At 72.2% G+C, this 56,359-nt stretch carries 54 protein-coding genes and 8 tRNA genes (1 of these 62 cut by a window edge); 45 read left to right on the plus strand and 17 right to left on the minus strand.

Going from position 1 to position 56,359, the window contains the following annotated elements; genetic code table 11:
- A partial coding sequence (locus B7P34_RS11235; RefSeq protein WP_223267740.1) for a serine/threonine-protein kinase occupies positions 1-995 on the minus strand: 995 nt, incomplete at its 3' end.
- A 612-nt stretch (positions 996-1,607) separates the two neighbouring features.
- Here B7P34_RS11235 and B7P34_RS11240 point away from each other — a divergent pair.
- Positions 1,608-1,826, plus strand: a complete 219-nt coding sequence (locus B7P34_RS11240) for a hypothetical protein (protein ID WP_106675711.1) — start codon at positions 1,608-1,610, stop codon at positions 1,824-1,826.
- 256 nt (positions 1,827-2,082) lie between these two features.
- On the opposite strand, the gene B7P34_RS11245 is transcribed toward B7P34_RS11240, so the two are convergent.
- The 6 genes from B7P34_RS11245 to B7P34_RS11270 all read right to left on the minus strand — a co-directional run bounded on the left by B7P34_RS11245 (position 2,083) and on the right by B7P34_RS11270 (position 2,626).
- A tRNA-Val gene (locus B7P34_RS11245) sits at positions 2,083-2,154 on the minus strand.
- Positions 2,155-2,175: 21 nt separating this feature from the next.
- A tRNA-Val gene (locus B7P34_RS11250) sits at positions 2,176-2,247 on the minus strand.
- A 30-nt stretch (positions 2,248-2,277) separates the two neighbouring features.
- A tRNA-Val gene (locus tag B7P34_RS11255) sits at positions 2,278-2,349 on the minus strand.
- Positions 2,350-2,368: 19 nt separating this feature from the next.
- Positions 2,369-2,443: transfer RNA gene (locus B7P34_RS11260), tRNA-Val, on the minus strand.
- Between the two features lies 1 nt (position 2,444).
- Positions 2,445-2,518 (minus strand) — tRNA-Cys (locus B7P34_RS11265).
- 35 nt (positions 2,519-2,553) lie between these two features.
- A tRNA-Gly gene (locus B7P34_RS11270) sits at positions 2,554-2,626 on the minus strand.
- Between the two features lie 146 nt (positions 2,627-2,772).
- On the opposite strand from B7P34_RS11270, the gene B7P34_RS11275 reads away from it, so the two are divergent.
- The 3 genes from B7P34_RS11275 to B7P34_RS11285 all read left to right on the plus strand — a co-directional run bounded on the left by B7P34_RS11275 (position 2,773) and on the right by B7P34_RS11285 (position 5,563).
- Complete coding sequence (locus B7P34_RS11275) at positions 2,773-3,843, plus strand: chorismate-binding protein (RefSeq protein ID WP_353620242.1); 1,071 nt, start codon at positions 2,773-2,775, stop codon at positions 3,841-3,843.
- Positions 3,840-4,661 (plus strand): aminotransferase class IV, encoded by an 822-nt coding sequence (locus B7P34_RS11280; RefSeq protein WP_106675713.1) that lies wholly within the window; start codon positions 3,840-3,842, stop codon positions 4,659-4,661. The genes B7P34_RS11275 and B7P34_RS11280 overlap by 4 nt, the downstream gene beginning before the upstream one ends.
- 65 nt (positions 4,662-4,726) lie before the next feature.
- Entirely contained in the window at positions 4,727-5,563 is an 837-nt protein-coding gene (locus B7P34_RS11285) for a GNAT family N-acetyltransferase (protein ID WP_106675770.1), read from the plus strand.
- A gap of 31 nt (positions 5,564-5,594) precedes the next feature.
- Here B7P34_RS11285 and B7P34_RS11290 read toward each other — a convergent pair whose 3' ends face one another.
- Positions 5,595-6,098 (minus strand): DsbA family protein, encoded by a 504-nt coding sequence (locus B7P34_RS11290; protein ID WP_106675714.1) that lies wholly within the window; start codon positions 6,096-6,098, stop codon positions 5,595-5,597.
- Between the two features lie 251 nt (positions 6,099-6,349).
- Between B7P34_RS11290 and B7P34_RS11295 the strand changes: the two genes are divergently transcribed.
- Positions 6,350-6,796, plus strand: a complete 447-nt coding sequence (locus B7P34_RS11295; RefSeq protein ID WP_106675715.1) for a hypothetical protein — start codon at positions 6,350-6,352, stop codon at positions 6,794-6,796.
- A 206-nt stretch (positions 6,797-7,002) separates the two neighbouring features.
- Here B7P34_RS11295 and B7P34_RS11300 read toward each other — a convergent pair whose 3' ends face one another.
- Positions 7,003-7,566 carry a CGNR zinc finger domain-containing protein gene (locus tag B7P34_RS11300; protein WP_106675716.1) on the minus strand — a complete coding sequence of 188 codons (564 nt, stop codon included), beginning with the start codon at positions 7,564-7,566 and terminating at the stop codon, positions 7,003-7,005.
- A gap of 166 nt (positions 7,567-7,732) precedes the next feature.
- Complete coding sequence (locus B7P34_RS11305) at positions 7,733-8,146, minus strand: SsgA family sporulation/cell division regulator (protein ID WP_003959770.1); 414 nt, start codon at positions 8,144-8,146, stop codon at positions 7,733-7,735.
- Positions 8,147-8,338: 192 nt separating this feature from the next.
- Here B7P34_RS11305 and B7P34_RS11310 point away from each other — a divergent pair, with 192 nt between their 5' ends.
- From B7P34_RS11310 to B7P34_RS11325, 4 genes are all read left to right on the plus strand, one after another.
- Positions 8,339-8,791, plus strand: coding sequence for a TIGR02611 family protein (locus B7P34_RS11310; RefSeq protein ID WP_106675717.1), 453 nt, complete (start codon positions 8,339-8,341; stop codon positions 8,789-8,791).
- A 71-nt stretch (positions 8,792-8,862) separates the two neighbouring features.
- Positions 8,863-8,934 (plus strand) — tRNA-Val (locus B7P34_RS11315).
- A 67-nt stretch (positions 8,935-9,001) separates the two neighbouring features.
- Positions 9,002-9,499, plus strand: a complete 498-nt coding sequence (locus tag B7P34_RS11320) for an SRPBCC family protein (protein ID WP_106675718.1) — start codon at positions 9,002-9,004, stop codon at positions 9,497-9,499.
- Between the two features lie 62 nt (positions 9,500-9,561).
- Positions 9,562-9,633: transfer RNA gene (locus B7P34_RS11325), tRNA-Val, on the plus strand.
- A gap of 96 nt (positions 9,634-9,729) precedes the next feature.
- Here B7P34_RS11325 and B7P34_RS11330 read toward each other — a convergent pair.
- Complete coding sequence (locus B7P34_RS11330; RefSeq protein ID WP_106675719.1) at positions 9,730-10,452, minus strand: 3'-5' exonuclease; 723 nt, start codon at positions 10,450-10,452, stop codon at positions 9,730-9,732.
- A gap of 167 nt (positions 10,453-10,619) precedes the next feature.
- Here B7P34_RS11330 and B7P34_RS11335 point away from each other — a divergent pair, with 167 nt between their 5' ends.
- The 6 genes from B7P34_RS11335 (at position 10,620) to B7P34_RS11360 (ending at position 17,401) form a co-directional block, all read left to right on the plus strand.
- On the plus strand, positions 10,620-11,258 hold the full coding sequence (locus B7P34_RS11335; protein WP_106675720.1) for a DUF4365 domain-containing protein: 639 nt from the start codon (positions 10,620-10,622) through the stop codon (positions 11,256-11,258).
- On the plus strand, positions 11,258-12,502 hold the full coding sequence (locus B7P34_RS11340) for a hypothetical protein (protein WP_106675721.1): 1,245 nt from the start codon (positions 11,258-11,260) through the stop codon (positions 12,500-12,502). The genes B7P34_RS11335 and B7P34_RS11340 overlap by 1 nt, the downstream gene beginning before the upstream one ends.
- Positions 12,503-12,628: 126 nt before the next feature.
- Positions 12,629-14,593, plus strand: a complete 1,965-nt coding sequence (gene thrS / locus B7P34_RS11345) for a threonine--tRNA ligase (protein ID WP_189382686.1) — start codon at positions 12,629-12,631, stop codon at positions 14,591-14,593.
- 93 nt (positions 14,594-14,686) lie between these two features.
- The gene (locus B7P34_RS11350) at positions 14,687-15,235 is read left to right on the plus strand and encodes an HIT family protein (protein WP_223267741.1); all 549 of its coding nucleotides are present in this window, start codon (positions 14,687-14,689) and stop codon (positions 15,233-15,235) included.
- A 67-nt stretch (positions 15,236-15,302) separates the two neighbouring features.
- Positions 15,303-16,172, plus strand: a complete 870-nt coding sequence (locus tag B7P34_RS11355; protein ID WP_106675724.1) for a polysaccharide deacetylase family protein — start codon at positions 15,303-15,305, stop codon at positions 16,170-16,172.
- Positions 16,172-17,401, plus strand: a complete 1,230-nt coding sequence (locus B7P34_RS11360) for a beta-propeller fold lactonase family protein (protein ID WP_189382683.1) — start codon at positions 16,172-16,174, stop codon at positions 17,399-17,401. Before B7P34_RS11355 ends, B7P34_RS11360 begins: the two co-directional genes overlap by 1 nt.
- A gap of 66 nt (positions 17,402-17,467) precedes the next feature.
- On the opposite strand, the gene B7P34_RS11365 is transcribed toward B7P34_RS11360, so the two are convergent.
- Together B7P34_RS11365 and B7P34_RS11370 are read right to left on the minus strand one after the other, a co-directional pair.
- Entirely contained in the window at positions 17,468-19,120 is a 1,653-nt protein-coding gene (locus B7P34_RS11365; RefSeq protein ID WP_106675725.1) for a hypothetical protein, read from the minus strand.
- A gap of 175 nt (positions 19,121-19,295) precedes the next feature.
- The gene (locus tag B7P34_RS11370) at positions 19,296-21,503 is read right to left on the minus strand and encodes an elongation factor G-like protein EF-G2 (protein WP_106675726.1); all 2,208 of its coding nucleotides are present in this window, start codon (positions 21,501-21,503) and stop codon (positions 19,296-19,298) included.
- 245 nt (positions 21,504-21,748) lie between these two features.
- On the opposite strand from B7P34_RS11370, the gene pgsA reads away from it, so the two are divergent.
- Genes pgsA through B7P34_RS11385 form a run of 3 tightly spaced genes read left to right on the plus strand, consistent with a single transcriptional unit; the run spans position 21,749 to position 24,563 of the window.
- Positions 21,749-22,414, plus strand: a complete 666-nt coding sequence (gene pgsA / locus B7P34_RS11375) for a phosphatidylinositol phosphate synthase (protein WP_106675727.1) — start codon at positions 21,749-21,751, stop codon at positions 22,412-22,414.
- Positions 22,411-23,406: a phosphatidylinositol mannoside acyltransferase gene (locus B7P34_RS11380; protein WP_106675728.1), complete on the plus strand. Its 996-nt coding sequence runs from the start codon at positions 22,411-22,413 to the stop codon at positions 23,404-23,406. The genes pgsA and B7P34_RS11380 overlap by 4 nt, the downstream gene beginning before the upstream one ends.
- The gene (locus tag B7P34_RS11385) at positions 23,403-24,563 is read left to right on the plus strand and encodes a glycosyltransferase family 4 protein (RefSeq protein WP_106675729.1); all 1,161 of its coding nucleotides are present in this window, start codon (positions 23,403-23,405) and stop codon (positions 24,561-24,563) included. Before B7P34_RS11380 ends, B7P34_RS11385 begins: the two co-directional genes overlap by 4 nt.
- Before the next feature lie 30 nt (positions 24,564-24,593).
- Here the strand turns inward: B7P34_RS11385 and B7P34_RS11390 are convergent, their stop codons facing one another.
- Positions 24,594-25,271, minus strand: coding sequence for a VC0807 family protein (locus B7P34_RS11390; RefSeq protein WP_106675730.1), 678 nt, complete (start codon positions 25,269-25,271; stop codon positions 24,594-24,596).
- A 401-nt stretch (positions 25,272-25,672) separates the two neighbouring features.
- Between B7P34_RS11390 and B7P34_RS11395 the strand changes: the two genes are divergently transcribed.
- From B7P34_RS11395 to B7P34_RS11450, 12 genes are all read left to right on the plus strand, one after another.
- Positions 25,673-26,206 (plus strand): hypothetical protein, encoded by a 534-nt coding sequence (locus tag B7P34_RS11395; RefSeq protein WP_223267745.1) that lies wholly within the window; start codon positions 25,673-25,675, stop codon positions 26,204-26,206.
- 102 nt (positions 26,207-26,308) lie between these two features.
- The gene (pdxS, locus tag B7P34_RS11400) at positions 26,309-27,223 is read left to right on the plus strand and encodes a pyridoxal 5'-phosphate synthase lyase subunit PdxS (protein WP_106675732.1); all 915 of its coding nucleotides are present in this window, start codon (positions 26,309-26,311) and stop codon (positions 27,221-27,223) included.
- Between the two features lie 83 nt (positions 27,224-27,306).
- Entirely contained in the window at positions 27,307-27,906 is a 600-nt protein-coding gene (gene pdxT, locus B7P34_RS11405; RefSeq protein WP_106675733.1) for a pyridoxal 5'-phosphate synthase glutaminase subunit PdxT, read from the plus strand.
- A 63-nt stretch (positions 27,907-27,969) separates the two neighbouring features.
- Positions 27,970-28,722: a YebC/PmpR family DNA-binding transcriptional regulator gene (locus B7P34_RS11410; RefSeq protein ID WP_030365298.1), complete on the plus strand. Its 753-nt coding sequence runs from the start codon at positions 27,970-27,972 to the stop codon at positions 28,720-28,722.
- A gap of 122 nt (positions 28,723-28,844) precedes the next feature.
- Positions 28,845-29,396, plus strand: a complete 552-nt coding sequence (gene ruvC, locus B7P34_RS11415; RefSeq protein WP_106675734.1) for a crossover junction endodeoxyribonuclease RuvC — start codon at positions 28,845-28,847, stop codon at positions 29,394-29,396.
- Positions 29,393-30,007: a Holliday junction branch migration protein RuvA gene (gene ruvA / locus B7P34_RS11420; RefSeq protein WP_106675735.1), complete on the plus strand. Its 615-nt coding sequence runs from the start codon at positions 29,393-29,395 to the stop codon at positions 30,005-30,007. Before ruvC ends, ruvA begins: the two co-directional genes overlap by 4 nt.
- Positions 30,008-30,080: 73 nt before the next feature.
- Positions 30,081-31,169 carry a Holliday junction branch migration DNA helicase RuvB gene (gene ruvB / locus B7P34_RS11425; RefSeq protein WP_106675736.1) on the plus strand — a complete coding sequence of 363 codons (1,089 nt, stop codon included), beginning with the start codon at positions 30,081-30,083 and terminating at the stop codon, positions 31,167-31,169.
- A 161-nt stretch (positions 31,170-31,330) separates the two neighbouring features.
- Complete coding sequence (yajC, locus tag B7P34_RS11430) at positions 31,331-31,852, plus strand: preprotein translocase subunit YajC (RefSeq protein WP_106675737.1); 522 nt, start codon at positions 31,331-31,333, stop codon at positions 31,850-31,852.
- 147 nt (positions 31,853-31,999) lie between these two features.
- Complete coding sequence (gene secD, locus B7P34_RS11435) at positions 32,000-33,853, plus strand: protein translocase subunit SecD (RefSeq protein WP_106675738.1); 1,854 nt, start codon at positions 32,000-32,002, stop codon at positions 33,851-33,853.
- Position 33,854: 1 nt separating this feature from the next.
- The gene (gene secF, locus B7P34_RS11440; protein WP_106675739.1) at positions 33,855-34,958 is read left to right on the plus strand and encodes a protein translocase subunit SecF; all 1,104 of its coding nucleotides are present in this window, start codon (positions 33,855-33,857) and stop codon (positions 34,956-34,958) included.
- A complete protein-coding gene (locus tag B7P34_RS11445) occupies positions 34,955-35,521 on the plus strand; it encodes an adenine phosphoribosyltransferase (RefSeq protein ID WP_106675740.1) in 567 nt (188 codons plus the stop codon). The genes secF and B7P34_RS11445 overlap by 4 nt, the downstream gene beginning before the upstream one ends.
- A gap of 342 nt (positions 35,522-35,863) precedes the next feature.
- Positions 35,864-38,209, plus strand: coding sequence for a RelA/SpoT family protein (locus B7P34_RS11450; RefSeq protein ID WP_435693958.1), 2,346 nt, complete (start codon positions 35,864-35,866; stop codon positions 38,207-38,209).
- A gap of 60 nt (positions 38,210-38,269) precedes the next feature.
- Here B7P34_RS11450 and B7P34_RS11455 read toward each other — a convergent pair whose 3' ends face one another.
- The gene (locus B7P34_RS11455) at positions 38,270-39,499 is read right to left on the minus strand and encodes a DUF349 domain-containing protein (RefSeq protein ID WP_106675742.1); all 1,230 of its coding nucleotides are present in this window, start codon (positions 39,497-39,499) and stop codon (positions 38,270-38,272) included.
- A gap of 266 nt (positions 39,500-39,765) precedes the next feature.
- Positions 39,766-40,587, minus strand: coding sequence for a peptidylprolyl isomerase (locus B7P34_RS11460; protein WP_106675743.1), 822 nt, complete (start codon positions 40,585-40,587; stop codon positions 39,766-39,768).
- 186 nt (positions 40,588-40,773) lie between these two features.
- Between B7P34_RS11460 and B7P34_RS11465 the strand changes: the two genes are divergently transcribed.
- From B7P34_RS11465 to B7P34_RS11480, 4 genes are all read left to right on the plus strand, one after another.
- The gene (locus B7P34_RS11465; protein ID WP_106675744.1) at positions 40,774-41,496 is read left to right on the plus strand and encodes an MBL fold metallo-hydrolase; all 723 of its coding nucleotides are present in this window, start codon (positions 40,774-40,776) and stop codon (positions 41,494-41,496) included.
- A 10-nt stretch (positions 41,497-41,506) separates the two neighbouring features.
- Entirely contained in the window at positions 41,507-42,769 is a 1,263-nt protein-coding gene (hisS, locus tag B7P34_RS11470) for a histidine--tRNA ligase (protein ID WP_106675745.1), read from the plus strand.
- 59 nt (positions 42,770-42,828) lie between these two features.
- Complete coding sequence (locus B7P34_RS11475) at positions 42,829-43,491, plus strand: vitamin K epoxide reductase family protein (protein WP_106675746.1); 663 nt, start codon at positions 42,829-42,831, stop codon at positions 43,489-43,491.
- A gap of 88 nt (positions 43,492-43,579) precedes the next feature.
- Positions 43,580-44,938 carry a replication-associated recombination protein A gene (locus B7P34_RS11480; RefSeq protein ID WP_106675747.1) on the plus strand — a complete coding sequence of 453 codons (1,359 nt, stop codon included), beginning with the start codon at positions 43,580-43,582 and terminating at the stop codon, positions 44,936-44,938.
- Between the two features lie 169 nt (positions 44,939-45,107).
- On the opposite strand, the gene B7P34_RS11485 is transcribed toward B7P34_RS11480, so the two are convergent.
- Positions 45,108-45,767, minus strand: a complete 660-nt coding sequence (locus B7P34_RS11485; RefSeq protein WP_223267742.1) for a DUF2470 domain-containing protein — start codon at positions 45,765-45,767, stop codon at positions 45,108-45,110.
- A gap of 242 nt (positions 45,768-46,009) precedes the next feature.
- On the opposite strand from B7P34_RS11485, the gene rpsD reads away from it, so the two are divergent.
- From rpsD to aroQ, 11 genes are all read left to right on the plus strand, one after another.
- The gene (gene rpsD, locus B7P34_RS11490; RefSeq protein ID WP_058045279.1) at positions 46,010-46,624 is read left to right on the plus strand and encodes a 30S ribosomal protein S4; all 615 of its coding nucleotides are present in this window, start codon (positions 46,010-46,012) and stop codon (positions 46,622-46,624) included.
- A gap of 204 nt (positions 46,625-46,828) precedes the next feature.
- Positions 46,829-47,272: a DUF948 domain-containing protein gene (locus B7P34_RS11495; protein ID WP_223267743.1), complete on the plus strand. Its 444-nt coding sequence runs from the start codon at positions 46,829-46,831 to the stop codon at positions 47,270-47,272.
- A gap of 8 nt (positions 47,273-47,280) precedes the next feature.
- A complete protein-coding gene (locus B7P34_RS11500) occupies positions 47,281-47,610 on the plus strand; it encodes a DUF6167 family protein (protein WP_030365316.1) in 330 nt (109 codons plus the stop codon).
- Positions 47,610-50,279 (plus strand): alanine--tRNA ligase, encoded by a 2,670-nt coding sequence (alaS, locus tag B7P34_RS11505; protein ID WP_106675750.1) that lies wholly within the window; start codon positions 47,610-47,612, stop codon positions 50,277-50,279. Before B7P34_RS11500 ends, alaS begins: the two co-directional genes overlap by 1 nt.
- Before the next feature lie 5 nt (positions 50,280-50,284).
- Positions 50,285-50,749 (plus strand): Holliday junction resolvase RuvX, encoded by a 465-nt coding sequence (gene ruvX, locus B7P34_RS11510; protein WP_043188057.1) that lies wholly within the window; start codon positions 50,285-50,287, stop codon positions 50,747-50,749.
- A 132-nt stretch (positions 50,750-50,881) separates the two neighbouring features.
- Positions 50,882-52,525, plus strand: a complete 1,644-nt coding sequence (gene mltG / locus B7P34_RS11520; protein ID WP_106675751.1) for an endolytic transglycosylase MltG — start codon at positions 50,882-50,884, stop codon at positions 52,523-52,525.
- Complete coding sequence (locus B7P34_RS11525; RefSeq protein ID WP_106675752.1) at positions 52,525-53,355, plus strand: shikimate dehydrogenase; 831 nt, start codon at positions 52,525-52,527, stop codon at positions 53,353-53,355. The genes mltG and B7P34_RS11525 overlap by 1 nt, the downstream gene beginning before the upstream one ends.
- Positions 53,356-53,524: 169 nt before the next feature.
- On the plus strand, positions 53,525-54,700 hold the full coding sequence (gene aroC / locus B7P34_RS11530; RefSeq protein WP_223267747.1) for a chorismate synthase: 1,176 nt from the start codon (positions 53,525-53,527) through the stop codon (positions 54,698-54,700).
- Positions 54,697-55,242, plus strand: coding sequence for a shikimate kinase (locus tag B7P34_RS11535; RefSeq protein WP_106675754.1), 546 nt, complete (start codon positions 54,697-54,699; stop codon positions 55,240-55,242). Before aroC ends, B7P34_RS11535 begins: the two co-directional genes overlap by 4 nt.
- Before the next feature lie 7 nt (positions 55,243-55,249).
- Positions 55,250-56,341 (plus strand): 3-dehydroquinate synthase, encoded by a 1,092-nt coding sequence (gene aroB, locus B7P34_RS11540; protein WP_106675755.1) that lies wholly within the window; start codon positions 55,250-55,252, stop codon positions 56,339-56,341.
- Between the two features lie 5 nt (positions 56,342-56,346).
- Positions 56,347-56,359, plus strand: partial view of a type II 3-dehydroquinate dehydratase gene (aroQ, locus tag B7P34_RS11545; protein ID WP_106675772.1) — the 5' end (the start) only. Its footprint extends 437 nt past the window's final position; 13 of the gene's 450 nt are visible here — the first part of the coding sequence; it begins with the start codon at positions 56,347-56,349; its stop codon lies beyond the right edge, outside the window.

Raw genomic sequence — 56,359 nt, forward strand, 5'->3', positions numbered from 1 at the left:
CGCCCCGGCCGTGCCGCCGGCCGCCGGCCGGGCTCCGGCCGGGCCTGCGGGGGGTGATGCGGCGCCGGCGCCTTGACCGTGGGCCGCTCGGTGCGCTGCTCCGCGTACTCCGCGGGGCGCCTGTCGGGCTCACGGCGCGTCAGGGGCACCCGGCCCTCCGAGAGGCCCTGCGCCTCCCGGGCCGCGATCTCCTTCAGCCGCAGGGACAGCTGCAGCGTGCTCGGCCGCTCCTCGGGGTCCTTGGCCAGGCACGCGTGGATCAGCGGCGCCAGGGCGTCCGGCACGGCCATGAGCTGCGGTTCCTCATGGACGACCCGGTAGAGCATGACCTCCGAACTGCCCTGGCCGAAGGGTGAGTCCGCGGTCGAGGCGTACGCGAGGGTCGCGCCGAGGGCGAAGACGTCCGTGGCGGGGGTCACCGCGGCGCCCCGGACCTGCTCGGGGGCGAGGAAGCCGGGGGAGCCGACCGCGGTGCCCACGTGCGTGAGCGTGCTCGCGCCCGTCGCCCACGCGATGCCGAAGTCGATGATGCGGGGGCCCTTGGGGGACAGCAGGATGTTCGACGGCTTGAGGTCCCGGTGCACCACGCCCGCGTCGTGCACGGCCAGCAGGCCCTCGGCCAACGCCGCGCCGATGGAGGCGGTCTGAGCGGCCGACAGCGGCCCGTCCTCGTTCACCTTGTCGTGCAGGGAGGGCCCCGGTACGTACTGCGTCGCGAACCAGGGGCGGTCCGCGTCCAGGTCGGCGGCCACGAGCCGCGCCGTACAGCCGCCGCGGATCCGCCGGGCCGCCTGCACCTCGCGCGCGAACCGCGAGCGGAACTCCTGGTCCTCGGCCAGGTCCGGCCGGATCACCTTCAGTGCCACGCGCTGCCCGCGCCGGTCGGAGCCGAGGTACACCACGCCCATGCCGCCCGCGCCGAGCCGGCGGTGAAGCCGGAACGAGCCGACGACACGCGGGTCCTCGCGCCGGAGCCGCATCATCGCCATCTTCATCCCCGCTGCCCGGTCCGTCTGACGTGGCACAGCTTACGGATTGACGGGCGGGCGCGCTGATAGGCCGCGCATGCGTCGGCAAGTGGATTGCCCGCGCCCGGTACGGCCGGCCGCCCGCGGGCCCGGGGCGGGGGCCGCGCGCCCCGGGCGCGGGGGAGCGGGGTCAAGGGCCCGCCCCAGCAGGGGGATTGGGGCCCTGTCCGGCCCCGGGCCACCGGTTCCGCACGAGGCGAGAGGGGTCGGTGGGGCGGGTGCGGCGAGCGGGGGAGCGGCCGTCCGGGCAGTGAAGATCATTACGCCCGGGGGCGGGCCGGACGTGATCGAAACCACACCGACCAGGCCGTCCGGCGGGCGCCTCCGGGGCTCCCCCTCCGGGAAGTCCCCAGGGGGCGGACCCCTCGTCTCCAACCAGGGGAGTAGCCGCCCGGGCCCCGCTCATCCTCCCGGATGCCCGCCAATCGGTACGAGGGCATGACGTCCGCCCGGGGCCGCGCCCCTAGATTGGAGACCGAGCGGCGGGTGCAGCACTCGTCCCCCGAGGTCAGACGCCCGCCGCTCGTGCGACTTACGCGAGGCGGGGGACGGCGGGAAACGGGAAAGGGGAGCGGAGCCATGGCGGAGACGGCGGGACGCACGGCCGGCCGGGCGCGCGGACAGCGCGCCGCCGGTCTCGTCGCGGGCCTCTTCGCGCCACGGCCCGCAGGCACCCGGCATCCGCTGGTCGCGGCGGCCATGGTGGTGCCCCTCGCGGCGTTCCTCGCCTTCCTCTTCGGCGGCTGGGACGCCGTCGCCACACAAGCGTCGTCCGTCGCCGGAATGCTGGGGCGCTGAGCGCCCCGGGTCCGGGAGAGCGGCCCGGGCCGGGGACAAGCCGGTGGAACAACCCCGTGGGGACGGGGGTACGGCGGACGGCACGAAGGGCCGGGCACCTGGGGAGGCGCCCGGCCCTTCGTACTGCTCCCGTCCGATCCCGGCCGGGTGCGGACGCGCCTGCCCGCAGACCTTCCGCCTGCCGCTCGCAAGCGCTCTGCCTGCAGAAACGGCCGGAGGCCGGAGCCCTTGAGCCCCGGCCTCCGGCCGATCGGTGTGCGCGATACTGGGATTGAACCAGTGACCTCTTCCGTGTCAGGGAAGCGCTCTCCCGCTGAGCTAATCGCGCGGGGGGTCGGTGAAGACCCTGTGGACGATACTGGGATTGAACCAGTGACCTCTTCCGTGTCAGGGAAGCGCTCTCCCGCTGAGCTAATCGTCCGGGATGCCCTGCGAGGACGCAGGTGCAGCGTGCGCGATACTGGGATTGAACCAGTGACCTCTTCCGTGTCAGGGAAGCGCTCTCCCGCTGAGCTAATCGCGCGGGAAGGTCCGTGAAGACCTGGTGGACGATACTGGGATTGAACCAGTGACCTCTTCCGTGTCAGGGAAGCGCTCTCCCGCTGAGCTAATCGTCCTTGGAGGTGGAGACGGGATTTGAACCCGTGTAGACGGCTTTGCAGGCCGTTGCCTCGCCTCTCGGCCACTCCACCAGGAGTGCGGGGGTTCGGGAAGATCCCCCAACTCGAGCGGACGACGAGACTCGAACTCGCGACATCCACCTTGGCAAGGTGGTGCTCTACCAACTGAGCTACGTCCGCAGTGTCTGGCCCGTTTCGCTTCCGCGTCCCGGCGACGTGTTGAACTCTAGCGGATTCCGGCGCCAGCTCAAATTCCGTTTCCGCAGCGTGCTGCCCTGATTGTTCGCCCGGGCCACTCCGGACGGCCCCGCCATAGACTCAATGACGTGCACAGCTTCCCCCCGAGCCTCCCTCCGATGGCCCGCTTCGGCGGCCTCCTCGCCACCGATCTGCGCGATGTCACCCGCGACCCGGCAGCCCTGGAGTCCACGGGCTGGTGGGCGGTGGTCGCGGACTTCGAGGGGCGGCTGACCTGCGCGCGCTTCGGCGACGTACGGCCCGAGCCGTCCCGCCCCGCGGACCCCGCCCGGTGGCGCGGCCCGGCCCCCGGGGACTGGACGAGCTCCCTCGACCGCGCCGCCTACACCGCGGGCGTCCGCCGCATCCGCGAGCACATCGCCGCGGGCGAGGTCTACCAGGCCAACCTCTGCCGCGTCCTCAGCGCGCCCCTGCCCGACCCCGCCGCGGCCGACGTCGACGCGCTCACCACCCTCCTCGCGCGCGGCAACCCCGCCCCCTACGCGGGCTGCATACGCCTGCCCGCCCACGGCGTCGAGGTCGCCACCGCCTCCCCCGAGCTCTACCTGCGCCGCACCGGCCGCACCGTCGAGTCCGGCCCGATCAAGGGCACCGGCCGCACCGCCGCCGACCTCCTGGAGAAGGACCACGCCGAGAACGTGATGATCGTGGACCTCGTCCGCAACGACCTCGGACGCGTCTGCACCACCGGCTCCGTGACCGTCCCCGCACTCTGCGCGGTCGAGCCCCACCCCGGGCTCGTCCACCTCGTCTCGACCGTGCGCGGGCGCATCGCCGACGGCGCGGGCTGGGCCGAGCTGTTCTCGGCCACCTTCCCGCCCGGCTCGGTCACCGGCGCCCCCAAGGAGAGCGCCCTGGAGATCATCCGCGCCCTGGAGACCGCCCCCCGCGGCCCCTACTGCGGCGGCATCGGCTGGGTCGACGCCGACCGCGGCACCGGCCAGCTCGCCGTCGGCATCCGCACCTTCTGGATCGACCGCGCCACCGCCGCCGGCCCCGTCCTCCGCTTCGGCACCGGCGCCGGCATCACCTGGGGCTCCGACCCCGAGCGCGAGTGGGCCGAGACGGAACTCAAGGCTTCCCGGCTGCTCGCGATAGCGTCGGGCACCCATCAGCCGCTCGGAGGGACGATCCGGTGACGATCTGGCTCAATGGTTCGCTGCACGACACCGACAGCGCGCGCGTCTCCGTCCTCGACCACGGCCTGACCGTCGGCGACGGCGTCTTCGAGACCCTCAAGGCCGTCCGGGGCCGCACGTTCGCCCTGACCCGCCACCTCGCCAGGCTGACCGCCTCGGCCCGCGCCCTCGGCCTGCCCGAACCCGATCTCGACGAGATCCGCCGCGCCTGCACGGCCGTCCTCGACGCCAACCCCATGCCGCTCGGCCGGCTCCGCATCACCTACACCGGCGGCCTGGCCCCGCTCGGCTCCGAGCGCGGCGCCGCGCGCCCCACCCTCGTCGTCGCCGTCGCACCGACGCCCCCGCCCGCCGCCACGGCCGCCGTCGTGACCGTGCCCTGGACCCGCAACGAACACGGCGCCCTCGCCGGCATCAAATCCACCTCGTACGGCGAGAACGTCATCGCCCTCGCCCGCGCCAAGGCGCACGGCGCGACCGAGGCCCTGCTCGCCAACACCGCCGGGGCGCTGTGCGAGGGCACGGCCTCCAACGTCTTCGTCGTCCTCGACGGGGAACTGCACACCCCGCCCCTCGCCGCGGGCTGCCTCGCCGGCATCACCCGCGCCCTCGTCCTGGAATGGGCCGGAGCCAAGGAGACCGAGCTGCCCTACGACGTCCTGGAGCGAGCCGAAGAGGTCTTCCTGACCTCCACCCTCCGCGACGTCCAGGCCGTCCGCGCCGTCGACGGGCGGGAACTGCCCGCCGCCCCCGGCCCGGTCACCGCCAAGGCCGCCCGGATCTTCGACGAGCAGTCGACGGCGGACCTCGACCCGTAGGTGCCGCGGACCGCAACCCGCAAAACCCCGTGACGCGGGGCCGCCGGGCCCGGTACAACACGAAGGTGACCACCACCCTGCGGCCCACCGCACCCGAGGAGCGCGGCCCCGGCGGCGCCCGGTCCCGCTCGTACGAGGTCTGCGTCAACAGCAGGCCCGTGGGCGCGGTCGACCTGAGCACCGACCACCGCTTCGGACCGGCCGCCGGGCGCATCCTCCGGCTCGCCATCGACGAGCGCGACCGCCGGCGCGGCCGCGGCACCGTCGCCGCGCTCGCCGCCGAGGAAGTGCTGCGGGGCTGGGGCTGCACCCGCATCGAGGTGTCCGTCGACGCCGGCGCCGAGGTCGGCCTCGGGCTCGCCACGGCCCTCGGCTACACCGAACGCAACCGCAACATGGTCAAAACGCTGACCGCCGCCCCCCGGCTGCCCGAGGGCAGCGAGGGACGGCGGATGACCGACGACGAGTACGCCGGCTGGCGGGAGGCGTCCCGCGCCGCGTACATGCAGGACTGGATCGACCGCGGCGTCCCGGCCGAGCAGGCCCGCGCCAAGGCCGAGGCGGACGACCTCACGCTGCTGCCCGACGGCGCCGCGACCGCCGGCACCATGCTGCGCGTCCTCACCCACCAGGACGCCGTCGTCGGCACCCTCTGGGTGGCGATGCGCGACGACGGCCCGGCCACCCCGGACGCCTACGTCTTCGACGTCGAGGTCGTGCCCGCGCACCGGGGCCGCGGCCACGGCAGGTCACTGATGCTTCTGGCGGAGGCCGAGGCCCTCGCGCACGGCGCGCGGAACCTCGGCCTCAACGTCTTCGCCGGCAACGTGCCCGCGCTGCGGCTGTACGAGTCGCTGGGTTACGTGCCGACGGCGTACCACTTGTACAAGCCGCTGCTGTAGCGCCGCCCGGCGGGCAAGGGGCGGGGGAGGCCTATCCGAGGAGCCGGTCCGCGATCTCCTCGATCCGCTCCCGCAGCCCCTCCTGGTCCTTGCTGCCGTCCAGCAGCTCGCCGCCGATGACGTACGTGGGCGTGCCCGTCACGCCGATCGCCTTGCCCTCGGCCTGGTCCGCGTCCACGATCAGCATGTGGCGGCCGTCGACGAGGGCGGTGTCCACCTCCTCGGCGTCCAGCCCGAGCTCGTCCGCCACCTCGGTCAGCAGCCGCTCGCCGCGCTCGCCCAGCTCCTCGGCCCGGGCCAGCACGGCCTCCGCGTACGGCCAGCCCCGCCCCTGCTCGGCCGCCTCCTCAGCGGCCTGCGCCGCGGCGTAGGAGTGCTTGTGCTTCTCCAGGGGGAAGTGCCGCAGCCGCAGCTCCAGCCGGTCGCCGTAGCGTGCGCGCAGCGCCCGCAGGTCGTCCAGGGCGGTGCGGCAGTCGGGGCACTGGAGCTCGCACCACACGTCGAGGACGGCGGGGGAGGTGTTGGTCTCGCTCATGCGGCCAGTCTTCCAGGCGGCGGGGGCGGCGGCCCTCCGGGCCTCCCCGGCCCGGGCCCCGTCCCGGCTCCGGCCGCCGGTTCCGGCTCCGGTCCTGCCCCGACCCCGCGTCCCGTCTGGTCCTCAGGGATGAGCGCCGCCGGGGACGACCCGGAGATCTCCCTGAGCCCGGCGTCCGGCCATGGCCCGTCCGGCGGCGGACGGTGCACGATGGAAGGGCGAGCCCGGCAGCGAACAGCAGGAGGAGCCCGATGCTGACCTCGACCATCTGCGCCGCGGTGTCCGCGGCGGGCCTCGGCATCGCCGCGCTGACCGCCTACCGCAAGCGCTTCCTCGCGGCGACCCGGATCGCTGCCTTCTCCCTCGTCCCCATCGGGCTGGTCCTGACCGGGATCGTCGACTGGCTCACCGACGTCGTCTTCAAGCCGAGCGTCTGGGCCGGCTTCGGGATCCTCGCGCTCTCCGCCCTGCTGTTCATGGTGAGCAGGGTGGCCGAGCGCCGCCGCCTCGGCGGCGGCCGCAAGGAGCGCAAGGCGGCGGAGCCGGGCGCGCAGCGCGATGCCCTGGCCCCCGGTGCCTCCGCTCCGTCACTGGGCCCGGGCCGCGGCGCGAGCCGTCCGCAGGCGAAGGCGAAGAAATCGGCCGACGGGGAGGACTTCTCCGATATCGAGGCCATTCTGAAGAAGCACGGAATATGACGCGGCGTCCGGCCTGTCGGCCGTGACGCCGGACCGGCGGGATTGCCGGCTGCCCGAATCCGGGCCCGCGCGCACTGCCGGCGGCCCGGTGAGCTTATGCCCGCAGTCGTTTCCGGGTAATGCACCCGGCGCGTATTCGCCCGCCCGCGATTTCCCGCACGCCGGGTGGAGAAACGCCTGGGGAAAGCGGCCGGTCCCGCCCGGGCTCAGACCTTCGCGCCCGGCCCCTCGGCCCCGGCCTCGGTCTCCGCTCCCCGCCGCCGCGCCCGGTACGCGGCCACGTGCAGCCGGTTCCCGCAGGTGCGCCCGTCGCAGTAGCGCCGCGAGCGGTTGCGGGACAGGTCCACGAAGGCGTGCCCGCAGTCCGGCGCGTGGCACCGGCGCAGCCGGTCCCGCTCGCCCGCCACCAGCAGGAACGCCAGTGCCATGGCCCCGTCGGCCGCCAGGTTCTCGGCGACCGAGGCCCCGGGGGCGAAGTAGTGCACGTGCCAGTCGTAGCCGTCGTGCGCGCTCAGCTGCGGCGTCGTCCCGGCCTCGGCCACCAGCTCGTTGACCAGCCGCGCCGCCTCGCCCGTGCTCGCCGCGTCGAAGACCAGCCCGAACCGCTCGCGTATCGATCGCACCGCGGCGACGTCCCGCTCCCGCAGCACGACACCGGTGATCCCGTGCCGGGCCACGAAGGAGCGCAGCTCCTCCAGGTCCTGCGGAGCCGTGTTGAGGAGGTCGACGACGGAGTCGAGCGCAGCCTTGGTGTCGTGGTTGATCTGCACGTTCGTGGGCTCCCTGGCCGGACGGAGGCGGCAAGTGTTCGACCGCGGCCCACGACCTTACTGGCTGGGCGGCATCCGCGGGCGCCGTGCCGTGCCCTGTGTGCGAGATGTGGCGCGCAGCCTCCCCGAGTGGGCTGGCGCGCTCCGGGTCAGCCCCGGCCCGGACTCAGCTCTCCGCCAGGATGTGGGAGAGCTCCGTGTCCAGGTCGAAGTGACGGTGCTCGGTGCCCGGCGGCACCGCGGCGTCCGTCCGCTTGAGGAACGACTCCAGGGCCCGCGCGGGGGCCTCCAGCAGCGCCTCGCCCTCCGGGGAGCTCAGCGCGATGCACACCACGCCCTGACCGTGACTGCGGGAAGGCCAGACACGGACGTCGCCGGTGCCGGTGGGCCGGTGCAGCCCTTCGGCGAGCAGATCGCGGGCGAACACCCATTCGACCGTTTCTTCGGCTCCGGTGTGGAACGTGGCGTGCACGGCATACGGATCGGCCGTGTCGTACCGCAGGCCTGCCGGGACAGGCAGTGAGGATTCGCTCGACACGACGAGGCGCAAGTGCAGCTCGCAGCTGACCGTGGTGTTCATAAGCGCCAGGGCCTTTCGCTCAGTGTGCGCTCGGGGATTCGCACGTCGGCGAAATCGACATGCCACCTACGGTGCCGTTGTAAACCCCTCTGACCGTTTTGAGACTGTTCGGATACCTCGGACGGCCCAGCCGCTCGCGACGGAATACCGCCATTCCGGTGAGTTCCGGAACGGTCCGGTAGGTTGGGGCGCATGAACGCGGAGAGTGACCGGCGGCAGGACGCCGCGGCGGGGGACGGGACGCCGGACGGGGACGGCGGCGGAGCCGCACGGCCCGGCCTCGGGTCACGGGCGCCCCACTTCATCAAGCGCTCGCGGGCCCTGCACCTGAGCTGGCAGGTCGGCGTCTTCGTCGTCGGCCTGGCCGTCGTCGTCGCCGGCATCATCATGCTGCCCCTGCCCGGCCCCGGCTGGCTCGTGATCTTCGCGGGCATGGCCATCTGGGCCACCGAGTTCGTCTGGGCCCAGCTCGTCCTGCGCTGGACCAAGCGCAAGGTCACCGAAGCGGCCCAGCGCGCCCTCGACCCCCGGGTCCGGCGGCGCAACATCATCATCACCGTGACGGGCCTGGTGATCGCCGGCACCCTCGCCGGGATCTACCTCTGGAAGTTCGGCCTGGTCCTGCCGTGGAAGGCGCGCGGCTAGCGACCCCGGCCGACCGGCCCGCCGCCGGTTCAAAGCACCGTCTGACATGCGGTAATGTTTGCGGTGCGCCCGGGCGATTAGCTCAGCGGGAGAGCGCTTCGTTCACACCGAAGAGGTCACTGGTTCGATCCCAGTATCGCCCACACAGGACCGAGGGTCCGCAAGGTTCACCCCTTGCGGACCCTCGGTCGTTTCGTGTCCGCTGGACCCATGCCCCCACCGGCCGCGGCCCCCTCCCGGATCCACCGCTACCGCTTCCACGGCTCGTGGCCCCTCGCCGCCCCGCCCGACGTGGTCTACGCCCGCCTCGAAGCCGTCGAGGGCTACCCCCGCTGGTGGCCGCAGGTCCGCGAGGTCCGCCGGGCCGACGCCACCTCCGGCACCGCCCGCATCCGCTCCTTCCTCCCCTTCGACCTGACCGTGGCCGTCCGCTCCACCCGCCACGACCCCGCCGCCCGCGTCCTGGAGATCGCCATGACGGGCGACATCGAGGGCTGGGCCCGCTGGACCGTCCTCCCGCGGGGTCCTGAGGCCTGCACCGCCCGCTACGAGCAGGACGTCGAGGCCCGCAAGCCCCTCCTCCGGCGCCTCGCCCTCCCCGCCAGACCCCTCTTCGCCGCCAATCACGCCTGGATGATGCGCACCGGCCGGCGCGGCCTCCGGGCCCTGCTGGCCGGCCGCCCGGCCGGGGGCGCGGGAGGGATTTGATGGAGAGCCGCCCCGACCTGTATTGTTCAGTGCGTTGCCGGGGGAAACCCCGCACGAATCCCGGGCGATTAGCTCAGCGGGAGAGCGCTTCGTTCACACCGAAGAGGTCACTGGTTCGATCCCAGTATCGCCCACACGCAGGCAAGGCCGGTCCGTCAAACGACGGACCGGCCTTGTGCGTTGCACGCCCGTGCGCTCGTACGCCGTGCCCCGTCCCGCCCGGGCACCGCTCACGCCGCGGCCGGCAGCGACGGCCGCAGCGGCCACGCCGGATCGCACGTCTCCTCCGTCCCGTTCCGCGCGAACCACGCCTGCAGCCCCCGCGCCTGTGCCGCGTGCCACACCGCCTGCCGGGCGTGCAGCTCCGCCGGGCTCAGCCGCTCCAGCCGCGCCGCGAACCGGCGCCCCACCGCCCGCACCACCTGCAACGCCGCCAGGGCGTCCGACGCCGCGTCATGCGCGCCCGTCAGCTCCACCCCGTACTGCGCGCACAGGTCCGTCAGCGTCCTGCGCCCCTTGCGGTAGCGGTCCAGGTGCTTGTCCAGCACCCACGGATCCATCACGCACAACGGCGCCGCCCCCAGGTACGCGGCCAGCGACGACGCCCGGTGCCGCCGCAACTCGCGGTCCAGCAGCGTCAGGTCGAACGGCGCGTTCATCACCACCAGCGGTATCGAGCGCGCCGCCTGCCCGGCCAGCGCCCGCGCCACCTCCTCCATGACCGGAGCCGGCCACCGGCCGTTCCGCTGCAGGAAGGCGTCCGTCAGCCCGTGTATCGCAACGGCCCCCTCCGGCACCGGAACCCCCGGGTCGACCAGCCAGCGCGTCACGACCGGAGCGGCCTCGGCCGCCGACTGCACCACGAGGGCCGCCGACACGATCCGGTCGTGCTCGACATCCACCCCGGTGGTCTCGGTGTCGAACGCGGCGAGTGGCCCCTCGAACCAGCACATCTTCACAACTCCTCGCACTTGCCCGGCGAATGGCGTGTTTCACCCTCCCCGGCAGGTGATACCCGGGCACGGAGTCATGCGAACCGCCGTTGTTTGCACGGGAGTTGCAAAGGAAACAACACAGATGTACGGATCGAACGCCCGAACACGCCCGGAAGGATTCGGACATGGCGTTCCCGCGGCCCGAACCGGGCGGGCTGCTGTCAGAGCTTCCCGAGCCCCCGGCCCCGGCCCCCGCACGCGGCTCGCTCGCCACCACCGCCTGCATGGAGACGCTCCAGATCGGCTATCTGCACGCCGTCGCCGCGGCCGCGGGCTGCTCGCTCGCCCAGCCCTTCCCCGACCACGGCATCGACTGGCACATCAGCCACACCGCCCCCGGCCACGCCGTCGACGACGAGGTCACCATCAAGGTGCAGCTCAAATGCACCTACCAGCTCGGCCCCCGCCCGGCCGTCCAGCCGCCGCCCCGCGCCCCGGCACCCTCCGCCGCCCGGGCCGTGCCGGTGCCGGCACCCACCTTCGCCTTCACCCTCGACAACGGCCACCTGGCCAAGCTGGCCCGCACCCCCGTCGCCGTCCACCGGATCCTCGTCGTGATGATCGTGCCGAGATCGCGTGACGACTGGCTGCGCGCCGGCCACGACAGCCTCCACCTGAGGCACTGCTGCTACTGGACGAACCTCGCCGGCCACCCCGTGACCGGCAGGCAGAGGACCACCGTGCGGATCCCGGCCACACGCGTCTTCGACGACCGCGCACTCTGCGAGATCATGACGCGGGTCGGGGCGGGAGGGAGACCCTGATGCACCGGCCGACCGAGCAGCCCGGACGCCCGCCCCGGCACATCCCGCCCGGCGGCCCCCCGCCCGAGACCGTCGACCCCGCCGTCCTCACCGCCCTCCTCGCCCGCCACGGCTGGCGCCGCAGCGGCGCGGCAGCGGGCACGTACAGCCGCTGGACGCCCCCCGACACCACCGGCACGGGACCGCGCGGCCGCACCCCCCGCACCAGCCTCCTCGTCCCCGAAAGCCGCGCCTACCCCGACAGCACCGACCTCATCGCCGAAGCGCTCGCCGCGCTCCAGCACAGCGCCGCCCCCTCCGCCCCCGGCATCCTCACCGCCCTGCGCACCCCCCTCGACGAGATCCACTGGCAGCGCGACATCCCCGAGCCCGACGCGCCCGCGGCCGCCTGGGCCGCCCAGGAACAGCTCCGCTCCGGCGCCCGCGCCCTCCTCCTCGCCGCCGCCCTGGCCGCGCGCGGCCGCGCCGGCTACCACGGCGCCCGCCACCGCCGGCACGCCGAAGCCGCCCTCGACCGCCTCCTCGCCGGCACCACCACCGCCGGCCGCGAGCTCACGACCTTCCTCCCCGTCGGCACCGGCACGGCTCCCGGACCCGACGACGGCCGGCTGATCACCACCACACTGCTCCGCGCCCTCTGCGCCGCCCGCGACGCCACCGACCACCAGCGGGCCACCGGCGGCCGCGACGCCTTCGAGCCGGCGGTCGAGGCGGGCGTCTGCCAGGAGCTCACCGAAGCGATCGGCAAGCTCGTCCGCGGCTCCGGAGGAATCCGCATCACCCTCCACTGGGCCCCCGCGGCCGGCCCGCCCGACGGCTTCGCGGCCCGCCCCGCTCCCGTCGAGTTCACCCCCGGCGACCTCCCCGTCCTCCGCGAGGCCGGCGCCCGCTACATCCGCGACGAGCCGCCCGTCACCGTCCACCTCACCGGAGTGGTCCTCCGCATGCGCCGCGAGGCCCAGAGCGGCCCCGGAGCGGTGCGGCTCAGGGTCCTCGCCGGCGCGGACGTGCCCCAGCTCCGCGCCGTCCTGGACGAGGACGACTACCGCATCGCGGGCCACGCCCACCTCGTCGGCCTGCCCGTCCGCATGACCGGCCGCCTGGAGAGCAGGGGCGGCTTCCGGCGCCTGACCGACGCCCGCGACGTCATGCCCGTACGGGTCGAGGACGGGGAGCGGGACCGCCTCCTGAAGTCGCTCCACGAGAACCTCGGCTTCTTCGAGGAGGCGTACGGCGGCGACTGAGGGCGCCCTCCCCGGGCCGCCCGGCAAACCGTTTCGCGACCAGGCTGCCGCTCTCGGTACGATTCAGGCGCGCAGTGACCGCTGCGGCGACCCATACGTCAGGAGAGACCGGTGTCAGACGTCCGTGTGATCATCCAACGCGATTCCGAGCGGGAAGAGCGCGTGGTGACGACGGGCACTACGGCCGCCGAGCTCTTCGCCGGTGAGCGCACCGTCGTCGCCGCGCGCGTCGCGGGCGAGCTCAAGGACCTCGCGTACGTCGTCGCCGACGGCGAGGAGGTCGAGCCCGTCGAGATCTCCTCCAAGGACGGCCTCGACATCCTGCGCCACTCGACCGCGCACGTCATGGCCCAGGCCGTGCAGGAGCTCTTCCCCGAGGCCAAGCTGGGCATCGGCCCGCCGGTCAAGGACGGCTTCTACTACGACTTCGACGTCGAGAAGCCCTTCACCCCCGATGACCTCAAGGCCATCGAGAAGAAGATGCAGGAGATCCAGAAGCGCGGGCAGAAGTTCTCCCGCCGCGTGGTCACCGACGAGGAGGCCCGCGACGAGCTCGCGGCCGAGCCGTACAAGCTGGAGCTGATCGGCCTCAAGGGCTCCGCCTCGCACGACGACGGCGCGGACGTCGAGGTCGGCGCGGGCGAGCTGACGATCTACGACAACCTGGACGCCAAGACCGGCGACCTGTGCTGGAAGGACCTCTGCCGCGGTCCGCACCTGCCGACCACCCGGGTGATCCCGGCGTTCAAGCTGATGCGCAACGCGTCGGCGTACTGGCGCGGCAGCGAGAAGAACAAGCAGCTCCAGCGCATCTACGGCACCGCGTGGCCGACCAAGGACGAGCTGAAGGCGTACCTGGACTTCCTGGTGGAGGCCGAGAAGCGCGACCACCGCAAGCTCGGCGCCGAGCTGGACCTGTTCTCCTTCCCGGACGAGCTGGGCCCGGGCCTCGCGGTCTTCCACCCCAAGGGCGGGGTGATCCGCAAGGAGATGGAGAACTACTCGCGCCGCCGGCACGAGGACGCGGGCTACGAGTTCGTGAACACCCCGCACCTCTCGAAGGAGCACCTCTTCGAGACCTCGGGCCACCTGCCGCACTACTCGGACGGCATGTTCCCGCCCATCGAGTTCGACGGGCAGAACTACCGCCTGAAGGCCATGAACTGCCCGATGCACAACTTGATCTTCAAGTCGCGCGGCCGTTCGTACCGTGAGCTGCCGCTGCGGCTGTTCGAGTTCGGCACCGTCTACCGCTACGAGAAGTCGGGCGTGGTCCACGGCCTGACCCGCTCCCGCGGCTTCACCCAGGACGACGCGCACATCTACTGCACCAAGGAGCAGATGCCGGAGGAGCTCGACACGCTCCTCACCTTCGTGCTCGACCTGCTGCGCGACTACGGTCTGAACGACTTCGAGCTCGAGCTGTCCACCCGCGACCCCGAGTCGGACAAGTTCATCGGCTCGGACGAGGACTGGGAGGAGGCCACCGAGGCGCTGCGCCTGGCGGCCGAGAAGCAGGGCCTCCCGCTCGTCCCCGACCCGGGCGGCGCCGCCTACTACGGCCCGAAGATCTCCGTCCAGGCCAAGGACGCCATCGGCCGCTCCTGGCAGATGTCGACCCTGCAGGTGGACTTCAACCAGCCCAAGCGGTTCGGCCTGGAGTACACCGCGGCGGACGGCACCCGTCAGCAGCCCGTCATGCTGCACCGCGCGCTCTTCGGCTCGATCGAGCGGTTCTTCGGCGTGCTCCTGGAGCACTACGCGGGCGCGTTCCCGGCGTGGCTGGCCCCGGTCCAGGCGGTCGGCATCCCGATCGGCGACGCCCACGTCGGGTACCTGCAGGAGTTCGCCGCCGAGGCGAAGAAGAAGGGCCTGCGGGTCGAGGTGGACGCCTCCTCGGACCGCATGCAGAAGAAGATCCGCAACCAGCAGAAGCTCAAGGTTCCGTTCATGATCATCGTCGGTGACGAGGACATGGCCGCGGGCACGGTGTCCTTCCGCTACCGCGACGGGTCGCAGGAAAACGGGATTCCGCGCGACGAGGCGATCGCGAAGATCGTCGACGTGGTGGAGCGTCGCGTCCAGGTGTGACGCGTCCCCGCACCCGCGGGGTTTCCGAGGGGCGGCCCGTCAGGGCCGCCCCTCTCTGCGTCCGCGCCCTCCCGGGCGCATATGCTTCCCACCATGACGAGTGAGCCGGAGCAGCAGATCGGAGTCGGGGCGCCGGACGCGTTCCAGCGCCTGTGGACGCCCCACCGGATGGCGTACATCCAAGGGGAGAACAAGCCGTCCGGTCCGGAGGCCGAGGACGGCTGCCCGTTCTGTCTGATTCCGGAGAAGAGCGACGAGGACGGGCTGGTCGTCGCCCGGGGGCAGCACGTCTACGCCGTGCTGAACCTGTACCCGTACAACGGCGGTCACATGATGATCGTCCCCTTCCGGCACGTCGCCGACTACACCGAGCTCGACGACGCCGAGACGGCCGAGCTCGCCGATTTCACCAAGCGGGCCATGACCGCGCTGCGCACGGCGTCCGGGGCGCACGGCTTCAACCTGGGGATGAACCAGGGCGCGGTCGCCGGTGCCGGTATCGCCGCTCATCTGCACCAGCACATCGTGCCCCGCTGGGGTGGGGACACGAATTTCATGCCCGTGGTGGGCAGGACCAAGATCCTTCCTCAACTGCTGGCCGACACCCGCAAGATGGTGGCCGACGCCTGGCCCGCCGGCTGAGGACACGCGCCTCAGCAAACCGGGCAAATCTCCCCGATTCCTCATTAAGAGCAGTTCTAATGGTGCGGTGACGTTCCTCCACCGCCGCACCGTGCTGCGCGCGGCCGCCGGCGGTGCCCTCGCCGGGGCCGCCGCGGTGGGCTGCGGTCCGTCCGGCGGTGAGACGGGCGCCCGGGCCGCCGCGGATCCGTCCGTACGGGCCACGGGCCCTCCGCCGAATCCGTCCGCGGCGTCCAAGGGGCCGAAGGGCGGCAGGGCGTCCCGGCGGCCGGGGCCGTCGGCGTCGTCGTCCTCCCCGCCTTCCCCCTCCCTGAGCCTCGCCCCGCTCCCGCCGGGGCTTCCCGCGCAGATCGAGCACGGCCCCCGCACCGGCAAGGGCGTGGCGCTGACCTTCCACGGCCAGGGGGAGCCTAAGCAGGTCACCGAGCTGCTGGGGGAGGCCGAGCGGGCCGGGGCGCGGGTGACGGTGCTGGCCGTGGGCACCTGGCTGGACGCCCAGCCGCAGCTCGCCCGGCGCGTCCTGGACGGCGGGCACGAGCTGGGCAACCACACGATGCGCCACCTCGACATCTGTTCGATGCCCGCGGACGCGGCCTCCGCAGAGATCACCGAGTGCGCGGAGCGGCTGCGGCGGCTGACGGGCGGGATCGGCCGCTGGTTCCGTCCGTCGCGGGCCCGGCGGGCCACCGAGCGGGTGGCGTGGCTGGCCCGGCGGGCCGGTTATCCGCACGTCCTCTCCTACGACGTGGACTCGCTCGACTTCACCGATCCGGGGCCCGAGGCGGTCCGTCGCGCCGTGCTGGGCGCGGTGCAGCCGGGTTCGGTGGTGAGCCTGCACTTCGGGCACGCGGGCACGGTGGCCGCGCTGCCCGCGATCCTCGACGGCCTGCACCGCCGCGGCCTGCGCGCGGTGACGACTACGGAGCTGCTGACCTGATGAACCAGTTCTCCTCGTTCCCGAGCTCTCTGCGCCGGCCGCGTCTGCGCGGGGTGCACCGTGCCGTGCTGTTCGCCGCCGCCGCTGCTCTGCTGGCCTCCGGCTGCGGCGGGGATTCCGGTACGGAGGCGGCCGACCGCGTGCCGCACAAGGACGGGCAGCAACAGCAGCAACCGCGGCAGCGGGGGGCGGCGCCGGCGGGCCTGCCCGGGATGCCGCCGCTGCTGGATCCGCACGACCTGTACGCGGCGGACCGGCCGAACAAGCTGTCGCCGGTGGTGAAGGACTTCCCGTCGCGGGTGTACGTGCCCAACACGGAGTCGGACACGGTGAGCGTCATCGACCCGAAGACGTACAAGGTCATCGAGACGATCCCGGTGGGGAACCAGCCGCAGCACGTGGTGCCGTCATGGGACATGAAGACGTTGTGGGTGAACAACGACCGCGGTCACACGCTGACGGCGATCGATCCGGCGACGGGGAAGAAGGGGCGGACGGTCGACGTCCACGACCCGTACAACCTCTACTTCACGCCGGACGGGAAGTACGCGGTGGTGATGGCGTCGATGGACCGGGAGCTGGTGTTCCGGGACGCCCAGACGATGAAGCGGAAGAAGACGGAGCCGGTGTCGTGCAAGGGGGTGAACCACGCGGACTTCTCGCCGGACGGGAAGTACTTCATCGTCTCGTGCGAGTTCTCGGGCGAGCTGCTGAAGGTGGACACGGCGAAGATGAAGGTGATCGGTCAGCAGAAGCTGCCGTTCGAGGGGGCGATGCCGCAGGACGTGAAGATCTCTTCGGACGGGAAGACCTGGTACATCGCCGACATGATGGCGGACGGGGTGTGGGTGCTGGACGGCGACAGGTTCACCGAGCCGTGGCTGATGCCTACGGGCAAGGGTGCGCACGGGCTGTACGTGAGCCGGGACTCGAAGTCGATGTACATCTCGAACCGGGGTGAGGGATCGATCTCGGTGCTGGACCTGCCGAGCCGCAAGCTGGTGAAGAAGTGGGAGCTGCCGGAGGGCGGGAGCCCGGACATGGGCGGGGTGTCGGCGGACGGCAATGTGCTGTGGCTGTCGGGGCGTTATGACTCGGAGGTGTACGCGATCGACACGCGGGACGGGCATCAGATCGCCAAGATCCGGGTGGGTGCCGGGCCGCACGGGCTGGCGGTGTATCCGCAGCCCGGGCGGTACTCGCTGGGGCACACGGGGATCTTCCGGTGACGTAGGCCTGCCCGGCGGATCGCGGGGTGACGGCCCGGCGATGCCGGGACCGTCACGCCTGCGCGGTCACGCGTTGTAGACGTCCGCGGCGCCCGGCTTGGCGTCCTGGACGGCGCCGCTGAGGGACATGGCGCGGCTGGTGAAGCGGTCGGTGTTGACGCCGTGCTCCTTGAGGACGCGCAGGGCGGCCTCGTGGACGACGCGCAGGACGGGGGTCGTGGCGCGAAGGGCGTCATCGGCCATGAAGCGGTGCCGCCAGGGCTTCTCGGCCCAGGCGTGGCGCAGGCCGAAGGGCTCGGGGAGGACGAGCTTGCCGCCCCAGTACTCCAGGAGCGGGGGGTACCAGGTGAGGGGGGCGCGGGCGGCGAGGCGGACGACTTCGCGGGGCGGGACGACGGAGAGGGTCCTGGTGCGGTTCTCCCAGAACTTGATGGTCTTGGCGGTGGTCTTGGTGCGGGCGGAGGGCTTGCCCATGAAGATGCCGTTGACCGGGCCGAGGGCGTGGCCGGTGACCTCGATCCGCAGGGTCTTGTGGAGGACGGTGACGCTGATGAGGAGGGTGATCACGAGCTGGCCGTCCCAGAGGACGAACTGGACGCCGAGGTAGTGCCGGCTGCCGGCGCCGAACTGCTGTTCGTTACAGATCTTCTGGAGTTCGGCGCCCCTTATCTGGAAGCCGTCGGTGCCTTCGGGGCGGGAGACGGCGCCGGCGCCCTCGCCGACATCGGAGATGACCCAGTGCTCGACGGACGGGGTGGGGAAGCCACCGGTGTGCAGGGGGCTGCGCTCCAGGAGGTGCAGCTGGTCGTGGATGGCGCGGACGACGTCCCAGCTGCGGAAGGGGTTGATCTCCTTGCCGGGTTCGAGCGGGACGAGCTCCTCGGCGAGCTGCCAGCTGCCCCAGCGGGTGCCCATGCCGAGTATGCCCTTGGTGCCGGCGTAGAAGGCGACGTTGCTCTGCTGTTCGGCGGCGAGCCGCTCCAGGGACTGGCGGAGCCGCTCGGCGGCGGTCTCGCCGGGGTTCTTGGGGACGGCTTCGGGGATCTTGGCGCCGATGCCGCCGCCGGAGAGCAGGCCGCTCCAGCGCTCGCGGAGGTCCTTGGCGGTGCGCTCGCAGACGGACTTGGCCCAGTAGCCGCCGACGAGCGGGGCGATGAGCATGGCGCGGAGGTAGAAGGCCCAGAAGCCGTGGAAGGGGAGTTTGACCAGGAGGATGACGGCGAGGATGCCGAGGCCGGCGAGGAGCGCGGTGCCGAGGGCGCCGGCGCGCTTGTTCTGGGCGCCGGCGATGGTGCGGCGGAGCTGGAAGACGCCGAGCCAGAGCAGGACGCCGGGGAGGAAGAGCAGTCCGCAGACGCCCATGATGAGGGTGAGCCGGGCGTCGCGCTGCTTGCGGATGCGATTGGCGGCGAGGCAGTGCTCGACGACGGGCTGCGGGTCGAGGCCGAAGGACTGGATGAGGGGTTTGCGGCCGCCGCCGAGGACGCGCAGCTGGACGGCGCGGGCGAAGGCCTCGCCCAGGTTGGGCTCGAAGAGCGATATGCGGGGCGGCTTGACCTCGGACTTGGCCCAGTCGGAGTTGGCCTTGAGGAGCTGGTCGGCCGGGCCGTCGCGGTAGGCGGCCGAGGCGAGCGCCTGGGTCGCCGCGGTCTGTCCGGAGGAGCCCGAGAGCGGGATCTGCGCTCCGGGGCTGAAGTCGAACGGATCCCCTGCTGCCACTGCTTGCCCCCAATGCCGCGCATGTCCGGTGCTGCGGCCTTCGACGGATGCCGACGACCGCCCGCGTCATACGTGTTGGTCCGCGGACCCAGCGTATCGGCGCGGGGTGCCGGCTGTCGCAGAGATCGTGAAGGCCGCCCGCCCCGCGCGGTGCGGGGCGGGCGGTTCGCGCCTGTTACGCCCCGCCGTCCGCCGATTCCCGCAGCCGCTCGGCGATCTGAGGGGGCATCGGTTCGTGGCGGGCGTAGGAGCGGGTGAACCGGCCGGTGCCGTGCGACAGGGAGCGCAGGTCGACGGCGTAGCGGCCGATCTCGATCTCGGGGACCTCGGCGCGCACGAGGGTGCGGCCCGCGCCGGACTGCTCGGTGCCGATGACGCGGCCGCGGCGTCCGGACAGGTCGCTCATGACGGGGCCCACGTAGTCGTCGGAGACCAGCACCTCGATCTCGGCGACGGGTTCGAGGAGGTGGATCCTCGTCTCGGCGGCGGCTTCGCGCAGGGCGAGGGCGCCGGCGGTCTGGAACGCGGCGTCGGAGGAGTCCACCGAGTGCGCCTTGCCGTCGAGGAGGGTGACGCGGATGTCGACCAAGGGGTAGCCGGCGGCGACGCCGCGGGCGGCCTGGGCGCGGACGCCCTTCTCCACGGAGGGGATGAACTGGCGCGGCACGGCGCCGCCGACGACCTTGTCGACGAACTCGATGCCGGAGCCGCCGGGCAGCGGTTCGACCTCGATCTCGCAGATGGCGTACTGGCCGTGGCCGCCGGACTGCTTGACGTGGCGGCCGCGGCCGGCGGCCTTGCCGCCGAAGGTCTCGCGGAGCGACACCTTGTGCGGCACGACGTCGACCTGGACGCCGTAGCGGGTGCGCAGCCGTTCCAGGGCCACGTCCCGGTGGGCCTCGCCCAGGCACCACAGGACGACCTGGTGGGTCTGGGCGTTCTGTTCCAGGCGCATGGTGGGGTCTTCGGCGACGAGCCGGGCGAGGCCCTGGGAGAGCTTGTCCTCGTCGGCCTTGCTGTGCGCCTGGATGGCGACGGGCAGCAGGGGGTCGGGCAGCTGCCACGGCTCCATGAGGAGGGGGTCGCCCTTGGCGGAGAGGGTGTCGCCGGTCTCGGCGCGGGTGAGTTTGGCGACGCAGGCGATGTCGCCGGCGATGGCCTGGGGGAGGGGCCGCTGCTGCTTGCCGAAGGGCGAGGAGAGCGCGCCGATGCGTTCGTCGACGTCGTGGCTCTCGTGGCCGCGGTCCTCCAGTCCGTGGCCGGAGACGTGGACGGTCTCGTCGGGGCGCAGGGTGCCGGAGAAGACGCGGACTAGGGAGATCCGGCCGACGTACGGGTCGGACGAGGTCTTGATCACCTCGGCGGCGAGCGGGCCCGCGGGGTCGCAGGTCACGGGTGGGTGGGAGCGGCCGTCAGGGGTGGTGACGGCCGGGGCCTCGCGTTCGAGCGGGGTGGGGAAGCCGCCGGTGATGAGCTCCAGGAGCTCGACGGTGCCCAGGCCCTGCTTGGCGCCCTCGGCGGCGGGGGCCGCGGCGAGGACGGGGTGGAAGCTGCCGCGCGCCACGGCGCGCTCCAGGTCCTCGACGAGGGTCTTGACGTCGATCTCCTCGCCGCCGAGGTAGCGGTCCATGAGGGTCTCGTCCTCGCTCTCGGCGATGATGCCCTCGATGAGCCGGTTGCGGGCCTCCTCGATGAGCGGCAGGTGCTCGGGGCCGGGTGCGGTCTCGGCCCGGGTGCCGGAGGAGTAGTCGAAGACGCGCTGCGAGAGCAGGCCGATGAGGCCGGCCACGGAGCGGTGCCCGTCGGGGCCCTCGGGCCCGTGCAGCGGGAGGTAGAGCGGCAGCACGCCGTCGGGGGAGTCGCCGCCGAAGGCCGTCCGGCAGGTCTCCGTCATCTCCTCGAAATCGGAGCGGGCCGCCTCCAGATGGGTGATGACGATGGCGCGGGGCATCCCGACGGCGGCGCACTCCTCCCAGAGCATGCGGGTGGCGCCGTTGATGTTCTCGGCGCCCTCCGCGGCCGAGACGACGAAGAGGGCCGCGTCCGCCGCGCGCAGACCGGCCCTGAGCTCCCCCACGAAGTCGGCGTAGCCGGGGGTGTCCAGCAGGTTGATCTTGATGCCGGCCCATTCGACCGGGGCCAGCGACAACTGCACCGAGCGCTGCTGCCGGTGCTCGATCTCGTCGTAGTCCGAGAGCGCACCGCCGTCCTCGACGCGGCCGGCCCGGTTGACCGCACCGGTCGCCAGCGCGAGGGCCTCCACCAGCGTCGTCTTTCCGGAGCCGCTGTGGCCGACCAGCACCACGTTGCGTACGTGGCTCGGCCGGTCGGCCGATACTGCTCTGCCCGCGGCCCCTGGGTACGTGCCCGTCTTCTCGCCCATGTGTCCCGCCTCCCGGTCGACACCTGCGGTACACCGAGCTTTCCACTGCGGTAACGCTGCGTCCATACGTCGCACACGGGGGTACGTCCGTGCGCCCCGCGGTGGCGCCGCCGGGGGAGGCGGAGGCGCCGGTGCGCGCGCTGCGAGCAGTGCGTGCGCGGCCCGGAGGGGGCGCCTGGCTACGATGGGCCAGCCGGTGGCCTCCCTGACCACGCGGCCCGATACGACACCCCTCCGGGAAGGCCATGCTGAACAAGTACGCGCGTGCTTTCTTCACGCGTGTTCTCACGCCGTTCGCCGCCCTGCTCATCCGCCTCGGCGTCAGCCCCGACGCGGTGACCCTCGTCGGTACCGGCGGTGTGGTGGCGGGCGCGCTGGTCTTCTATCCGCGGGGGGAGTTCTTCTGGGGCACGGTCGTCATCACCTTGTTCGTCTTCTCGGACCTGGTGGACGGCAACATGGCCCGGCAGCTGGGCCGGTCCAGCCGCTGGGGCGCCTTCCTGGACTCCACGCTCGACCGCGTCGCCGACTCGGCGATCTTCGGCGGGCTCGCGCTGTGGTACGCGGGCAGCGGCGACGACAACGTGCTGTGCGCGGTGTCGATCTTCTGCCTCGCCAGCGGCCAGGTCGTCTCGTACACGAAGGCGCGCGGCGAGAGCATCGGCCTGCCGGTGAACGTCAACGGCCTCGTCGAGCGGGCCGAGCGGCTGGTCATCTCGCTGGTGGCGTGCGGCTTCGCGGGCCTGCACAAGTTCGGCGTGCCGGGCATCCAGTACCTGCTGCCGGTGGCGCTGTGGATCGTGGCCGTCGGCAGCCTCGTGACGCTGATCCAGCGGGTGGTGACGGTGCGCCGCGAGTCGGCCGAGGCGGAGGCCGAGGCCGCGGCGGCGCAGGGCGGTGGCAACGGGTGAGGGAACGGCTGACCGACGCGCTGTACGGGCTCGGCTGGGCCACGGTCAAGACGCTGCCGGAGCCGCTGGCCGTACGGCTGGGGCAGCAGATCGCCGACGTGGCGTGGCGGCGGCGCGGCGGCGGCGTGCTGCGCCTGGAGGCCAATCTGGCCCGGGTGCTGCCGGGGGCGTCCGCGGAGCGCCTGGCGCGGGTGTCCCGCGCGGGCATGCGCTCGTACATGCGCTACTGGATGGAGTCCTTCCGGCTGCCGGTGTGGAGCGCGGAGCGCACGCGCTCGTCCTTCGAGCCGGAAGGCCTGCACCATCTGGAGGAGGCCCTGGCGAGCGGGCGCGGCGTGGTCATCGCGCTGCCGCACATGGGCAACTACGACCTCGCGGGCGCGTGGGTGACCACGCGACTCGGGGTGCCCTTCACGACCGTGGCCGAGCGGCTGAAGCCCGAGACGCTCTACGACCGCTTCGTGGCCTACCGCGAGGGCCTGGGCATGGAGGTGCTGCCCCACGCGGGCGGCAGCGCCTTCGGCACGCTGGCGCGCCGGCTGCGCGCCGGGGGCCTGGTGTGCCTGGTGGCCGACCGCGACCTGTCCTCCTCGGGCATAGAGGTCACCTTCTTCGGCGAGGCGACGAAGATGCCCGCCGGGCCCGCGATGCTCGCCGTGCAGACCGGGGCGCTGCTGCTGCCGGTGACGCTCTGGTACGACCGCTCGCCGGTGATGAAGGGGCGGGTGCACGCCCCCGTCGAGGTGCCCGCGGAGGGCACGCGCGCCGAGAAGGCGGCCGCGATGACCCAGCAGGTCGCCGACGCCTTCGCCGCGGGGATCGCCGAGCACCCCGAGGACTGGCATATGCTCCAGCGACTGTGGCTCGCCGACCTGGAGCCGCGCCCGGACGCGCCGGCCGGCACGCCGGAGCAGGCGCCGGGCGGGCCCGGGGGAGAGGCACGGGGCGAGGGCGCGGGCAGGGCCGAGAGCGACCGGAGGGCCGAGGCATGAGGATCGGGATCGTCTGTCCCTACTCGTGGGACGTGCCCGGCGGCGTGCAGTTCCACATCCGGGACCTGGCCGAGCACCTCATCCGGCTGGGCCATGAGGTGTCGGTGCTGGCCCCGGCGGACGACGAGACGCCGCTGCCGCCGTTCGTGGTCTCGGCCGGGCGGGCCGTGCCCGTCCCCTACAACGGCTCCGTGGCGCGGCTGAACTTCGGCTTCCTGTCGGCCGCCCGCGTGCGGCGCTGGCTGCACGACGGCGACTTCGACGTCATCCACATCCACGAACCCACCTCTCCCTCGCTGGGCCTGCTGACCTGCTGGGCCGCGCAGGGCCCCATCGTGGCGACCTTCCACACCTCCAACCCGCGCTCCCGGGCGATGATCGCGGCCTATCCGATCCTCCAGCCCGCCCTGGAGAAGATCAGCGCCCGCATCGCGGTGAGCGAATACGCCCGCCGGACGCTGGTCGAGCACCTGGGCGGCGACGCGGTGGTCATCCCCAACGGTGTCGACGTGGACTTCTTCGCCCGCGCCGAGCCCAAGGAGGAGTGGCAGGGCGGGACGATCGGCTTCATCGGCCGCATCGACGAGCCCCGCAAGGGCCTTCCCGTGCTCATGCGCGCCCTGCCCAAGATCTTCGCCGCGTGCCCCGGCGCCCGGCTGCTCGTCGCCGGCCGGGGCGACGAGGAGGAGGCCGTGGCCGGCCTGCCTCCAGAGATGCGTGACCGCGTCGAGTTCCTCGGCATGGTCAGCGACGAGGACAAGGCGCGGCTGCTGCGCAGCGTCGACGTCTACGTCGCCCCCAACACGGGCGGGGAGTCCTTCGGCATCATCCTGGTCGAGGCGATGTCGGCGGGCGCCCCCGTCCTCGCCAGCGACCTGGACGCCTTCGCCCAGGTGCTCGACCAGGGCTCGGCCGGCGAGCTCTTCGCCAACGAGGACGCCGACGCGCTCGCCGCCGCGGCCGTCCGGCTGCTGGGCGACCCGCAGTTGCGGGCCGGGCTGAGCGAGCGCGGCAGCACCCACGTGCGCCGCTTCGACTGGTCCCGCGTGGGCGCCGACATCCTGGCCGTCTACGAGACGGTCACGGCCGGCGCGGCCTCGGTCGCCGCCGACGAACGCACCGGCCTGCGCGCCCGCTTCGGCCTCGCCCGCGACTGAGGCCTGAGGCCGCCCCCGGGGCCCGGGCCGCTAGGCCCCGGGCCCCGCCTCCTGCGGCACCGGCACGCCCGCCCTCCCGGCCGTCCCGAACAGGGATATCCCGTGCCGCGCCCGGAAGCGCCGGCTGCGCCGTACGGTGATCACCACCAGCAGGGCCAGCAGGGCGAACGACTGGATCCGGCCGATCACCGGGACCGCGTCGACGGGCAGCACCAGCGCCTGCACCGTGCTCAGGGCGGCGTCGAGCAACTCCACGCCCGCCCACAGCAGGGTCAGGCCCCGCAGCGCCTGCCGGTACGCGGGCAGCTCCTGCCAGGCGCGCTCGGCCTCCGCGTCGCCGCTGCCTCGTCGCAGGTGCGCGCCGAAGTGGAAGGCGAACGGCCGGGAGAGGAACAGGGTGCCCCCGATCCACAGGCCCAGCACGGCCGGGATCGCGGCGTCCTTCAGCAGCAGCACCCGAGGATCCCCGCTCACCAGCGACGTGGCCGCCGAGACGGCGAGCAGGGCGACGACGAGCAGGTCGAAGAAGGCGACGTGCCGGCGGCGGACGGCCGTCACGACCGCGTGCGCGGCCGGTATCACGCCGCTGATCAGCAGGGCCTGCCACTGCGTGGTGCCCTGCGCCCGCAGTATGTAGTACAGCGCGGCGGGCAGGGCGATCGTGACGGTCAGAGGGACGAGCAGCGCTCGCCGGGCGTGCGGTGTCATGGGGTTTCCTCCCCAGGCGATTCCAGGTCTTCCGTGGTGCTCCTCCGGTCCTGAAACGACGCTAGGGCCGGGCCGGGTGGAGACGGATCGGAGCCAGGGCCGAGACGAGGGTGGAGTTCCCGGCATCCGTCTCCACCCCCGGGTGGAGCGGCCCGGGACGGCCCGGTGTCCCGCCGCCGCGGGGCGAGCCACCGCGGCGGACTCAGCCGCCGGCCGCCGGCCGCCGGCCGACGGCCGTTCGCCCTTCGCCGGTGGCGGCCGGCACCCGGACGCCGCCCGGGGAACACCTCGCGCCGCCCGGCGAAGACACCTCGCGCGGCCCGGCGGCTCCGCCCGCGGAGCGGTCCCGCACCGCGGCAGCGGCCCCGCGGCGAGCGGTAACGTGGCGCGGCGTGACCACAATGATCTGGATCGTCGCCGCGCTGGTCGTCATCGGCGTCTATCTCAGCTGGACCGCCGGCCGCCTGGACCGCCTGCACAGCCGCATCGACGCCGCCCGCGCCGCCCTGGACGCCCAGCTCCTGCGCCGCGCCTCCGTCGCCCAGGAGCTCGGCACGGCCGGGGTCCTCGACCCGGCCGCCTCGATCGTGCTCTACCAGGCCGCGCACGCGGCCCGGCAGGCCGAGGAGGAGCACCGGGAGGTCGCCGAGAGCGAGCTGAGCCAGGCGCTGCGCGCGGTCTTCGCGGAGGCCCCGCAGGTCGAGGTCGTGCGGGATGCCCCGGGTGGTGAGGAGTCGCTGACCGAGTTGTCCGAGGCGGTGCGCAGGGTGCCCATGGCCAGGCGCTTCCACAACGACGCGGTGCGTGCCGCGCGCGCCGTGCGCAAGCACCGCGTGGTGCGCTGGTTCCGCCTCGCGGGCCACGCGCCGTTCCCCATGGCCTTCGAGATGGACGACGAGCCGCCCGCCGTCCTGGAATCCAGGGCGGGCGGCTGAGCGGACAAGCCACCGGCCTCCGATTGGCTCTTTTTCCGGGGAATCCCGGCTCGGTTGTATGAGGGTCGCAGCATCACCGCCCTTGATTAGTGAGGTCACAACGTGTCCAGCACGGTCCCCAGCACGTCCACCACCCCCGAGACCGGTACCGCCCGCGTCAAGCGCGGCATGGCCGAGCAGCTCAAGGGCGGCGTGATCATGGACGTCGTCAACGCCGAGCAGGCGAAGATCGCCGAGGACGCGGGCGCGGTCGCCGTCATGGCGCTCGAGCGGGTTCCGGCCGACATCCGCAAGGACGGCGGCGTGGCCCGCATGTCCGACCCCAACATGATCGAAGAGATCATCGGCGCCGTCTCCATCCCGGTCATGGCCAAGTCCCGCATCGGCCACTTCGTCGAGGCCCAGGTCCTGCAGTCGCTCGGCGTCGACTACATCGACGAGTCCGAGGTCCTCACCCCGGCCGACGAGATCAACCACTCCGACAAGTGGGCGTTCACCACCCCCTTCGTCTGCGGTGCCACCAACCTGGGCGAGGCCCTGCGCCGCATCGCCGAGGGCGCCGCCATGATCCGCTCCAAGGGCGAGGCCGGCACCGGCAACGTCGTGGAGGCCGTGCGCCACCTGCGCCAGATCAAGAACGAGATCGCCAAGCTGCGCGGCTTCGACAACAACGAGCTCTTCGCCGCCGCCAAGGAGCTGCGCGCCCCGTACGAGCTCGTCAAGGAGGTCGCCGAGCTCGGCAAGCTGCCGGTCGTCCTCTTCTCCGCCGGTGGCGTGGCCACCCCCGCCGACGCCGCGCTGATGCGCCAGCTCGGCGCCGAGGGCGTCTTCGTCGGCTCCGGCATCTTCAAGTCCGGCGACCCGGCCAAGCGCGCCGCCGCCATCGTGAAGGCCACCACCTTCTACGACGACCCGAAGGTCATCGCGGACGCCTCCCGCAACCTCGGCGAGGCCATGGTCGGCATCAACTGCGACACCCTCCCCGAGGCCGAGCGCTACGCCAACCGCGGCTGGTAACACCCACCGCTTCCCCGGCCGGGCGGCCCGCGCGCACGCGGGCCGCCCCGCCGTCGTCGTCCAGACCCCAGACGGAGAACCCCGTGGCACCCCTTTCCACCCCCACCATCGGTGTCCTCGCCCTCCAGGGCGACGTCCGCGAGCACCTCATCGCCCTCGCCGCCGCCGACGCCCTCGCCCGCCCGGTGCGCCGCCCCGAAGAGCTCGCGGAGATCGACGGCCTGGTGATACCCGGCGGCGAGTCCACCACGATGTCCAAGCTCGCCGTGGTCTTCGGCATGCTGGAGCCCCTGCGCGAGCGCGTGAAGGCCGGGATGCCCGTCTACGGCACCTGCGCCGGCATGATCATGCTGGCCGACAAGATCCTGGACGGCCGGGAGGACCAGGAGACGCTCGGCGGCATCGACATGATCGTCCGCCGCAACGCCTTCGGCCGGCAGAACGAGTCCTTCGAGGCGGCCGTCGAGATGGCCGGCATCGAGGGCGGCCCCGTCGAGGGCGTCTTCATCCGCGCCCCCTGGGTCGAGTCCGTCGGCGCCGCCGCCGAGGTCGTCGCCACCCACGACGGCCACACCGTCGCCGTGCGCCAGGGCAACGTGCTGGCCACGTCCTTCCACCCGGAGCTCACCGGTGACCACCGCGTCCACGCGCTGTTCGTGGACATGGTGCGCGCAGCCCGGTAGCCCGGTCCCGGTAGGATCTCTGTCGTTCGTTTCAGAATTTGGTTACGCGAAGGAGACAGGCAGATGTCCGGCCACTCTAAATGGGCTACGACGAAGCACAAGAAGGCCGTGATCGACGCCAAGCGCGGCAAGCTCTTCGCGAAGCTGATCAAGAACATCGAGGTCGCGGCCCGCATGGGCGGCGTCGACATCGAGGGCAACCCGACGCTCTACGACGCCATCCAGAAGGCGAAGAAGCAGTCGGTCCCGAACAAGAACATCGACTCCGCGGTCAAGCGCGGCGGCGGCCTCGAGGCCGGCGGCGCCGACTACGAGACGATCATGTACGAGGGCTACGGTCCGAACGGCGTCGCGGTCCTCATCGAGTGCCTCACCGACAACCGCAACCGCGCCGCCTCCGACGTGCGCGTCGCCATGACCCGCAACGGCGGCTCCATGGCCGACCCGGGCTCGGTGTCGTACCTGTTCAACCGCAAGGGCGTCATCATCGTCCCCAAGGGCGAGCTGACCGAGGACGACGTCCTGGGCGCGGTCCTGGACGCCGGTGCCGAGGAGGTCAACGACCTCGGCGAGAGCTTCGAGGTCATCAGCGAGGCCACCGACCTGGTCGCGGTCCGCACCGCGCTCCAGGAGGCGGGCATCGACTACGACTCCGCCGAGGCCAACTTCGTCCCCACCATGCAGGTGGAGCTCGACGAGGACGCCGCGCGCAAGATCTTCAAGCTGATCGACGCGCTCGAGGACAGCGACGACGTCCAGAACGTGTTCGCCAACTTCGACGTCTCCGACGACGTCATGGCCAAGGTCGACGCGTAAGACATCCGGCTGCGGCCGGCGGACGGGCCGGCGGGGAACACACCCCGCCGGCCCGTCGGCATGATCGGCCGTTGTCAGTGGCAGCCGGTAGCCTGCCCGGGCAGGTGAGCTGAGGAGGGGCGATGCGGGTACTGGGCGTGGACCCGGGGCTGACGCGGTGCGGCGTCGGCGTGGTCGAGGGCACCGCGGGGCGCCCGCTGCGCATGATCGGCGTCGGAGTCGTCCGCACCCCCGCGGACGCCGAGGTCGCCGACCGCCTCGTCCTCATAGAGCGCGGCATCGAGCAGTGGCTCGACGAGCACCGGCCCGAATACGTCGCCGTGGAGCGCGTCTTCAGCCAGCACAACGTCCGTACGGTCATGGGCACCGCCCAGGCCAGCGCCGTCGCCATGCTCTGCGCCGCCCGCCGCGGCCTGCCCGTCGCCCTGCACACCCCCAGCGAGGTCAAGGCGGCCGTCACCGGCTCCGGCCGGGCCGACAAGGCCCAGGTCGGCTCCATGGTCACCCGCCTCCTGCGGCTCGACGCCCCGCCGAAGCCCGCCGACGCCGCCGACGCCCTGGCCCTGGCCATCTGCCACATCTGGCGCGCCCCGGCGGCAGGCCGCCTGCAGCAGCTCGCCGCCGCCCAGCGCCGCGCCACCGCTCCCGTACGCCTCCCGAAGGGCACCCGATGATCGCCTTCGTCTCCGGCCCCGTCGCCGCCCTCGCCCCCGACACCGCGGTCGTCGAGGTCGGCGGCATCGGCATGGCCGTCCAGTGCACGCCCGGCACGCTGGCCGGCCTCCGCGTCGGGCAGCAGGCCCGCCTCGCCACCTCCCTCGTCGTCCGCGAGGACTCCCTGACCCTCTACGGATTCGCCGACGACGACGAGCGCCAGACCTTCGAACTGCTGCAGACCGCCAGCGGAGTGGGCCCCCGCCTCGCCCAGGCCATGCTCGCCGTCCACAGCCCCGACGCCCTCCGGCAGGCCTTCGCCTCGGGCGACGAGAAGGCGCTCACCGCCGTCCCCGGCATCGGCAAGAAGGGCGCGCAGAAGCTGCTCCTGGAGCTGAAGGACCGGCTCGGCAAGCCCGTCGGCTCCGCCGCAGCCCCGGCTCCCGCCGCTGCGGGGTGGCGCGATCAGCTGCAGGCCGCGCTCGTCGGACTCGGCTATGCCGCCCGCGAGGCGGACGAGGCGGTGGAGGCGGTGGCGCCCCGGGCGGAGGCTGTTCTCGCCGACGGCGGTCAGCCGCAGGTCGGCCAGCTGTTGCGCGCCGCGCTGCAGACGCTGAACCGGGCGCGGTGAGTCATTCGGAGGGCGCCCCCGGCGCTGCGGAACGACTGCCCGCAAACCACCATCCAACCGTGAGGTTCAACCCGTGAACTGGGACGACGAATCCGCATACGCGGAGCCCCCGGCAGGCGACCGCCTCGTCGGCACCGCCGCCGACGGCGAGGACCGGGCCGTCGAGGCCGCGCTGCGCCCCAAGGACCTCGGCGAGTTCGTCGGCCAGGAGCGCGTCCGCGAGCAGCTCGACCTCGTCCTCAAGGCCGCCCGAGCCCGCGGCGCCACCGCCGACCACGTGCTGCTCTCCGGCGCCCCCGGGCTCGGCAAGACCACCCTCTCGATGATCATCGCGGCCGAGATGGGCGCCCCCATCCGCATCACCTCCGGCCCCGCCATCCAGCACGCCGGCGACCTCGCCGCGATCCTCTCCTCCCTCACGGAGGGAGAGGTCCTCTTCCTCGACGAGATCCACCGCATGTCGCGGCCCGCCGAGGAGATGCTCTACATGGCCATGGAGGACTTCCGCGTCGACGTGATCGTCGGCAAGGGCCCCGGCGCCACCGCCATCCCCCTGGAGCTGCCGCCCTTCACCCTCGTCGGCGCCACCACCCGGGCCGGCCTCCTGCCGCCCCCGCTGCGCGACCGCTTCGGCTTCACCGGGCACATGGAGTTCTACGCCCCCGCCGAGCTGCAGCGCGTGGTGCACCGCTCCGCCCGCCTGCTGGACGTGGACATAGCGGATGAGGGCGCCGCCGAGATCGCCGGCCGCTCCCGCGGCACCCCCCGCATCGCGAACCGCCTGCTGCGCCGCGTCCGCGACTACGCCCAGGTCAAGGCCGACGGAGTGATCACCCGCGAGATCGCCGCCCAGGCCCTGGACGTCTACGAGGTCGACGCCCGCGGTCTCGACCGCCTCGACCGCGCCGTCCTGACGGCCCTCCTCAAGCTCTTCGGCGGCGGCCCGGTCGGCCTGTCGACGCTGGCCGTGGCCGTCGGCGAGGAGCGCGAGACGGTCGAGGAGGTCGCCGAGCCGTTCCTCGTCCGCGAGGGCCTGCTGGCCCGTACGCCCAGGGGCCGCATCGCCACCCCCGCCGCGTGGGAGCACCTCGGCCTCACGCGCGAGGCGGGTGCGGCGGGCCTCGCGGGCACCCCGCCCCAGCAGGGCCTCTTCGGCGGGTGACGGCGCGGGGGCTGGTCCGGTCAGGAACCACGGTGCCATGCTGGGCGTTGTTCCATAGGCGCGGACTCGCTTAGACTCCGCCGATGCCGTCCGGAACCGGCACGGCATACCACCCCCGTAGAAGGCCGCCTCCCGCGGTCGTGTGAAGGAAACCCCGTCCCGTGAATATCGTGACTCTCCTGCCGTTCATCGTGCTCATCGGGGCCATGTTCCTGATGACGCGGTCCGCCAAGAACAAGCAGCGCCAGGCGGCGCAGATGCGCGATCAGATGCAGCCGGGCACCGGTGTGCGGACGATCGGCGGCATGTACGCCACCGTCAAGGAGGTCAACGACGACACGGTCCTCCTCGAGGTGGCCCCCGGCGTCCACGCCATCTACGCGAAGAACGCCATCGGCGCCGTCCTGGAGGACGCCGAGTACAACCGCATCGTCCACGGCATCGAGCCGCACGACTCCGAGACCCCTGTCGTCCCGGACGACGCGTCGTCGCTGACCGAGGGCGAGGCCCCGGCGGCCGGCAAGAAGATCGACCTGGGCAAGGGCGAGGCCGCCGAGGCGGAGCGGGCCGCGGAGCCGGAGTCCGCGGACAAGGACAGGGGCGCGGAGCCGCAGGCCAAGGACGCGAAGGACGCCAAGGGCGCCGAGCGGGACGGCAAGGACGGCGACACCGAAGCGAAGTAGCCCATCGGGGAACCGCGGAGCACTGCTCGGTCAGTGCGCCGCGGTTCCCTGACGGTCTAGGCTCCGGCGGGGGGCAGGTCCCCACTACATTCGTGGCCGCCCGGCAACAGCACGGCCCCGGGCGGTTGGACAGGGAGAAACGACAAGGTGGCAGCACCGAAGAAGGGCCGCAGGTCCCCGGGCGGCCAGGGCAGGCCGGGCCGGGTCCTGGCCCTGATCCTGATCGCCATGGTGGCGCTCACCGGGGGGATGTTCGCCTCCGGGCGGACCACGCCGCGGTTGGGCATCGACCTCGCGGGCGGTACCAGCTTCACGCTGGAGGCCAAGAACGAGCCCGGCAAGCCCAACGCGATCAACCCGACCAATATGAACACCGCGGTCGGCATCATCGAGCGGCGCGTCAACGGTCTCGGCGTCACCGAGGCCGAGGTCCAGACGCAGGGCGACAACCACATCATCGTGAACATCCCCAAGGGGACGAACGCGAAGCAGGCCCGCCAGCAGGTCGGCACCACCGCCAAGCTCGGCTTCCGCCCCGTGCTGTCCGTGGCCCCCGGTGCGAAGACCGAGCCCACTCCCAACGCGTCCTCTCCCGGTAAGGACTCCGGCAAGGACAAGGACAAGGCGAAGGACGAGAAGGCCAAGGACGACAAGAACAAGCCGTCCGGCTCGCCCTCCGCCTCCGCTTCGGTCGGCAGCCCCTCGTCGAGCGCGAGCCCGCGCCAGCAGGGCCGCCCCGTCACCGACGCCGTCAAGGCCGACGCCACCCCGTCCGCCTCGCCCGTCGCCAAGGACGACAAGGCGAAGGACGAGAAGAAGGACGACGCCAAGAAGGACGACAAGGCGAAGGACGACAAGTCCAAGGAGCCCACGCCGTCCCCGGCCGACGCCGCCGCGCTGCAGAAGAAGCTCGACGCCCTCGACTGCACCACCCCCGAGGGCCGCGCCAAGGCCAACGAGGCCGCTGCGGCCGCCAAGACCACTGACGTCATCGTCGCGTGCAAGAAGGACGGCTCGGCCAAGGAGATCCTCGGCCCGGTGTCCGTCGAGGGCACCAACGTCACCGGCGCCAGCGCCGTCTTCGACAGCCAGCAGGGGCGCGGCTGGATCGTCCAGCTGAAGTTCGACTCCACCGGCTCCAAGAAGTTCGCCGACGTCACCGGCCAGCTCGCGACCAAGCAGCCCCCGCAGAACCAGTTCGCGATCGTCCTGGACGGCGAGGTCGTCTCCGACCCGTCCGTCTCCACCTCGATCTCGGGCGGCCAGGCGGAGATCTCCGGCGGCTTCACCCAGACCAGCGCCCAGGACCTCGCCAACGTGCTGTCCTACGGCGCCCTGCCGCTCTCCTTCGACGTCGTCACCGAGCAGACGGTCACCGCCGCGCTCGGCGGCGAGCAGCTGCGCGCCGGTCTCCTCGCCGGTGCCATCGGCCTCGCCCTGGTCGTCGTCTACCTCGTGGCGTACTACCGCGGTCTCGCGCTCGTCGCCCTCGCCAGCCTCCTGTGCTCGGCGATCCTCACGTACACGATCATGGTGCTGCTGGGCCAGGCCATCGGCTTCGCGCTGAACCTGCCGGCCGTCTGCGGTGCGATCGTCGCGATCGGCATCACCGCCGACTCCTTCATCGTCTACTTCGAGCGCATCCGCGACGAGATCCGCGAGGGACGCACGCTGCGCCCGGCCGTCGAGCGCGGCTGGCCGCGCGCCCGCCGCACGATCCTGGTCTCGGACTTCGTGTCGTTCCTCGCCGCCGCCGTGCTCTTCATCGTCACCGTCGGCAAGGTGCAGGGCTTCGCGTTCACGCTCGGCCTGACCACCCTCCTCGACGTCGTCGTGGTCTTCTTCTTCACCAAGCCGCTGATGACGGTCCTGGCCCGCCGCAAGTTCTTCGCGAGCGGCCACCCCTGGTCCGGGCTCGACCCCAAGCGGCTCGGCGCCAGGCCGCCGCTGCGGGCTTCCCGCCGCCGCCCCTCCGCCCCCGTCGACCCGAAGGAGGCGTGAGATGTCCAAGCTCGGCAATCTCGGTGCCCGGCTCTACCGCGGCGAGGTCGGCTACGACTTCGTGGCCAAGCGGAAGATCTGGTACGGCATCTCGATCCTCATCACCATCACGGCCATCGTCGGCCTGGCGGTGCGGGGCCTGAACTTCGGCATCGAGTTCTCCGGCGGCGCGGTCTTCACCACGCCCAGCACCAAGGTCTCGGCCGAATCGGCCCGCGTGATCGCGGAGGAGGCCTCCGGCCACACGGCGATCGCCCAGAAGCTCGGCAACGGCCCGCTGCGCATCCAGGTCAGCGACGTCACCACCGAGCAGTCGCGCGCCACCCAGGAAGCCCTGGCGAAGAAGCTCGGCGTCTCCACGGACAAGGTCAACACCGACATCGTCGGCCCCAGCTGGGGCGACCAGATCGCCAACAAGGCGTGGACCGGCCTGGCCGTCTTCATGATCCTCGTGGTGATCTACCTCGCGATCGCCTTCGAGTGGCGGATGGCGCTCGCCGCCCTGGTCGCGCTGATCCACGACCTCACGATCACCGTCGGCGTCTACGCCCTGGTCGGTTTCGAGGTCACCCCGGGCACCGTGATCGGTCTGCTCACCATCCTCGGTTACTCCCTCTACGACACCGTCGTCGTCTTCGACGGCCTGAAGGAGAGCTCGAAGGACATCACGAAGCAGACCCGCTTCACGTACAGCGAGATCGCCAACCGCAGCCTCAACGGCACCCTGGTGCGCTCGATCAACACCACCGTCGTGGCCCTGCTGCCGGTCGCCGGCCTGCTGTTCATCGGCGGCGGCTTCCTCGGCGCGGGCATGCTCAACGACATCTCGCTCGCCCTGTTCGTCGGCCTCGCGGCCGGCGCCTACTCCTCGATCTTCATCGCCACCCCGCTCGTCGCCGACTTCAAGGAGCGCGACCCGCAGATGAAGGCCCTCGCCAAGCGGGTGCGCGCCAAGCGCGCCGCCGCGGCCGCGAAGGGCGAGGCCGAGGCCGAGCCGAGCGACGCCGTCCCCGGCGCCGAGGACGAGGACCCCGCCGGCAACGCCGGTGTCGTCGCCCCCCGTGCCCGCGGCAGCCGCGGCCGTGCCCAGGGGAAGCGCCGATGAGCGCCACCGGGGTCGGCCCGGCCGACCAGAAGCTGCGTGACCTGCTGCTCGCGCACATCCACGATGTGCCCGACTACCCCAAGCCGGGCGTGATGTTCAAGGACATCACCCCGCTGCTCGCCGACGCCACGGCGTTCGCCGCCCTGACCGGCGCCCTGGCGGAGGCGTGCGAGCGCCACGGCGCCACCAAGGTCGTCGGCCTGGAGGCCCGGGGCTTCATCCTCGGCGCCCCGGCCGCCGTCCGCGCCGGGCTCGGCTTCGTGCCCGTGCGCAAGGCGGGCAAGCTCCCCGGAGCCACGCTGGCCCAGGCGTACGAGCTGGAGTACGGCACGGCGGAGATCGAGATGCACGCCGATGCGGTGGGCCCGGGCGACCGCGTCCTCGTCATCGACGACGTGCTGGCCACGGGCGGCACCGCCGAGGCCTCGGTCCGGCTGATCCGCCGGGCCGGCGCCGAGGTGGCCGGCGTCGTCGTGCTCATGGAGCTCGGCTTCCTGCCCGGCCGCGAGCGGCTCTCCGGTGCCCTCGAAGACGCGCCGCTGGAGGCGCTGATCACCGTCTGACCTGCCACGATGGAGCAGGCCTGACATGCGAAGCGGCCCCCGGGGAAGACCCCGGGGGCCGCTTCGCGTTCTGGTGAGCAGAGCCGGGTGCGCGGCGACCCCGCCGCCCGGGCTCGATACCATGGTTGTCCGGACCTGATCGGGGGGCCGGACCCCGCATGAGGAGTGCTCTTGCCAGACGAGGCCCAGCCGCTCACCGCCGCACAGCAGGACAAGCCGTCTCCCGAGGCCGCGGCGGCCACGGGTACGCCCAAGGGCCGCCCGCAGAGCGCGCCTGAGTCCACGCCCCGCCCGCCCGCGGGCTCCGGGGCGGCCGGCGGTCCGAAGGGCCCGGTCCCGGCCGTGGCCGGCACGTCACCCGCCCGGCCCACACCGCCGCCGAGCGCTCCCCGACCCGGCTCCTCCAGCCGCGTCCGGGCCCGCCTCGCCCGCCTCGGCGTCCAGCGCTCCAGCCCGTACAACCCGGTGCTCGAACCGCTCCTGCGCATCGTGCGCGGCAACGACCCCAAGGCCGACGCGACGACGCTCCGCCAGATCGAGCGCGCCTACCAGGTCGCCGAGCGCTGGCACCGCGGCCAGAAGCGCAAGAGCGGCGACCCGTACATCACCCACCCCCTCGCGGTGACCACGATCCTCGCCGAGCTCGGCATGGATCCGGCCACGCTGATGGCCGGCCTCCTGCACGACACCGTCGAGGACACCGAGTACGGCCTGGACGACCTGCGCCGCGACTTCGGCGACCAGGTCGCCCTCCTGGTGGACGGCGTCACCAAGCTCGACCGCGTGCAGTTCGGCGAGGCCGCGCAGGCCGAGACCGTCCGCAAGATGGTCGTCGCCATGGCCAAGGACCCGCGCGTCCTGGTCATCAAGCTCGCCGACCGCCTGCACAACATGCGCACCATGCGCTACCTCAAGCGGGAGAAGCAGGAGAAGAAGGCCCGCGAGACCCTGGAGATCTACGCCCCGCTGGCGCACCGGCTGGGCATGAACACCATCAAGTGGGAGCTGGAGGACCTCGCCTTCGCGATCCTCTACCCCAAGATGTACGACGAGATCGTCCGCCTCGTCGCCGAGCGGGCCCCCAAGCGCGACGAGTACCTCGCGATCGTCACCGACGAGGTCCAGGCCGATCTGCGCGCCGCCCGCATCAAGGCCACCGTGACCGGCCGCCCGAAGCACTACTACAGCGTCTACCAGAAGATGATCGTGCGAGGCCGGGACTTCGCCGAGATCTACGACCTGGTGGGCATCCGCGTCCTCGTCGACACCGTCCGCGACTGCTACGCGGCGCTCGGCACCGTCCACGCCCGGTGGAATCCGGTCCCGGGGCGGTTCAAGGACTACATCGCGATGCCCAAGTTCAACATGTACCAGTCGCTGCACACGACGGTCATAGGCCCCAGCGGCAAGCCCGTCGAGCTGCAGATCCGCACGTTCGACATGCACCGCCGCGCCGAGTACGGCATCGCCGCGCACTGGAAGTACAAGCAGGAGGCCGTCGCCGGCGCCTCCAAGGTGCGCACCGACGTGCCCAAGAACGCCGGCAAGAACCAGGACACCGTCAATGACATGGCCTGGCTGCGGCAGCTCCTGGACTGGCAGAAGGAGACCGAGGACCCGGGCGAGTTCCTGGAGTCCCTGCGCTTCGACCTCTCCCGCAACGAGGTCTTCGTCTTCACGCCCAAGGGCGACGTCATAGCGCTCCCGGCCGGGGCCACCCCGGTCGACTTCGCCTACGCCGTCCACACCGAGGTCGGCCACCGCACGATAGGGGCCAGGGTCAACGGGCGGCTCGTGCCCCTGGAGTCCACCCTCGACAACGGCGATCTGGTCGAGGTCTTCACCTCCAAGGCGCCCGGCGCCGGCCCCTCCCGCGACTGGCTGGGCTTCGTCAAGTCCCCCCGCGCGCGCAACAAGATCCGGGCCTGGTTCTCCAAGGAGCGCCGCGACGAGGCGATCGAGCAGGGCAAGGACGCCATCGCGCGCGCCATGCGCAAGCAGAACCTGCCGATCCAGCGCATCCTCACCGGCGACTCCCTGGTCACCCTCGCGCACGAGATGCGCTACCCCGACATCTCCTCCCTCTACGCCGCCATCGGCGAGGGCCACGTCGCGGCGCAGGGCGTCGTGCAGAAGCTGGTCCAGGCCCTCGGCGGCGAGGACGCGGCGACCGAGGACATCGAGGAGACCGCGCCGATCCGCGGCCGCTCCAAGCGCCGCTCCAGCGCCGACCCCGGCGTCATCGTCAAGGGCGTCGAGGACGTCTGGGTGAAGCTGGCCCGCTGCTGCACGCCGGTGCCGGGCGACCCGATCATCGGCTTCGTCACCCGCGGCAACGGCATCTCGGTGCACCGCGCCGACTGCGTCAACGTCGAGTCGCTCTCGCAGCAGCCCGAACGGATCATCGACGTCGAGTGGGCGCCGACCCAGTCCTCGGTCTTCCTGGTGGCGATCCAGGTCGAGGCGCTGGACCGGTCCCGGCTGCTGTCGGACGTCACCCGCGTCCTGTCCGACCAACACGTCAACATCCTGTCCGCGGCCGTGCAGACGTCCCGGGACCGGGTGGCCACGTCCCGCTTCACCTTCGAGATGGGCGACCCGAAGCACCTCGGTCACGTCCTGAAGGCCGTACGGGGTGTGGAGGGCGTGTACGACGTCTACCGCGTAACGTCGGCCCGCCGGCCGTAAGCATCCGCATATGAGTAAGGGGCTCCGGCAATAGCCGGAGCCCCTTACTCATATGGCCGTTCAGCCGCCGAACTCCTCCAGGCCCTTCAGAGCCTGGTCCAGAAGGGCCCTACGCCCCTCCAGCTCCTGCGAGAGCTTGTTCGCCTTGGCGTCGTTGCCCGCGGCACGCGCCTTGTCGACCTGCTCCTGCAGCTTGTCGACGGCCGCCTGCAGCTGGCCGGTCAGCCCCGCCGCACGGGCCCGCGCCTCCGGGTTCGTACGCCGCCACTCGGCCTCCTCGGCCTCCTGGATGGCGCGCTCTACCGCGTGCATCCGGCCCTCGATCTTCGGGCGGGCGTCGCGCGGGACGTGGCCGATGGCCTCCCAGCGCTCGTTGATCGAGCGGAACGCGGCGCGGGCGGCCTTCAGGTCGGTGACGGGCAGCAGCTTCTCGGCCTCGGCCGCGAGCTCCTCCTTGTGCGTCAGGTTGACCTGCTGCTCGGCGTCGCGCTCGGCGAACACCTCGCTGCGCGCCTGGAAGAAGACGTCCTGCGCACCGCGGAAGCGGCCCCACAGCTCGTCCTCCGCCTCGCGCTGCGCGCGGCCGACGGCCTTCCACTCGGCCATCAGGTCGCGGTAGCGCGCGGCCGTCGGGCCCCAGTCGGTGGACCCGGAGAGCGCCTCGGCCTCGGCGACCAGCTTCTCCTTGGCCTTGCGGGCGTCCTCGCGCTGGGCGTCGAGGGCGGCGAAGTGCGCCTTGCGCCGCTTGGAGAACGCCGAGCGGGCGTGCGAGAAGCGGTGCCACAGCTCGTCGTCGGCCTTGCGGTCCAGCCGCGGCAGGCCCTTCCAGGTGTCGACGAGGGCGCGCAGCCGCTCCCCGGCGGCCCGCCACTGCTCGCTCGCCGCCAGCTCCTCGGCCTCGGCGACCAGCGCCTCCTTGGCCGTGCGCGCCTCGTCGGCCTGCTTGGCCTTCGCCGCCTTGCGCTCCTCGCGGCGCGCCTCGACCGTCGCGACGAGCTTGTCGAGCCGGGTCCGCAGCGCGTCGAGGTCACCGACGGCGTGGTGCTCGTCGACCTGCGTGCGCAGGTGGTCGATCGCGATCATCGCGTCCTTGGCCGACAGGTCGGTGGTCGTGACCCGCTTCTCGAGGAGGCCGATCTCGACGACCAGGCCCTCGTACTTGCGCTCGAAGTAAGCGAGGGCCTCCTCGGGAGACCCGGCCTGCCACGATCCGACGACCTGCTCACCGTCGGCAGTACGCACGTACACGGTCCCCGTCTCGTCGACGCGGCCCCATGGGTCGCTGCTCACAGCGCCTCCTCCACATGATGCCGGGGCCGGCGTGCGGCCCTCGCGCATCGTCCACAGTTGTTCCGGGCAGGGCCGCGCCCTGGCCGGTCCGACGGCTTGATCATCGTCTTGATCATTCGGGTGCGGGTAGCCGCCGGATCAGGCACCCTACACAACGCCAACATAGGCGACCGGCGCCCTGGCTGTCCGTATCCCGCGCGACCGAAATTTCGCTGAGCGGGCAACAACCGGGCGCCGGAGGCCTGATCGGAGCGGTGCGCCCGGCGTCAGGACTTGGCGACCGTCGCCTTGTCGATGACCACCGTCGCGTTCGGGGCGCCGTCGCCGGCTCCCGAGCCCTCGCCCGCATCGGCGATCTTCTTGAGCGTCTTCATGCCCTCGGCGCCGATCGTGCCGAAGGGCGTGTACGTCGGCGGCAGCGGGCTGTCCTGGTAGACGAGGAAGAACTGGCTGCCGCCGGTGTGCGGCTGGCCGGTGTTGGCCATCGCGATCGTGCCGGCGGGGTAGACGTTCCCCTTGAGCCTGGAGTCCTTGAGGTTCTCGTCGGGCAGGGTGTAGCCCGGGCCGCCGTTGCCCATGCCCTTGGGGTCGCCGCACTGCAGGACGTAGATCCCGGAGGTGGTCAGGCGGTGGCACTTGGTGTGGTCGAAGTAGCCCTCGCCGGCCAGGAAGTTGAAGGAGTTGACCGTGTGCGGGGCGTTCGCCGCGTCGAGCTTGACGTCGATCGTGCCGCACGTCGTCTTCAAGTCCATGGCGTAGGCCGCGGACTTGTCGATGCCCATCTCCGGCTCCGACTTCCACGTCTTCGCCGCGGGGGAGCCCGGGGCGGGCTTGGCGCACGGGTCGGGACCCTTGGACGGTGCCTTGGAGGTCTCGGGGGCCGCGGCGTCGGTCGTGTCCTTCTTGTCGTCGCCGGACAGCGCTCCCGTGGCGTACGCGGTCACGCCCGCGGCGAGCACCACCGCGAGGGCCGCGGCGATCACCGCGTTCCGCCGCCGGGCCTTGCGCCGGGCCTCCTCGCGGCGCTGCTGCTGCCGCTCGAACTTCTCCCGGGCGAGCTGCCGCCGCCGCTGCTCGTTACTGACCACCGGGTCTACTCCTCATACCGACTTGTCCATGTCATGAGCCCTGTGTTGCTGGTGTGCCCGTACCGTATACGGGTTCGCGGCCGCGGAGGTGCCGCCGGTAGGCTCTTGTTCGCAGCCGGTGATCCCCGAGGGGCGTCGCGGCCGCACCGCTGATGAAATTCTGCTGGTCGATCATTAAGGACGAATGTGCTGATTGCCGGGTTCCCCGCCGGGGCCTGGGGGACCAACTGCTATCTGGTCGCCCCTGCCGCGGGCGAGGAGTGCGTGATCATCGACCCGGGCCACCAGGCGGCCCCCGGGGTCGAGGAGGCGCTCAGGAAGCATCGGCTCAAGCCCGTCGCCGTCGTCCTCACCCACGGCCACATCGACCACGTCGCCTCGGTCGTCCCGGTGTGCGGCGCCCACGACGTCCCGGCCTGGATCCACCCCGCCGACCGCTACATGATGAGCGACCCGGAGAAGGCCCTCGGCCGCTCCATCGGGCAGCAGCTCATGGGCGAGCTGACCGTCGGGGAGCCGGACGACGTCAGGGAGCTGACCGACGGCTCCCGCCTCGACCTCGCGGGGCTGGAGTTCACCGTCGCGCACGCGCCCGGCCATACCAAGGGGTCGGTGACCTTCAGGATGCCCGAGACCTTCGACGTCCCGTCGGTGTTCTTCTCGGGCGACCTGCTGTTCGCCGGCTCCATCGGACGCACCGACCTGCCGGGCGGTGATCACGCCGAGATGCTCCGGTCGCTGGCACGCGTGTGCCTGCCCCTGGACGACTCGACCGTGGTCCTCTCCGGCCACGGCCCCCAGACCAGCATCGGCCGCGAGCGCGCCACCAACCCGTACCTGCGGGAAGTGGCGGACACGCTGCGCGGCTCCGGAGGCGGCCCTACCGCCGCTCCGCGAAGAGGAATGTGACGATTTTCCCGTGAGTACGTTCAAGGCCCCCAAGGGCACCTACGACCTCAAGCCCCCCACCTCCGCCGTCTACCTCGCGGTCCGCGAGGCCATCGCCGCCCCGCTCAAGCGGGCCGGCTACGGCTACGTCGAGACCCCCGGCTTCGAGCAGGTCGAGCTGTTCTCCCGCGGCGTCGGCGAGTCGACCGACATCGTGACCAAGGAGATGTACACCCTCACCACGCGCGGCGGCGACCAGCTCGCCCTGCGCCCCGAGGGCACCGCCTCCGTGCTGCGCGCCGCGCTGGAGGGCAACCTCCACAAGGACGGCAACCTGCCCGTCAAGCTCTGGTACTCCGGCTCGTACTACCGCTACGAGCGCCCGCAGAAGGGCCGCTACCGCCACTTCTCGCAGGTCGGCGCGGAGGCCATCGGCGCCGAGGACCCGGCGCTGGACGCCGAGCTGATCATCCTGGCCGTCGACGCGTACAAGTCGCTGGGCCTGCGGAACTTCCGCCTGCTGCTGAACTCCCTCGGCGACAAGGAGTGCCGCCCGGTCTACCGTGCCGCCCTGCAGGACTTCCTGCGCGGCCTGGACCTGGACGAGGACACCCGCCGCCGCATCGAGATCAACCCGCTGCGCGTCCTGGACGACAAGCGCGAGGACGTCCAGAAGCAGCTCGTCGGCGCCCCGCTCTTCCGCGACCACCTGTGCGAGGCCTGCAAGGCCTACCACGGGCAGGTGCGCGAGCTGCTGACCGCGGCGGGCGTCGAGTTCGAGGACGACCCCAAGCTGGTGCGCGGCCTCGACTACTACACCCGCACCACCTTCGAGTTCGTCCACGACGGCCTCGGCTCGCAGTCCGCGGTCGGCGGCGGCGGTCGCTACGACGGCCTGTCCGAGATGATCGGCGGCCCCGCGCTGCCGTCCGTCGGCTGGGCGCTCGGCGTCGACCGCACGGTCCTCGCGCTGGAGGCCGAGGGCATCGCGCTCGACCTGCCCTCGCCGACCGAGGTCTACGCGGTCCCGCTGGGCGAGGAGGCCCGCAAGGTCCTCTTCGGCCTGGTCACCGAGCTGCGCCGCAGCGGCGTCGCCACCGACTTCGCGTACGGCGGCAAGGGCCTGAAGAACGCGATGAAGTCGGCCAACCGCTCCGGCGCCCGCTTCGCGGTCATCGCCGGCGAGCGCGACCTGGCCGAGGGCAACGTGCAGCTCAAGGACCTGGAGAGCGGCGAGCAGAAGGCCGTGGCCCTCGCCGACGTCGTGGGTGAAGTCCTGGCCAAGCAGGGCTGATTGCCACTCTCCTGGTGCAGAATGGGCGCCAGGGACCGACTGATGGGATCAACGCCGCCATGACCACTTCGGCACTGGACCGCTCCGACACCGACGGCGACGAGCGGGACGGCCCCGCGACCGGCGCCATGGGCGGCAGCCGCGCCTTCGCGCTGCTGCTGGTCATCACCGGTGCGCTGGGGCTGCTCGCCGCGTGGGTCATCACGATCGACAAGAACAAGATCCTTGAGGCCAAGGCGGTCGGGAAGACCTTCACCCCCGGGTGCAGCCTCAACCCGATCGTCTCCTGCGGCAACATCATGGAGAGCGAGCAGGCCCACGCCTTCGGGTTCCCGAACCCGATGCTGGGGCTCGTCTGCTACGGCGCGATCATCGCGATCGGCCTGGCGCTGCTCTCGGGCGCCCGCTTCCCCCGCTGGTACTGGCTGGGCATGCAGGCCGGCACCCTCTTCGGCGTCGGGTTCTGCACCTGGCTGCAGTACCAGTCGCTGTACGTCATCGGGTCGCTGTGCCTGTGGTGCTGCCTCGCCTGGGTCGCCACGATCTTCATGTTCTGCTACGTGACCGTGCAGAACGTCCGGCACCGCTTCATCCCGGTGCCGGACGGCGTGCGCCGCGTCCTGCTGGAGTTCCACTGGGTCGTGCCCGTCCTGTGGGTCGGCATCATCGGCATGCTGATCCTCACCCGCTGGTGGGACTTCTGGACGGGCGGCACCGCCTGATCCCGCCCTCGCCGAACCTGGCTTGATCGACGCCGCCGGACCTCTCGGTCCGGCGGCGTTGTCAGTGGTGTGGCTTAGGGTTTCGGACGTGGAGCCCGATCTGTTCACCGCCGCCGCAGAGGACCGCCAGGAGAAAGACCCGGCGAGCAGTCCCCTGGCCGTGCGCATGCGCCCCCGCACGCTCGACGAGGTCGTGGGGCAGGGGCACCTGCTCAAGCCCGGCAGCCCCCTGCGGAGGCTGGTGGGGGAGGGCAGCGGCGGCCCGGCCGGCCCCTCGTCGGTGATCCTCTGGGGTCCGCCCGGCATCGGCAAGACGACCCTCGCGTACGTCGTCAGCCAGGCCACCAACAAGCGTTTCGTGGAGCTCTCCGCGATCACCGCGGGCGTCAAGGAGGTGCGGGCCGTCATCGACGGAGCCCGCCGCGCCTCCGGGGGCTACGGCAAGGAGACGGTGCTCTTCCTCGACGAGATCCACCGCTTCAGCAAGGCCCAGCAGGACTCCCTCCTGCCCGCCGTGGAGAACCGCTGGGTCACCCTCATCGCGGCCACCACCGAGAACCCCTACTTCTCGATCATCTCCCCCCTGCTCTCCCGCTCCCTGCTGCTGACGCTGCAGGCGCTCACCGACGAGGACCTGCGGGGGCTGCTGCACCGCGCCCTCACCGACGAGCGCGGGCTCGGCGGCGCGGTGACCCTGCCCGCGGACGCCGAGGCGCACCTGCTGCGGATCGCCGGCGGCGACGCCCGGCGCGCCCTCACCGCGCTGGAGGCGGGCGCCGGCTCGGCCATAGCCAAGGGCGAGGCCGAGATCACCCTGGAGACGCTGGAGGAGTCCGTCGACCGTGCGGCCGTGAAGTACGACCGCGACGGCGACCAGCACTACGACGTCGCGAGCGCCCTGATCAAGTCGATCCGCGGCTCCGACGTGGACGCCACGCTGCACTATCTGGCCCGCATGATCGAGGCGGGCGAGGACCCGCGGTTCATCGCGCGACGGTTGATGATCTCCGCGAGCGAGGACATCGGCCTGGCCGACCCCACGGCCCTGCAGACGGCGGTCGCCGGTGCGCAGGCCGTCGCGCTGATCGGCTTCCCCGAGGCGCGGATCACGCTGAGCCAGGTGGCGATCGCGCTGGCGCTGGCCCCGAAGTCCAACGCGGCCTACCTCGCGATCGACGCCGCGCTGGCCGACGTACGGGCGGGCCTCGCCGGCCCGGTGCCGCCGCACCTGCGGGACGGCCACTACAAGGGCGCGGAGAAGCTGGGGCACGCGCAGGGCTATGTGTATCCGCATGACGTGCCCGGCGGCATCGCGGCCCAGCGGTATGCGCCGGAGACGGTTCACGGCAAGCAGTACTACGCGCCGACGCGGTACGGGGCGGAGGCCCGCTACGCGGACGTGGTGGAGCGCGTGCGCTCGCGCTTGCGCGGAGAGCAGGACGGCTGAGCGGGGCGTGGCACCGCCGGGCAGGTCCGTTCGGCGTCTCGCCGTTGCGGCGGATTCAAGGTGCATGCCCGGCACCTTGAATCCGCCGCCGCGGTGGGGGCTCCTCCCAGCGGTAGCTGGGGGAGTAACCACCACGTACGTGTCCGGCGGTGCCGAGACCTGCTCGCCGTCATTCAGCGGCGGCCTCGAAGAGCGTGTGCATCGCCCGGCGCAAGCCGGCCACGTCCCGGACCGGGTCCGGGAACTCGAACCGCGCGTCGAAGGACCGGTCCGCCGGCGACCCGCTGCCCGCACGGGTGAACCGCACCCGCAGCCCGAAGCGGTCCAGGGCCAGCGGCACCGCCCGGTCGCCCGCGCGGCGCACGTCCTCGGCCGGCTCGCCGATGAGCGAGTACAGCCCGAGCATCTGGTCGCCGTGGCCCGAGTGCAGGTGCTGCAGCAGCTCGGCCTCGTGGGCGATGAGCGGGTCCGGCTGGGCCCGGGCGAAGTCCTCGGGCTCGACGTCCTCCGCGCCCCACAGGTCGTCCACGCTCGCCTCGCCGATCTCCAGGCGCACCATCATGCGGCCGGGCTCGGTCACGCCGGGGACGCAGGTGATCCAGCCGGAGAGCCAGGCCCGGCCGCGGATGCGGCCGGGCACGGAGACGGGTGCCACGTCGGTGAGCTCCAGGACGGCGGACAGCTCGTCGTCCTGTGCGTGGGTCGCCGCACGCACGACGGGGCTGTCGGCGGGGAACACCAGGAAGACCTCGCCGTCGGGTCCGACGCTGCGCGCCTCGGGCATCAGCTGGTCGGGACGGGTGGCGGCGGCTCCGGGAACGAGCAGCACCGCGGAGCATGTACTCTGTACGAGAGTTCGTGTGCGCTCGGCTGCTGACGGCATCCGCGCGATTTCAAGTCCGCTGGGACGCGGCTGACCACGATCTGATCGGACCTCCGTCACGTCGGCGCCATCGAGAGTGCCGGTCTTCTGCGTGCTGTCCGTGATGTGACTGGTGTTCCCCGGGCGAGACATGCGATCTCCTTGAGTAAGGTAAGCCTAACCTAACCTATTTCGGAGGTCTGGAGAACGTGCCTAACCAGTCGCGTCCCAAGGTCAAGAAGTCTCGTGCGCTCGGCATCGCGCTGACCCCGAAGGCTGTCAAGTACTTCGAGGCCCGCCCCTACCCGCCGGGTGAGCACGGCCGTGGCCGCAAGCAGAACAGCGACTACAAGGTCCGTCTGCTCGAGAAGCAGCGTCTGCGCGCCCAGTACGACATCAGCGAGCGCCAGATGGTCCGCGCCTACGACCGCGCCCGCAAGGCCGAGGGCAAGACCGGCGAGGCCCTGGTGGTCGAGCTCGAGCGCCGCCTCGACGCCCTCGTCCTGCGTTCGGGCATCGCCCGCACCATCTACCAGGCCCGTCAGATGGTCGTCCACGGCCACATCGAGGTCAACGGTGGCAAGGTCGACAAGCCGTCCTTCCGTGTCGCCCCGAACGACGTCGTGATGGTCCGCGAGCGCAGCCGCAGCAAGCCGCTGTTCGAGACCGCCCGCGCCGGTGGCTTCGCCGCCGAGGGTGAGACCCCGCGCTACCTGCAGGTCAACCTGGGCGCCCTGGCCTTCCGCCTGGACCGCCTGCCCAACCGCAAGGAAGTTCCGGTCATCTGCGACGAGCAGCTCGTCGTCGAGTACTACGCCCGCTAAGACCGGCGTAGGAGACTCTCCTTCCGCCCAGCCCGTCGTTCCGTCGGCCCTCGTGGCCGCGGGCCGGCGGGCTGGCGCGTTTCCGGGCCCCGGAGCTCGCACATCCGTGCCGTACGGACCGGTAATGCGGTACGGGCGCGCAGGCCCGGCGCGATAAGGTCGGTATCCGAGCAGCAAGAGACCACAGCTAGGGAGCGGTGCAGCGTGTCCGGTGGAGAGGTGGCCGGGATCCTCGTGGCCGTCTTCTGGGCCATTCTCGTGTCTTTCATCGCCCTGGTGCTGGTGCGGCTCGCGCAGACGCTCAAGGCGGCCACCAAGCTGGTCGCCGACGTCACCGAGCAGGCCGTGCCGCTCCTCGCCGACGCCTCGGCGACCGTCCGTTCCGCGAACAGCCAGCTCGCCCGCGTCGACTCGATCGCCGCGGACGTCCAGGAGGTCACGGCGAACGCCTCGGCGCTCTCCTCGACCGTCTCCTCCGCCTTCGGCGGCCCGCTGGTCAAGGTCGCGGCCTTCGGCTACGGCGTCCGCCGGGCGATGGGCCGCAAGGCCGCTCCCGAGCCGAAGGGCTCCGTCTTCGTCGGCAAGGCCGTCGGCAGCCCCCTGCCGTCCGCCCGCGCCGGCCGCCGCCGCACCCGTGGGAAGGGTTGACCCCAGGAATGTTCCGCCGCACCTTCTGGTTCACGACCGGTGTAGCAGCCGGTGTCTGGGCCACCACCAAGGTCAACCGGAAGCTCGCCAAGCTCACCCCGGAGAGCCTGGCCCTGCAGGCCGCGGACCGCGCGGTCATCGCCGGGCGCAAGGTCAAGCTCTTCGCGCTGGACGTCCGTGACGGCATGGCGCACCGGGAAGCGGCGCTCAAGGACGCGCTCGGCCTCACGGCCGCGCCGCCCGCCCCCGAGCACCGCGCGCTCCCCGGGCAGCGCCATCTCGTCGCGATCGACCCGCAGCACACCTACCACTCGTTCACCCGGAAAGAGGACCACTGATGGAGTCGGCTGAAATCCGCAGGCGCTGGCTGCGCTTCTTCGAGGAGCGTGGGCACACCGTCGTGCCGTCGGCGTCGCTCATCGCGGACGACCCGACCCTGCTCCTGGTCCCCGCGGGCATGGTCCCCTTCAAGCCGTACTTCCTCGGCGAGGTCAAGCCGCCCTTCACGCGCGCCACCAGCGTGCAGAAGTGCGTCCGCACGCCGGACATCGAGGAGGTCGGCAAGACCACCCGCCACGGCACGTTCTTCCAGATGTGCGGCAACTTCTCCTTCGGCGACTACTTCAAGGAAGGCGCCATCAAGCTCGCCTGGGAGCTGCTCACGACTCCCGTGGCGGACGGCGGCTACGGCCTGGAGCCGGAGAAGCTGTGGATCACCGTCTACCTCGAGGACGACGAGGCCGAGCGCATCTGGCGTGACGTCGTCGGCGTGCCCGCCGAGCGGATCCAGCGCCTGGGCAAGAAGGACAACTACTGGTCCATGGGCGTTCCCGGCCCGTGCGGCCCCTGCTCCGAGATCAACTACGACCGGGGCCCGGAGTTCGGCGCCGAGGGCGGCCCGGCCGTCAACGACGAGCGCTACGTGGAGATCTGGAACCTGGTCTTCATGCAGTACGAGCGCGGTGCCGGCGACGGCAAGGAGGACTTCCCGATCCTCGGGGAGCTGCCGTCGAAGAACATCGACACCGGTCTCGGCCTCGAGCGCCTCGCCATGATCCTGCAGGGCGTGCAGAACATGTACGAGACCGACACCCTGCGCGTCGTCATGGACAAGGCCACCGAGCTCACGGGCGTCCGCTACGGCGCCGCCCGCGACACCGACGTCTCGCTGCGCGTGGTCGCCGACCACATGCGCACGTCCACGATGCTCATCGGTGACGGCGTCACCCCGGGCAACGAGGGCCGCGGCTACGTCCTGCGCCGCATCATGCGCCGCGCCATCCGCAACATGCGCCTGATGGGCGCCACCGGCCCCGTCGTGGCCGAGCTGCTCGACGTCGTCATCAAGACGATGGGTCAGCAGTACCCGGAGCTGGAGACCGACCGCAAGCGCATCGAGACGGTCGCCCTCGCCGAGGAGGCCGCCTTCCTCAAGACGCTGAAGGCCGGCACCAACATCCTCGACACCGCCGTCACGGAGACCAAGGCCGCCGGCGGCAAGGTCCTGGCCGGCGACAAGGCGTTCCTGCTCCACGACACCTGGGGCTTCCCGATCGACCTCACCCTGGAGATGGCCGCCGAGCAGGGCCTCTCCGTGGACGAGGACGGCTTCCGCCGCCTGATGAAGGAGCAGCGGGAGCGCGCCAAGGCCGACGCCAAGGCCAAGAAGACCGGCCACGCCGACCTGTCCGCGTACCGCGAGGTCGCCGACGCCTCCGGCGAGACCGACTTCACCGGCTACACCCTCACCGAGAACGAGTCCACGATCGTGGGCCTCCTCGTCGACGGCCTGCCCTCGCCGGCCGCCACCGAGGGCGACGAGGTCGAGGTCGTCCTGGACCGCACCCCGTTCTACGCCGAGGGCGGCGGCCAGCTCGCCGACACCGGCCGCATCAGGCTCGACACCGGTGCCGTGATCGAGGTCCGCGACGTGCAGAAGCCCGTCCCGGGCGTGCACGTGCACAAGGGCGTCGTCCAGGTCGGCGAGGTCACCGTGGGCGCCTCCGCCTACGCCTCGATCGACGTCAAGCGCCGCCGCGCCATCGCCCGCGCCCACTCGGCCACCCACCTCACCCACCAGGCCCTGCGCGACGCGCTCGGCCCGACGGCCGCCCAGGCCGGCTCGGAGAACTCGCCGGGCCGCTTCCGCTTCGACTTCGGCTCGCCGGCCGCCGTTCCCGGCACCGTGCTGACCGACGTCGAGCAGCGCATCAACGAGGTCCTCTCCCGGGAGCTCGAGGTGCAGGCCGAGATCATGAGCCTGGACGAGGCCAAGAAGTCCGGCGCCATCGCCGAGTTCGGCGAGAAGTACGGCGAGCGCGTGCGCGTCGTCACCATCGGCGACTTCTCCAAGGAGCTGTGCGGCGGCACGCACGTCGCCAACACCGCCCAGCTGGGTCTGGTGAAGCTGCTGGGCGAGTCGTCCATCGGCTCGGGCGTGCGCCGTGTCGAGGCCCTCGTGGGCGTCGACGCCTACAACTTCCTGGCCAAGGAGCACACGGTCGTCGCCCAGCTCCAGGAGCTCGTCAAGGGCCGCCCGGAGGAGCTGCCGGAGAAGATCTCCGGGATGCTCGCCAAGCTCAAGGACGCCGAGAAGGAGATCGAGCGCTTCCGCGCCGAGAAGGTCCTGCAGGCCGCCGCGGGCCTGGCCGAGGGCGCCAAGGACGTGCACGGCACGGCCCTGGTCACCGGCCGCGTCCCGGACGGCACCGGCGCCGACGACCTGCGCAAGCTCGTCCTCGACGTGCGCGGCCGCATCACCGGTGGCCGCCCGGCCGTCGTGGCCCTGTTCACCGTGGCCAATGGCCGCCCGCTGACGGTCATCGCCACCAACGAGGCCGCCCGCGAGCGCGGTCTCAAGGCCGGCGACCTGGTCCGTACGGCCGCCAAGACCCTCGGCGGCGGCGGTGGCGGCAAGCCGGACGTCGCCCAGGGCGGCGGCCAGAACCCCGAGGCCGTCGACGAGGCCATGGCCGCCGTCGAGCGCCTCGTGGCCGAGGCGGCCTGATCCCCGTGCGCCGAGGAAGACGCATCTCCGTCGACGTCGGGGACGCCCGGATCGGGGTCGCCTCGTGCGACCCCGACGGGATCCTCGCCACTCCGGTGGAGACGGTGCCCGGCCGTGACATCCCCAAGGCCCACAAGCGGCTCGTGGAGATCGTCGCGGAGTACGAGCCGATCGAGGTCGTCGTCGGCCTGCCCCGTTCCCTCAAAGGAGGGGAGGGGCCGGCCGCGGCCAAGGTCCGCACCTTCGCCAAGGAGATGGCCCGCCGCGTGGCGCCCGTCCCGGTGCGCCTCGTCGACGAGCGCATGACGACGGTCACGGCGACGCAGGGGCTGCGCGCCTCGGGCGTCAGCTCCAAGAAGGGCCGGTCCGTGGTGGACCAGGCGGCCGCGGTCGTCATCCTGCAGAACGCCCTGGAGACCGAGAAGGTCTCCGGGAGGCCCCCGGGCGAGACCGTCGAAGTGGTCATCTGATCGCAGTACGGTAACGTTCCGCGCTGAACACATGGCAGCCGCCCGGCTGACGTCTCCGACGACGGCCGGGCGACTGGGAACCGCGCTCCTCGGAGCGCCCACCTGCTGCCGCTGCGCGGCTCTAGGGGATCGATGACTGAGTACGGCCGGGGCTCCGGCTCCCAACCGTGGCATCCTGACGACCCGCTGTACGGGGACCAGGGCTACAGCGGACAGCAGCAGCATCCGCAGCAGTCGCAGCAGGCCCCGTACGGTCACGGCCAGCAGCAGTACTGGGACCCGTCGCAGTCGCAGGGGGGTCAGCAGCAGTACGTGCAGCCGGGCGGTGGCACGTACGGCGGCGGGCAGGCCGACTACTACGGCACGCCCGACGGCTACCAGCAGCCGCAGCACCCCCAGCAGCCGCACGGGCAGCAGCCGCAGGCTCAGCAGGGCCACCAGGAGGCCCAGCAGCTGCATCAGGCGCAACAGCAGGCCCAGCAGCAGGCGCAGCAGCAACAGCACCCGGAGCACCCGGCGCCGTACCAGTCGCAGCAGGAGTGGTCCGAGCCCGACGACGAGAAGATCTCCCTCTTCGACGACCTGCCTCCCGCCACGGACCGCCCCGGCGAGCGCGCCGGCGAGCCCGGGGACGACAGGGACGACGAGGACGACGAGCCGCGCGAGGAGCGGTCCCGCGGCCGGCGCGGCGGCAAGAAGCCCAAGAAGAACAAGCGCCGCAGCGGCACCGCCTGCCTCGTGGTCGCCGTGGTGCTCCTCGGCGTCGTCGGCGGTGGCGGCTACCTCGCCTACGACTACTGGGAGACCCACTTCGGCGCGGCTCCCGACTACGAGGGCCAGGGCAGCGGCCAGGTCCAGGTCGAGATCCCCAAGGGGGCCAGCCTGACCGAGATGGGCAAGGTCCTGCAGGAGGCCGGGGTCGTCAAGAGCGTCGGCGCCTTCACCGACGCCGCGGCCAAGAAGGCCATCCAGCCGGGCACGTACACCCTGCACAAGGAGATGTCCGGCGCGGCGGCGGTCGAGATGATGACCAACGCGGGCAACTTCCTGACGATCAGCGAGGGCCAGCGGGCCGGGCAGATCTACGCCGCGATCGACAAGAAGCTCGGCCTCGCCGAGGGCACCACCAAGGGCGCCGCCAAGAGCCAGGCGAAGAACCTCGGCCTGCCGGAGTGGGCGGGCACCGACCCCAACATCAAGGACCCGCTGGAGGGCTTCCTCTTCCCGTCGCAGTACAGCGCGGGCAAGGGCACCAAGCCGGAGGAGATCCTCCGCCAGATGGTCGCCCGGGCCAAGGAGAACTACGCCAAGCAGGACCTGGAGGGCAAGGCCAAGGAGCTCGGCCTGAAGTCGCCGCTCCAGGTGATCACCGTGGCGAGCCTGGTCCAGGCCGAGGGCCGGTACAAGCACGACTTCGACAAGGTCTCGCGCGTCATCTACAACCGGCTCAAGCCGGACAACAAGGAGACGTACGGCCTCCTCGACTTCGACTCGACGGTCAACTACGCGAAGAACACGTCGACGCTCGACACCGGCGCGGTCAGCGACCTGCGGCAGTTCAAGGACCCGTACAACACGTACAAGATCAAGGGACTGCCCCCCGGCCCGATCGACAACCCCGGCATGGAAGCGCTGAAGTCGGCGCTGGCTCCGGCGCCCGGTCCCTGGTACTACTTCGTCTCGATCAACGAGAACGAGACGTTGTTCGCGGTGACCAACGAAGAGCACAACAAGAACCGCGAGCGGTACAACAAGGAACACAAGAAGGGCGCGTAGTGACGCAACGGCACCGCGCGGCGGTCCTCGGTTCCCCGATCGCCCACTCGCTCTCCCCGGTCCTGCACCGCGCCGCGTACGCGGAGCTGGGCCTGGGGGAGTGGACGTACGACCGCTTCGAGGTGGACGAGGCCGCGCTGCCGGCCTTCCTCGACGGGCTGGACGGCAGCTGGGCCGGGCTGTCCCTGACCATGCCGCTCAAGCGGGCGGTGATCCCGCTGCTGGACGAGGTCAGCGGCACGGCCGCCGCGGTCGAGGCCGTCAACACCGTCGTGTTCACGGAGGACGGCCGCCGCCTCGGCGACAACACGGACATCCCCGGCATCGCCGCGGCCCTGCGCGAGTGCGGCGTGACCCGCACCGCCTCCGCCGCCGTGCTGGGCGCGGGCGCCACGGCTTCCTCCGCGCTCGCCGCCCTGGCCGGGATCTGCACGGGCGAGGTCACCGTGTACGTGCGCAGCGAGGCCCGCGCGGCCGAGATGCGCGAGTGGGGCGAGCGGCTCGGTGTGGCCGTCCGCACCGAGGACTGGGCCCGCGCCGCCGAGGCCCTCACCGCTCCGCTGGTCGTGGCCACCACCCCGGCGGGGGCCGCCGACGCCCTCGCGGAGGCCGTCCCGGACCGTCCCGGCGCCCTCTTCGACGTCCTCTACGAGCCGTGGCCGACGCCCCTGGCAGCGGCGTGGTCCGCGCGCGGCGGCACCGTCCTCGGCGGCCTGGACCTCCTCGTCCACCAGGCGGTCCTCCAGGTCGAGCGGATGACCGGATGCGCGAAGGCGCCGCTGGCCGCGATGCGCGCGGCGGGCGAGGCGGCCCTCGCCGCCCGCGCCTGACGGGACCCGTCCGGCCGACCACGACGTGACTCACTCCGTTCCACAACGCGGACCGGAGGGCGGCCCGGACCGTCCGGCATGGGAGGATCAGAAGCGGCGGGCCGGGGCCGCGCACCCGGGCGCCGCACGATCTTGAGGCGCGCGAGCAAGAGGAGTCCCGTTGAGCAGGTTGCGCTGGCTGACTGCCGGTGAGTCGCATGGTCCGGCACTCGTGGCGACGCTGGAGGGCCTGCCCGCCGGTGTCCCGGTCACCACGGACATGGTGGCGGACCACCTGGCCCGCCGGCGGCTCGGCTACGGCCGCGGCGCGCGCATGAAGTTCGAGCGGGACGAGGTCACCTTCCTCGGCGGCGTGCGCCACGGTCTGACGATGGGCTCCCCGGTCGCGGTCATGGTGGGCAACACCGAGTGGCCCAAGTGGGAGAAGGTCATGGCGGCCGACCCGGTGGACCCGGAGGAGCTGGCGTCGATGGCGCGCAACGCGCCGCTGACCCGCCCCCGCCCCGGCCACGCCGACCTCGCGGGCATGCAGAAGTACGGGATCGACGAGGCCCGCCCGATCCTGGAGCGCGCCTCCGCGCGCGAGACCGCCGCCCGCGTCGCCCTCGGCGCCGTCGCCCGCTCCTACCTGAAGGAGACCACGGGCATCGAGATCGTCTCGCACGTCATCGAGCTGGCCGCGGCCAAGGCGCCGCTCGGCGTCTACCCCAAGCCCTCGGACGTGGAGAAGCTCGACGCGGACCCGGTCCGCTGCCTGGACGAGGCGGCCAGCAAGGCGATGGTCGCCGAGATCGACCAGGCCCACAAGGACGGCGACACGCTCGGCGGCGTCGTCGAGGTCCTGGCCTACGGCGTCCCCGTCGGCCTGGGCTCGCACGTGCACTGGGACCGCCGCCTGGACGCCCGCCTCGCCGCCGCCCTGATGGGCATTCAGGCGATCAAGGGCGTCGAGGTCGGCGACGGCTTCGAGCTGGCCCGGGTGCCCGGCTCGAAGGCCCACGACGAGATCGTCTCCACCGAGGACGGCATCCGCCGCACCTCCGGCCGCTCCGGCGGCACCGAGGGCGGTCTGTCCACGGGCGAGCTGCTGCGCGTCCGCGCCGCCATGAAGCCGATCGCCACCGTGCCGCGCGCCCTGCGCACGGTCGACGTGACCACCGGCGAGGCCGCCCAGGCCCACCACCAGCGCTCCGACGTCTGCGCGGTCCCGGCCGCCGGCATCGTCGCCGAGGCGATGGTCGCCCTGGTGCTCGCCGACGCGGTGGCGGAGAAGTTCGGCGGCGACAACGTCGCCGAGACCCGCCGCAACGTCCAGGGCTACCTCGAGAACCTGGCCATCAAGTGACCGCGCCCGCCGTCGTGCTGGTGGGCCCGCCGGGAGCCGGCAAGTCCACCATCGGCGCCTTGCTCGCCCAGCGGCTGGGCACCGGCTACCGCGACACCGACGCCGACATCGAGAAGACCGCCGGCAAGCCCATCCCGGAGATCTTCATCGACGAGGGCGAGCCGCACTTCCGCGAGCTGGAGCGGCAGGCGGTGCGCGCCGCCGTGGCCGAGCACCCCGGCGTGCTCTCCCTCGGCGGCGGCGCGATCATGGACGACGGGACGCGGGCCCTCCTCGCGGGGCTGCCCGTGGTCTTCCTCGACGTCGAGCTCGCCGACGCCGTACGGCGCGTCGGCCTCGACGCCCCGCGCCCGCTGCTCGCGGTCAACCCGCGGCAGCGCTGGCGCGAGCTGATGGAGGCCCGCCGCCCGCTCTACACGGAGGTCGCCCGGGCCACCGTCGCCACCGGCGGCCGCACGCCGGACGAGGTCGCCGACGCCGTGCTGGAGGCCCTGCACCTGGCACCGGTGCCCGGGGACCGCACACAGGACACCACGCAGTGAGGAACGCATGACCGACGCCCCCACCCGCATCCAGGTCGCCGGCAGCGCGGGCACCGACCCGTACGAGGTCCTGGTCGGGCGCCAGCTGCTGGGCGAGCTGCCCGGCCTGATCGGCACCGCGGCCAAGCGGGTCGCCGTGCTCCACCCCGAGGCGCTCGCCGAGACCGGCGAGGTGCTCCGGCAGGACCTCGCCGCCCAGGGCTACGAGGCCATCGCGATCCAGCTGCCCAACGCGGAGGAGTCCAAGACCGTCGAGGTCGCGGCCTACTGCTGGAAGGCGCTCGGCCAGACCGGCTTCACCCGCACCGACGTCATCGTCGGCGTGGGCGGCGGCGCCACCACGGACCTCGCCGGCTTCGTCGCCGCCACCTGGCTGCGCGGCGTGCGCTGGATCGCCGTGCCCACCACGGTGCTGGCCATGGTCGACGCCGCCGTCGGCGGCAAGACCGGCATCAACACCGCCGAGGGCAAGAACCTCGTCGGCGCCTTCCACCCGCCCGCCGGCGTCCTGTGCGACCTGGCCGCGCTGGACTCGCTGCCGGTCCACGACTACGTCAGCGGCCTCGCCGAGGTCATCAAGGCGGGCTTCATCGCCGACCCGGCCATCCTCGACCTCATCGAGGCGGACCCGGAGGCCGCCCGCACCCCCGCCGGGCCGCACACCGCCGAGCTGATCGAGCGCGCGATCCGGGTCAAGGCCGAGGTGGTCTCCTCCGACCTCAAGGAGTCGGGCCTGCGCGAGATCCTCAACTACGGCCACACCCTCGCCCACGCCATCGAGAAGAACGAGCGCTACAACTGGCGGCACGGCGCGGCCGTCTCCGTCGGCATGGTCTTCGCCGCCGAGCTCGGCCGCATCGCCGGCCGCCTCGACGACGCGACCGCCGACCGGCACCGGGCGATCCTCACCGCCGTGGGCCTGCCCGTCACCTACCGCGGCGACCAGTGGCCCAAGCTGGTGGAGACCATGAAGGTCGACAAGAAGACCCGCGGCGACCGGCTGCGCTTCATCGTCCTGGACGGCCTGGCCAAGCCGACGGTCCTGGAGAGCCCCGACCCGGCGATGCTGCTCGCGGCGCACGCCGAGATCGCGGCGTGACCGCCATGACGGAACAGC

The organism is Streptosporangium nondiastaticum, from assembly GCF_003011965.1.
GTDB classification, from domain to species: domain Bacteria; phylum Actinomycetota; class Actinomycetes; order Streptomycetales; family Streptomycetaceae; genus Streptomyces; species Streptomyces nondiastaticus.

Excerpts from the sequence above, each read along its gene's own strand:
- B7P34_RS11240 (WP_106675711.1), top strand. The coding sequence starts at position 1,608 with ATGGCGGAGACGGCGGGACGCACGGCCGGCCGGGCGCGCGGACAGCGC.
- B7P34_RS11290 (WP_106675714.1), bottom strand. The coding sequence starts at position 6,098 with ATGAGCGAGACCAACACCTCCCCCGCCGTCCTCGACGTGTGGTGCGAG.
- B7P34_RS11295 (WP_106675715.1), top strand. The coding sequence starts at position 6,350 with ATGCTGACCTCGACCATCTGCGCCGCGGTGTCCGCGGCGGGCCTCGGC.
- B7P34_RS11305 (WP_003959770.1), bottom strand. The coding sequence starts at position 8,146 with ATGAACACCACGGTCAGCTGCGAGCTGCACTTGCGCCTCGTCGTGTCG.
- B7P34_RS11310 (WP_106675717.1), top strand. The coding sequence starts at position 8,339 with ATGAACGCGGAGAGTGACCGGCGGCAGGACGCCGCGGCGGGGGACGGG.
- B7P34_RS11320 (WP_106675718.1), top strand. The coding sequence starts at position 9,002 with ATGCCCCCACCGGCCGCGGCCCCCTCCCGGATCCACCGCTACCGCTTC.
- B7P34_RS11330 (WP_106675719.1), bottom strand. The coding sequence starts at position 10,452 with ATGTGCTGGTTCGAGGGGCCACTCGCCGCGTTCGACACCGAGACCACC.
- B7P34_RS11335 (WP_106675720.1), top strand. The coding sequence starts at position 10,620 with ATGGCGTTCCCGCGGCCCGAACCGGGCGGGCTGCTGTCAGAGCTTCCC.
- B7P34_RS11340 (WP_106675721.1), top strand. The coding sequence starts at position 11,258 with ATGCACCGGCCGACCGAGCAGCCCGGACGCCCGCCCCGGCACATCCCG.
- B7P34_RS11350 (WP_223267741.1), top strand. The coding sequence starts at position 14,687 with ATGACGAGTGAGCCGGAGCAGCAGATCGGAGTCGGGGCGCCGGACGCG.
- B7P34_RS11360 (WP_189382683.1), top strand. The coding sequence starts at position 16,172 with ATGAACCAGTTCTCCTCGTTCCCGAGCTCTCTGCGCCGGCCGCGTCTG.
- B7P34_RS11370 (WP_106675726.1), bottom strand. The coding sequence starts at position 21,503 with ATGGGCGAGAAGACGGGCACGTACCCAGGGGCCGCGGGCAGAGCAGTA.
- pgsA (WP_106675727.1), top strand. The coding sequence starts at position 21,749 with ATGCTGAACAAGTACGCGCGTGCTTTCTTCACGCGTGTTCTCACGCCG.
- B7P34_RS11385 (WP_106675729.1), top strand. The coding sequence starts at position 23,403 with ATGAGGATCGGGATCGTCTGTCCCTACTCGTGGGACGTGCCCGGCGGC.
- B7P34_RS11390 (WP_106675730.1), bottom strand. The coding sequence starts at position 25,271 with ATGACACCGCACGCCCGGCGAGCGCTGCTCGTCCCTCTGACCGTCACG.
- B7P34_RS11395 (WP_223267745.1), top strand. The coding sequence starts at position 25,673 with ATGATCTGGATCGTCGCCGCGCTGGTCGTCATCGGCGTCTATCTCAGC.
- B7P34_RS11410 (WP_030365298.1), top strand. The coding sequence starts at position 27,970 with ATGTCCGGCCACTCTAAATGGGCTACGACGAAGCACAAGAAGGCCGTG.
- ruvC (WP_106675734.1), top strand. The coding sequence starts at position 28,845 with ATGCGGGTACTGGGCGTGGACCCGGGGCTGACGCGGTGCGGCGTCGGC.
- ruvA (WP_106675735.1), top strand. The coding sequence starts at position 29,393 with ATGATCGCCTTCGTCTCCGGCCCCGTCGCCGCCCTCGCCCCCGACACC.
- secF (WP_106675739.1), top strand. The coding sequence starts at position 33,855 with ATGTCCAAGCTCGGCAATCTCGGTGCCCGGCTCTACCGCGGCGAGGTC.
- B7P34_RS11445 (WP_106675740.1), top strand. The coding sequence starts at position 34,955 with ATGAGCGCCACCGGGGTCGGCCCGGCCGACCAGAAGCTGCGTGACCTG.
- B7P34_RS11475 (WP_106675746.1), top strand. The coding sequence starts at position 42,829 with ATGACCACTTCGGCACTGGACCGCTCCGACACCGACGGCGACGAGCGG.
- B7P34_RS11500 (WP_030365316.1), top strand. The coding sequence starts at position 47,281 with ATGTTCCGCCGCACCTTCTGGTTCACGACCGGTGTAGCAGCCGGTGTC.
- alaS (WP_106675750.1), top strand. The coding sequence starts at position 47,610 with ATGGAGTCGGCTGAAATCCGCAGGCGCTGGCTGCGCTTCTTCGAGGAG.
- mltG (WP_106675751.1), top strand. The coding sequence starts at position 50,882 with ATGACTGAGTACGGCCGGGGCTCCGGCTCCCAACCGTGGCATCCTGAC.
- aroB (WP_106675755.1), top strand. The coding sequence starts at position 55,250 with ATGACCGACGCCCCCACCCGCATCCAGGTCGCCGGCAGCGCGGGCACC.